General features: G+C 70.6%; 53 protein-coding genes and 1 pseudogene (1 of these 54 cut by a window edge). 32 read left to right on the top strand and 22 right to left on the bottom strand.

Annotated elements, in window-relative coordinates; genetic code table 11:
• The 5 genes from glmU to ABZX10_RS18730 form a co-directional block, all read left to right on the top strand.
• On the top strand, positions 1–911 hold the 3' portion of the coding sequence (gene glmU / locus ABZX10_RS18750; protein WP_355543273.1) for a bifunctional UDP-N-acetylglucosamine diphosphorylase/glucosamine-1-phosphate N-acetyltransferase GlmU. Its footprint begins 541 nt before the window's first position; 911 of the gene's 1452 nt are visible here — the last part of the coding sequence; its start codon lies off the left edge, out of view; it ends in the stop codon at positions 909–911.
• Positions 908–1885: a ribose-phosphate diphosphokinase gene (locus ABZX10_RS18745; protein ID WP_068574924.1), complete on the top strand. Its 978-nt coding sequence runs from the start codon at positions 908–910 to the stop codon at positions 1883–1885. The genes glmU and ABZX10_RS18745 overlap by 4 nt, the downstream gene beginning before the upstream one ends.
• Before the next feature lie 78 nt (positions 1886–1963).
• Positions 1964–2305, top strand: coding sequence for an arsenate reductase (glutaredoxin) (gene arsC / locus ABZX10_RS18740; RefSeq protein WP_355543269.1), 342 nt, complete (start codon positions 1964–1966; stop codon positions 2303–2305).
• A gap of 9 nt (positions 2306–2314) precedes the next feature.
• A complete protein-coding gene (locus ABZX10_RS18735) occupies positions 2315–3202 on the top strand; it encodes a LysR family transcriptional regulator (RefSeq protein ID WP_355543266.1) in 888 nt (295 codons plus the stop codon).
• Positions 3203–3336: 134 nt separating this feature from the next.
• Positions 3337–4515 (top strand): NAD-dependent formate dehydrogenase, encoded by a 1179-nt coding sequence (locus ABZX10_RS18730; RefSeq protein WP_355543263.1) that lies wholly within the window; start codon positions 3337–3339, stop codon positions 4513–4515.
• A 54-nt stretch (positions 4516–4569) separates the two neighbouring features.
• Here the strand turns inward: ABZX10_RS18730 and ABZX10_RS18725 are convergent, their stop codons facing one another.
• Together ABZX10_RS18725 and ABZX10_RS18720 are read right to left on the bottom strand one after the other, a co-directional pair.
• Positions 4570–5628 (bottom strand): FUSC family protein, encoded by a 1059-nt coding sequence (locus tag ABZX10_RS18725; RefSeq protein WP_355543260.1) that lies wholly within the window; start codon positions 5626–5628, stop codon positions 4570–4572.
• Entirely contained in the window at positions 5612–5803 is a 192-nt protein-coding gene (locus ABZX10_RS18720; RefSeq protein ID WP_355543257.1) for a hypothetical protein, read from the bottom strand. Before ABZX10_RS18720 ends, ABZX10_RS18725 begins: the two co-directional genes overlap by 17 nt.
• Before the next feature lie 156 nt (positions 5804–5959).
• Here ABZX10_RS18720 and ABZX10_RS18715 point away from each other — a divergent pair, with 156 nt between their 5' ends.
• From ABZX10_RS18715 to ABZX10_RS18685, 7 genes are all read left to right on the top strand, one after another.
• A complete protein-coding gene (locus ABZX10_RS18715) occupies positions 5960–6982 on the top strand; it encodes a Dyp-type peroxidase (RefSeq protein ID WP_355543254.1) in 1023 nt (340 codons plus the stop codon).
• Entirely contained in the window at positions 6979–7776 is a 798-nt protein-coding gene (locus ABZX10_RS18710; protein ID WP_355543251.1) for a family 1 encapsulin nanocompartment shell protein, read from the top strand. Before ABZX10_RS18715 ends, ABZX10_RS18710 begins: the two co-directional genes overlap by 4 nt.
• A 64-nt stretch (positions 7777–7840) precedes the next feature.
• A complete protein-coding gene (locus ABZX10_RS18705; protein ID WP_355543248.1) occupies positions 7841–10378 on the top strand; it encodes an AAA family ATPase in 2538 nt (845 codons plus the stop codon).
• Positions 10379–10475: 97 nt separating this feature from the next.
• Entirely contained in the window at positions 10476–10631 is a 156-nt protein-coding gene (locus tag ABZX10_RS18700; protein ID WP_355543245.1) for a hypothetical protein, read from the top strand.
• Between the two features lie 57 nt (positions 10632–10688).
• Positions 10689–11144 (top strand): CBS domain-containing protein, encoded by a 456-nt coding sequence (locus ABZX10_RS18695; protein WP_355543242.1) that lies wholly within the window; start codon positions 10689–10691, stop codon positions 11142–11144.
• A gap of 82 nt (positions 11145–11226) precedes the next feature.
• Positions 11227–12072, top strand: a complete 846-nt coding sequence (fdhD, locus tag ABZX10_RS18690) for a formate dehydrogenase accessory sulfurtransferase FdhD (protein ID WP_355543239.1) — start codon at positions 11227–11229, stop codon at positions 12070–12072.
• Positions 12069–14408 (top strand): FdhF/YdeP family oxidoreductase, encoded by a 2340-nt coding sequence (locus ABZX10_RS18685; RefSeq protein ID WP_355543236.1) that lies wholly within the window; start codon positions 12069–12071, stop codon positions 14406–14408. Before fdhD ends, ABZX10_RS18685 begins: the two co-directional genes overlap by 4 nt.
• Positions 14409–14418: 10 nt before the next feature.
• Here the strand turns inward: ABZX10_RS18685 and ABZX10_RS18680 are convergent, their stop codons facing one another.
• The 4 genes from ABZX10_RS18680 to ABZX10_RS18665 form a co-directional block, all read right to left on the bottom strand.
• Positions 14419–15261, bottom strand: coding sequence for a dienelactone hydrolase family protein (locus ABZX10_RS18680; protein WP_355543233.1), 843 nt, complete (start codon positions 15259–15261; stop codon positions 14419–14421).
• Positions 15262–15296: 35 nt separating this feature from the next.
• A complete protein-coding gene (locus ABZX10_RS18675; protein ID WP_355543230.1) occupies positions 15297–16115 on the bottom strand; it encodes an LLM class F420-dependent oxidoreductase in 819 nt (272 codons plus the stop codon).
• 38 nt (positions 16116–16153) lie between these two features.
• Positions 16154–16597, bottom strand: coding sequence for a limonene-1,2-epoxide hydrolase family protein (locus ABZX10_RS18670; protein ID WP_355543227.1), 444 nt, complete (start codon positions 16595–16597; stop codon positions 16154–16156).
• Positions 16598–16667: 70 nt separating this feature from the next.
• A complete protein-coding gene (locus tag ABZX10_RS18665) occupies positions 16668–16835 on the bottom strand; it encodes a hypothetical protein (protein WP_355543224.1) in 168 nt (55 codons plus the stop codon).
• Here ABZX10_RS18665 and ABZX10_RS18660 point away from each other — a divergent pair.
• The 4 genes from ABZX10_RS18660 to ABZX10_RS18645 are packed head-to-tail and all read left to right on the top strand — an operon-like array spanning position 16834 to position 20230.
• On the top strand, positions 16834–17430 hold the full coding sequence (locus tag ABZX10_RS18660; RefSeq protein WP_355543221.1) for a 50S ribosomal protein L25/general stress protein Ctc: 597 nt from the start codon (positions 16834–16836) through the stop codon (positions 17428–17430). The two genes, ABZX10_RS18665 and ABZX10_RS18660, sit on opposite strands and share 2 nt — an antisense overlap.
• Positions 17431–17434: 4 nt before the next feature.
• Positions 17435–18013, top strand: a complete 579-nt coding sequence (pth, locus tag ABZX10_RS18655) for an aminoacyl-tRNA hydrolase (protein WP_355543217.1) — start codon at positions 17435–17437, stop codon at positions 18011–18013.
• A complete protein-coding gene (locus ABZX10_RS18650) occupies positions 18010–18582 on the top strand; it encodes a GNAT family N-acetyltransferase (RefSeq protein ID WP_355543214.1) in 573 nt (190 codons plus the stop codon). The genes pth and ABZX10_RS18650 overlap by 4 nt, the downstream gene beginning before the upstream one ends.
• 43 nt (positions 18583–18625) lie before the next feature.
• Complete coding sequence (locus ABZX10_RS18645; protein ID WP_355543211.1) at positions 18626–20230, top strand: peptide chain release factor 3; 1605 nt, start codon at positions 18626–18628, stop codon at positions 20228–20230.
• Positions 20231–20285: 55 nt separating this feature from the next.
• On the opposite strand, the gene ABZX10_RS18640 is transcribed toward ABZX10_RS18645, so the two are convergent.
• Positions 20286–20897 (bottom strand): TetR/AcrR family transcriptional regulator, encoded by a 612-nt coding sequence (locus ABZX10_RS18640; RefSeq protein WP_355543208.1) that lies wholly within the window; start codon positions 20895–20897, stop codon positions 20286–20288.
• Between the two features lie 50 nt (positions 20898–20947).
• Between ABZX10_RS18640 and ABZX10_RS18635 the strand changes: the two genes are divergently transcribed.
• On the top strand, positions 20948–21391 hold the full coding sequence (locus tag ABZX10_RS18635; protein ID WP_355543205.1) for a PaaI family thioesterase: 444 nt from the start codon (positions 20948–20950) through the stop codon (positions 21389–21391).
• Here ABZX10_RS18635 and ABZX10_RS18630 read toward each other — a convergent pair whose 3' ends face one another.
• From ABZX10_RS18630 to ABZX10_RS18615, 4 genes and pseudogenes are all read right to left on the bottom strand, one after another.
• Positions 21392–22036, bottom strand: coding sequence for a LysE family translocator (locus tag ABZX10_RS18630; RefSeq protein WP_355543370.1), 645 nt, complete (start codon positions 22034–22036; stop codon positions 21392–21394). It lies immediately after the preceding gene.
• A 77-nt stretch (positions 22037–22113) separates the two neighbouring features.
• The gene (locus ABZX10_RS18625; RefSeq protein WP_355543202.1) at positions 22114–22416 is read right to left on the bottom strand and encodes a hypothetical protein; all 303 of its coding nucleotides are present in this window, start codon (positions 22414–22416) and stop codon (positions 22114–22116) included.
• A 71-nt stretch (positions 22417–22487) separates the two neighbouring features.
• Positions 22488–23179 (bottom strand): annotated as a pseudogene (locus ABZX10_RS18620) (transposase); the annotation flags it as partial.
• Between the two features lie 167 nt (positions 23180–23346).
• Positions 23347–24348, bottom strand: coding sequence for an enoyl-CoA hydratase/isomerase family protein (locus ABZX10_RS18615; protein ID WP_355543199.1), 1002 nt, complete (start codon positions 24346–24348; stop codon positions 23347–23349).
• A gap of 73 nt (positions 24349–24421) precedes the next feature.
• Between ABZX10_RS18615 and ABZX10_RS18610 the strand changes: the two genes are divergently transcribed.
• Both ABZX10_RS18610 and ABZX10_RS18605 read left to right on the top strand, forming a co-directional pair.
• A complete protein-coding gene (locus ABZX10_RS18610; protein WP_355543196.1) occupies positions 24422–26245 on the top strand; it encodes an ABC-F family ATP-binding cassette domain-containing protein in 1824 nt (607 codons plus the stop codon).
• A gap of 359 nt (positions 26246–26604) precedes the next feature.
• On the top strand, positions 26605–27057 hold the full coding sequence (locus ABZX10_RS18605) for a hypothetical protein (protein WP_355543193.1): 453 nt from the start codon (positions 26605–26607) through the stop codon (positions 27055–27057).
• A gap of 68 nt (positions 27058–27125) precedes the next feature.
• Here the strand turns inward: ABZX10_RS18605 and ABZX10_RS18600 are convergent, their stop codons facing one another.
• Both ABZX10_RS18600 and ABZX10_RS18595 read right to left on the bottom strand, forming a co-directional pair.
• Positions 27126–29591, bottom strand: coding sequence for a heavy metal translocating P-type ATPase (locus tag ABZX10_RS18600; RefSeq protein WP_355543190.1), 2466 nt, complete (start codon positions 29589–29591; stop codon positions 27126–27128).
• 2 nt (positions 29592–29593) lie between these two features.
• Positions 29594–30517 (bottom strand): heavy-metal-associated domain-containing protein, encoded by a 924-nt coding sequence (locus ABZX10_RS18595; RefSeq protein ID WP_355543187.1) that lies wholly within the window; start codon positions 30515–30517, stop codon positions 29594–29596.
• Positions 30518–30916: 399 nt separating this feature from the next.
• On the opposite strand from ABZX10_RS18595, the gene ABZX10_RS18590 reads away from it, so the two are divergent.
• Positions 30917–31372, top strand: coding sequence for a hypothetical protein (locus tag ABZX10_RS18590; RefSeq protein WP_355543184.1), 456 nt, complete (start codon positions 30917–30919; stop codon positions 31370–31372).
• Positions 31373–31403: 31 nt separating this feature from the next.
• Here the strand turns inward: ABZX10_RS18590 and ABZX10_RS18585 are convergent, their stop codons facing one another.
• The 4 genes from ABZX10_RS18585 to ABZX10_RS18570 all read right to left on the bottom strand — a co-directional run bounded on the left by ABZX10_RS18585 (position 31404) and on the right by ABZX10_RS18570 (position 35690).
• Complete coding sequence (locus ABZX10_RS18585) at positions 31404–32318, bottom strand: 4-(cytidine 5'-diphospho)-2-C-methyl-D-erythritol kinase (RefSeq protein ID WP_355543181.1); 915 nt, start codon at positions 32316–32318, stop codon at positions 31404–31406.
• 10 nt (positions 32319–32328) lie between these two features.
• On the bottom strand, positions 32329–33234 hold the full coding sequence (rsmA, locus tag ABZX10_RS18580; RefSeq protein WP_355543178.1) for a 16S rRNA (adenine(1518)-N(6)/adenine(1519)-N(6))-dimethyltransferase RsmA: 906 nt from the start codon (positions 33232–33234) through the stop codon (positions 32329–32331).
• Between the two features lie 18 nt (positions 33235–33252).
• A complete protein-coding gene (locus ABZX10_RS18575; protein ID WP_355543175.1) occupies positions 33253–34725 on the bottom strand; it encodes a transglycosylase family protein in 1473 nt (490 codons plus the stop codon).
• Between the two features lie 116 nt (positions 34726–34841).
• Positions 34842–35690 carry a TatD family hydrolase gene (locus ABZX10_RS18570; RefSeq protein ID WP_355543172.1) on the bottom strand — a complete coding sequence of 283 codons (849 nt, stop codon included), beginning with the start codon at positions 35688–35690 and terminating at the stop codon, positions 34842–34844.
• 121 nt (positions 35691–35811) lie between these two features.
• Between ABZX10_RS18570 and ABZX10_RS18565 the strand changes: the two genes are divergently transcribed.
• Together ABZX10_RS18565 and ABZX10_RS18560 are read left to right on the top strand one after the other, a co-directional pair.
• Complete coding sequence (locus tag ABZX10_RS18565; protein ID WP_355543169.1) at positions 35812–36975, top strand: hypothetical protein; 1164 nt, start codon at positions 35812–35814, stop codon at positions 36973–36975.
• A 12-nt stretch (positions 36976–36987) separates the two neighbouring features.
• Entirely contained in the window at positions 36988–38145 is a 1158-nt protein-coding gene (locus ABZX10_RS18560; RefSeq protein WP_355543166.1) for a hypothetical protein, read from the top strand.
• Positions 38146–38152: 7 nt separating this feature from the next.
• Here the strand turns inward: ABZX10_RS18560 and metG are convergent, their stop codons facing one another.
• On the bottom strand, positions 38153–39697 hold the full coding sequence (metG, locus tag ABZX10_RS18555) for a methionine--tRNA ligase (protein WP_355543163.1): 1545 nt from the start codon (positions 39695–39697) through the stop codon (positions 38153–38155).
• A gap of 157 nt (positions 39698–39854) precedes the next feature.
• Between metG and ABZX10_RS18550 the strand changes: the two genes are divergently transcribed.
• Both ABZX10_RS18550 and ABZX10_RS18545 read left to right on the top strand, forming a co-directional pair.
• Positions 39855–40733 (top strand): type IV toxin-antitoxin system AbiEi family antitoxin domain-containing protein, encoded by an 879-nt coding sequence (locus tag ABZX10_RS18550; RefSeq protein ID WP_355543159.1) that lies wholly within the window; start codon positions 39855–39857, stop codon positions 40731–40733.
• A gap of 147 nt (positions 40734–40880) precedes the next feature.
• A complete protein-coding gene (locus ABZX10_RS18545) occupies positions 40881–42260 on the top strand; it encodes a DUF998 domain-containing protein (RefSeq protein ID WP_355543156.1) in 1380 nt (459 codons plus the stop codon).
• On the opposite strand, the gene ABZX10_RS18540 is transcribed toward ABZX10_RS18545, so the two are convergent.
• Positions 42196–42489: a hypothetical protein gene (locus ABZX10_RS18540; RefSeq protein WP_355543153.1), complete on the bottom strand. Its 294-nt coding sequence runs from the start codon at positions 42487–42489 to the stop codon at positions 42196–42198. The genes ABZX10_RS18545 and ABZX10_RS18540 overlap by 65 nt on opposite strands.
• Positions 42490–42673: 184 nt before the next feature.
• On the opposite strand from ABZX10_RS18540, the gene ABZX10_RS18535 reads away from it, so the two are divergent.
• Positions 42674–43792 (top strand): aminodeoxychorismate synthase component I, encoded by a 1119-nt coding sequence (locus tag ABZX10_RS18535; protein ID WP_355543150.1) that lies wholly within the window; start codon positions 42674–42676, stop codon positions 43790–43792.
• Here the strand turns inward: ABZX10_RS18535 and rsmI are convergent.
• Positions 43765–44607 carry a 16S rRNA (cytidine(1402)-2'-O)-methyltransferase gene (rsmI, locus tag ABZX10_RS18530; RefSeq protein WP_355543147.1) on the bottom strand — a complete coding sequence of 281 codons (843 nt, stop codon included), beginning with the start codon at positions 44605–44607 and terminating at the stop codon, positions 43765–43767. The two genes, ABZX10_RS18535 and rsmI, sit on opposite strands and share 28 nt — an antisense overlap.
• A 15-nt stretch (positions 44608–44622) precedes the next feature.
• Here rsmI and ABZX10_RS18525 point away from each other — a divergent pair, with 15 nt between their 5' ends.
• Entirely contained in the window at positions 44623–46221 is a 1599-nt protein-coding gene (locus ABZX10_RS18525; protein ID WP_355543144.1) for a phospholipid carrier-dependent glycosyltransferase, read from the top strand.
• 184 nt (positions 46222–46405) lie between these two features.
• Here the strand turns inward: ABZX10_RS18525 and ABZX10_RS18520 are convergent, their stop codons facing one another.
• Complete coding sequence (locus ABZX10_RS18520) at positions 46406–47617, bottom strand: MFS transporter (protein ID WP_355543141.1); 1212 nt, start codon at positions 47615–47617, stop codon at positions 46406–46408.
• A 91-nt stretch (positions 47618–47708) separates the two neighbouring features.
• Here ABZX10_RS18520 and ABZX10_RS18515 point away from each other — a divergent pair, with 91 nt between their 5' ends.
• The 6 genes from ABZX10_RS18515 (at position 47709) to ABZX10_RS18490 (ending at position 55432) form a co-directional block, all read left to right on the top strand.
• A complete protein-coding gene (locus ABZX10_RS18515; protein ID WP_074850389.1) occupies positions 47709–47798 on the top strand; it encodes a potassium-transporting ATPase subunit F in 90 nt (29 codons plus the stop codon).
• Complete coding sequence (gene kdpA, locus ABZX10_RS18510) at positions 47798–49456, top strand: potassium-transporting ATPase subunit KdpA (protein ID WP_355543137.1); 1659 nt, start codon at positions 47798–47800, stop codon at positions 49454–49456. The genes ABZX10_RS18515 and kdpA overlap by 1 nt, the downstream gene beginning before the upstream one ends.
• A gap of 101 nt (positions 49457–49557) precedes the next feature.
• Positions 49558–51558, top strand: coding sequence for a potassium-transporting ATPase subunit KdpB (gene kdpB / locus ABZX10_RS18505; RefSeq protein WP_355543367.1), 2001 nt, complete (start codon positions 49558–49560; stop codon positions 51556–51558).
• Between the two features lie 20 nt (positions 51559–51578).
• Positions 51579–52178 carry a potassium-transporting ATPase subunit KdpC gene (kdpC, locus tag ABZX10_RS18500; protein ID WP_355543134.1) on the top strand — a complete coding sequence of 200 codons (600 nt, stop codon included), beginning with the start codon at positions 51579–51581 and terminating at the stop codon, positions 52176–52178.
• 24 nt (positions 52179–52202) lie between these two features.
• Positions 52203–54761 (top strand): sensor histidine kinase KdpD, encoded by a 2559-nt coding sequence (locus ABZX10_RS18495; RefSeq protein WP_355543131.1) that lies wholly within the window; start codon positions 52203–52205, stop codon positions 54759–54761.
• The gene (locus ABZX10_RS18490; protein ID WP_355543128.1) at positions 54758–55432 is read left to right on the top strand and encodes a response regulator transcription factor; all 675 of its coding nucleotides are present in this window, start codon (positions 54758–54760) and stop codon (positions 55430–55432) included. The genes ABZX10_RS18495 and ABZX10_RS18490 overlap by 4 nt, the downstream gene beginning before the upstream one ends.
• A gap of 1 nt (position 55433) precedes the next feature.
• On the opposite strand, the gene ABZX10_RS18485 is transcribed toward ABZX10_RS18490, so the two are convergent.
• Complete coding sequence (locus ABZX10_RS18485; RefSeq protein WP_355543125.1) at positions 55434–56432, bottom strand: hypothetical protein; 999 nt, start codon at positions 56430–56432, stop codon at positions 55434–55436.
• Between the last annotated feature and the right edge of the window lie 314 nt (positions 56433–56746).

Genomic DNA, 56746 nt, shown 5'->3' with positions numbered 1-56746 from the left:
CCGGCGTGTACGCCTTCGACCATGTCCACCTGGTCGCCGCGCTCGCGCAGCTCCGGCCGGACAACTCGCAGGGCGAGCTGTACCTCACGGACGTGATCGGCATCGCGCGCTCCGCGGGCCAGCTCGTCCGCGGCGACCACGTCGGCGACGAGATGCTCGTGGCCGGCTGCAACGACCGGATCCAGCTCTCGCAGCTCGGCCGGGAGATGAACCGGCGGATCGTCGAGCGGCACCAGCTGGCCGGGGTCACCGTCGTCGACCCGGACAGCACGTACATCGACATCGACGTCGAGATCGCACAGGACGTCACCATCGAACCGGGCACGCACCTGCGGGGCGCCACCGTCATCGCCGAGGACGCCGTGATCGGGCCCGACACCACCCTCGTCGACACCGAGGTCGGCGCCGGCGCGACCGTGCTCCGCAGTGAGGTGCACCTGTCGGTGATCCGGGAGAACGCCACCGTCGGGCCCTTCAGCTACCTGCGGCCGAACACGGATCTCGGGCCGAAGGGCAAGATCGGGGCGTTCGCCGAGACCAAGAACGCGCAGATCGGTGCCGGCAGCAAGATCCCGCACCTGAGCTACGTCGGCGACGCCACGATCGGCGAGGGCAGCAACATCGGCTGCGCCACGGTGACGGTGAATTACGACGGGGTGAACAAACACCGAACGGTGATCGGCGACCACGTGCGGGTGGGATCCGACACGATGCTCATCGCCCCGGTGGAGGTCGGCGACGGCGCGTACACGGGAGCGGGTACCGTGATCAAGCGCGACGTGCCACCGGGAGCCCTTGCGGTGTCCGCCGCGGATCAGCGCAACATCGAGGATTGGGTACTGCACAAACGCCCGGGCACGAGCTCGGCGGACGCGGCCCAGCAGGCTATCGCGAGGATTGACGAGCAGTGAGCAACTGGATCGATAACCAGAAGAACCTGATGCTGTTCGCGGGTCGTGCCCACCCCGAGCTGGCGCAGCAGGTCGCCGACGAGCTCGGTATCGAGGTCACGCCGCAGACGGCACGCGATTTCGCCAACGGCGAGATCTTCGTGCGCTTCGAGGAGTCCGTGCGCGGCAGCGACGCGTTCGTCCTGCAGAGCGCCCCGTACCCGGTCAATCAGTGGATCATGGAGACGCTGATCATGATCGACGCGCTCAAGCGCGGCTCGGCGAAGCGGATCACCGCGGTGCTCCCCTTCTACCCCTACGCCCGCCAGGACAAGAAGCACCGCGGCCGCGAGCCCATCTCGGCCCGCCTGGTCGCGGACCTGTTCAAGACCGCGGGCGCCGACCGGATCATCACGGTCGACCTGCACACCGATCAGATCCAGGGCTTCTTCGACGGTCCCGTCGACCACATGCACGCGCAGACGATGCTGGCCGACTACGTGCGCGAGCACTACGGCACGGAGAACATGGTGGTCGTCTCCCCCGACGCCGGTCGCGTCAAGGTGGGCGAGAAGTGGGCCGACGCCCTCGACGGTGCGCCGCTGGCATTCGTGCACAAGACGCGCGACCCGAACGTGGCGAACCAGGTCAAGAGCAACCGCGTCGTCGGCGATGTCGCCGGCCGCACCTGCGTCCTGATTGACGACATGATCGACACCGGCGGCACCATCGCCGGTGCCGTGGGCGTGCTCAAGGAGGCCGGCGCGAAGGACGTGATCATCGCGACCACGCACGGTGTCTTCTCCGAGCCCGCCACCGAGCGGCTCGCGAACTGCGGCGCGCGCGAGGTGATCGCCACCAACACGCTGCCGATCCCGCCGGAGAAGCACTTCGAGAACCTCACCGTGCTCCCGATCGCACCGCTGCTGGCCCGCACGATCCGCGAGGTATTCGAGAACGGCTCCGTGACGAGCCTTTTCAACGGCAACGCTTAGAAGTCACGCGTCAGGGCGGCGGTCACGGGGTCATCCCGGTGGCCGCCGCCCTGTTCGTCGCGGACTAGATTGGCCGGTATGGACGCGACGATCTACCACAACCCGAAGTGCAGCAAGTCCCGCCAGGCGCTCGCCCGCCTGCAGGAGGCGGGGGCGACGGTGACGGTGGTCAAGTATCTCGATCAGGTCCCGTCCAAAGCGGAGCTGAGGAAGCTGATCGACGACGCCGGGCTCACGGTCCGGCAGGCCGTCCGCACGCGCGAGGCGGAGTACAAGGAGCTCGGCCTGGCGGACGCCACCGACGACGCCCTGCTCGACGCGATGCTCACGCATCCTCGCCTCATCGAACGGCCCTTCGTGGTGACGGCGAAGGGCACGCGCATGGCCCGCCCCACCGAGGCCGTCGACGAGATCCTGTAGCGCCGGGAAATGCTCTTCCGGCAGCTCGAGTACTTCGTCGCCCTCGCCCGCGAGCAGCACTTCGCCCGCGCCGCGAGTGCCTGCTACGTCTCGCAGCCGGCACTGTCCGAGGCCATCCGCAAGCTCGAGCGCGAGCTGAAGGTGCCACTGGTGCTGCGCGGCTCCTCCTTCGAGGGCCTGACCCCGGAGGGCGAGCGGCTCGTGCCCTGGGCCCGCCGGATCCTCGCGGACCGCGACGCCCTCGAGCACGAGGTCACAGCGCTGCGCACAGGACTCACCGGCGAGCTCACGATCGGTGTGATCCCCGCCGCCGCGACCTCGGCCGCCCTGCTCACCGACCCGCTCTGCGCCGCCCACCCGCTCGTGCGGATCCGGGTGCGGGCGGGGTTGCGCTCCGCCGACATCGTCGAGCGGATCCGCCGGTTCGAGCTCGACGCCGGCATCGTCTACCCGGACGGGGTCGACACCGACGGGCTGTCCGTCACAACCCTCTACACCGACCGGCTCGCCCTCATCGCCCGCGAGGACCTCCTCCCCGACGGTGACGGTCCCCTCGCCTGGGCGGATGCGGCGCAGCTGCCGATGTGCCTGCTGCACGAGGGCATGCACGGCCGGGACCTCGTCGACGGTGCCGCCCGCGCGCACGGGGTGCGGCTGTCGCCGCGCCTCGAGGCCGACTCGGTCGCCACGCTCCTCGCGATGGTCGGCGCCGGACGATGGGCGTCGATCGTGCCCCGCGCGTGGATCGCGACCTACCGCGCACCGTCGGGCACGCGGACCGTGGAGCTCGAGGATGCGGACGCGCTCGCGACCCCGGTGGCGCTCGTGCGCGGCGCGGGCGAGCCGGAGTCGGTGCTCGCGCGGGCCCTCGCGGAGAGCGCGCGCCGCCACGAGTGAGCCCCGATCAGCGGTGATCGGCGGCGCCTATCGGCCGAGCGGATCCCGGTATTGGACGCGCCCCCGGAACTCGCGGGAGAGTGGTTGCAGAGGGACGAAAGCAATTCTCCCCCTCAACTATTCGAGGAGCGATCATGGCGAAGATTCTGTGTGTACTGTACCCGGACCCGGTCACCGGTTACCCGCCCGAGTACGCCCGCGACTCCATCCCACTGATCGAGGCCTATCCCGGCGGCCAGAGCATCCCGTCCCCCGCCGCCATCGACTTCACGCCCGGTGAGCTGCTCGGCTGTGTGTCCGGCGAGCTCGGCCTGCGGAAGTATCTGGAGGCCGCCGGCCACGAGCTGATCGTGACCGCCGAGAAGGACGGCCCGGAGTTCGAGCGGCACCTGGCCGAGGCCGAGGTGGTCATCTCGCAGCCCTTCTGGCCCGCCTACCTGTCCGCGGAGCGGATCGCGAAGGCGCCCAACCTCAAGCTCGCACTCACCGCCGGCATCGGCTCCGACCACGTCGATCTCGACGCCGCGATCAAGGCCGGGATCACCGTCGCCGAGGTCACCTACAGCAATTCGATCAGCGTCGCCGAGCACGCCGTCATGCAGATCCTCACGCTGGTCCGCAACTTCGTGCCGTCGTACAAGTGGGTCATCGAGGGCGGGTGGAACATCGCCGACTGCGTCGAGCGCGCCTACGACCTCGAGGGCATGGACGTCGCCATCATCGCCGCCGGCCGGATCGGCCAGGCCGTGATGCGCCGCCTCGCGCCCTTCGGCGTGCGGCTGCACTACTTCGACACCCGCCGCCTGCCGCTGGATCTCGAGCAGGAGCTGAACCTGACCTACCACGAGTCGGTCGAGTCGCTGGTCCGCTCGGTGGACGTCGTCGACATCCACGCGCCGCTGCACCCGAAGACCTACCACATGTTCGACGCCGAGTTGCTGGCGACGATGCGCCGCGGCTCGTACATCGTCAACACGGCCCGCGCCGAGATCGTGGTCCGCGACGACATCGTCGCGGCGCTCGAGTCCGGGCAGCTCGCCGGATACGCCGGCGACGTCTGGTTCCCGCAGCCGCCGGCCGTCGACCACCCGTGGCGCACCATGCCGAACCACGCGATGACCCCGCACGTCTCCGGCACCACCCTCTCCGCGCAGGCCCGGTACGCCGCGGGCACGCGCGAGATCCTCGAGGACTTCTTCGCCGGGTCCGCGATCCGCGACGAGTACCTCATCGTGGACGGCGGTGCGCTGGCCGGGGTGGGCGCGAGCTCGTACACCTCGGACGGTTCCGCCAGCCCCGGCGCGAAGGTCTGACCGGTTCGACGGTGCGCGCGCCTCGGCGTCGTCCGACGGGGCGCCGGGCGCGGCTCAGGCCCGGCGCTCCGCTCGACTGCGCACCAGCAGCGCCACCGCGACACCGACGACCACGCCGATCAGGGTGTCGACGCCGCGGTAGAGCAGCATCCGCGCCGGTTCCGACGGATCCGCCAACTCGGTCATCAGCAGGACCAGCGGGGTGAAGAAGCCGATCGCGATCGCGTAATGCCGCGCCATGAACAACTCCGTCGGGAGCAGCAGCACGATCGCGACCAGCGCGACCGCCGTCGGCCCGGGATCGATCGCCAGGAGCGCCGCGGTGAGCGCCAACCCGATCATGGTCCCGATCGTGCGGTGCAGGGCCCGGTTCAGGACCGGGCCCAGGTGCACCTCGGACGGCTTCGACGAGTCGATCACCGCCAGCGGGACCGCGGCGGCGGCCATGGCCCAGTTGGCGTGATCGACGCCGATGAGCACGCCCGCGGTACCCGCGATGCCCACGGCGAGCGCGTAGCGCACGGCGTGGATACCCACGCTCGGCGCGGGCCGCCGCGCGAGACGTGCGATCCCATCCCACCAGGGGCGGCCGCGCAGGGGATCCGGCCGGCCGATGTTGCCGACGATCACCGCGAACGCGACCGTCGCCGCGCAGATGGCGAGCGCGACGCCCGGCGGCGCCAGATCGGACGGCAGCATCGCGGTCGCGCCGAGCGCGAACAGGTAGAAGAAGGGCCCGGCCGGTCGCAGCCGGACGGCGTCCGCCAGCACCGACGTCACCGTGACGAAGACGACCGCGACCAGCACCAACAGCCACGAGGGAGACCTGGTGAACGCCAACGCGATACCCACCGCCTCGCCTGCGATGAGCAACCCGCCGGCCTGGACCTGGTGGACGATCCGGGGTCGGCCGCGCTCGAACCGTCCGTACATCCCGGCGAACGCGCCGAACTCGGCGTACACCAGCAGTTCGGGACGGCCCCACAACAGGAGGAGCACACCCGGCACCAGCAGCGCGAGCGCGACCCGCAGTGCGTGGTCCCAGTCCGCCGTATCCGGCCGCAGCGACGACAGCGTCGTCCTCCGGCCGTCCTCGTTACGCAGTGGCGACAAGGACCACGGCGACGATCGCCAGCAACGCCGATCCGGTGACCGCTCCGGCGGCCAGGTACGCATTGGTGGTGTACGTCGCGTCGCCGGCCGGGCGCCGCGGAGTCGAGATCGCGCACGCGGCGAACAGTCCTCCGAGCACAGCCACCGCCAGCACGACCACTGCGATCCACGTCATGTTCGACTCCCTTCGGTCGTACGGATTCCACCCGCGTCGGCCGGTGTCGGGGCGGCTCGGGTCCGCCGACCATCATCGCACGCTCGGCTTTTCGCAGCGCGGCGTACCGATCTGCTTCGACCTCCGCGCCGTCCGGAGAAGGATTAGGGTGATTCCGTGGTTCCGAATCAAGTTGTGACATCACCGTTGACCGAGGCCGCGATGTTCGTCGTGCTCACCGTTTCGGACGGGCAGGAGGGCCGGGTTCACGACGCGTTGGACAACCTCTCCGGCCTCACCCGCTCCGTCGGATTCCGGTACCCGGACAAGCATCTCTCGCTCACCACCTCGTTCGGCTCGGACGTCTGGGATCGACTCTTCGGCGGCCCCAAGCCGACGGGGCTGCACCCGTTCATCCCGCTCGACGGTCCGCGGCACCGCGCCCCGTCGACGCCGGGCGACGCGCTGCTGCACGTCAAGGCGAGCACCCTCGACATGTGTTTCGAGCTGACTTGGCGCATCCTCGACTCGTTCGGGGACGCGGTCACCGTGGTCGACGAGGTGCACGGCTTCCGCTTCTTCGACGCCCGCGACCTGCTGGGTTTCGTCGACGGGACGGAGAACCCCGAGGGTGCTGCCGCGGTGAACGCGACCGCGGTCGGTGCCGAGGACCCCGACTTCGCGGGCGGCAGCTACGTGCACATCCAGAAGTACCTGCACGACATGGCCGCCTGGCGGGCGCTGTCGGTCGAGGACCAGGAGAAGGTCATCGGGCGCAGCAAACTCGAGGACATCGAGATGGCCGACGACGTGAAGCCCGCGAACGCGCACATCGCGCTCAACGTGATCAACGACGAGGACGGCAACCAACTGCAGATCGTCCGGCAGAACATGCCCTTCGGCGAGCTCGGCAGCGCCGAGTTCGGCACCTACTTCATCGGCTACTGCCGTGACCCGGCGGTCACGGAACGCATGCTGCGCAACATGTTCCTCGGCGATCCGCCGGGCAACACCGACCGCATCCTGGACTTCTCGACGGCACACACCGGATGCCTCTTCTTCACCCCCACCGGCGAGTGGCTCGACGCCCCACCCGACCTCCCCTCCGGCGCACCGTCATCGGAGGAGACCGCGACCACCACGCCCGTCGCAACCGGCGGCGCGCTCGAAATCGGCAGCTTGAAAGGAAGTCGAGCATGAACAACCTGTACCGGGAACTGGCACCCGTCACCCCCGAGGCCTGGGAGCAGATCGAGGACGAGGCGGCACGGACCTTCAAGCGCAACATCGCCGGCCGCCGCGTCGTCGACGTGACGGGGCCGGACGGCCCGACCGCCGCCGCCGTCGGCACCGGCCACGTGCGTCCGGTCGACGGTCCCGCGGACGGCGTTCAGGCGGACCTGCGCGAGAGCGTGCCACTCGTCCGTCTCCGCGTGCCCTTCACGCTGAGCCGCTCCGCGATCGACTCGGTCGAGCGGGGCGCGCAGGACGCCGACTGGGATCCGGTCAAGGCGGCCGCGAAGCAGCTCGCCTACGCCGAGGACCGCGCCGTCTTCGAGGGCTACCCCGCGGCGTCGATCGGCGGGATGCGCGCGTCGTCGTCGAACGCCGCCATCGCACTCCCCGCGGATCCGCTCGATACACCGGACGCGGTGGCGAAGGCACTGGAGGACCTGCGTCTCGCGGGCGTCAACGGCCCGTACTCCGTGGTGTTGTCCGCCGACGTCTACACCAGCATCAGCGAGACCTCCGACCACGGCTACCCCGTCCGCGAGCAGCTCAATCGCCTCGTGGACGGTGAGATCATCTGGGCGCCCGCCATCGACGGCGCGTTCGCGCTGACCACCCGCGGCGGCGACTACGAACTGCGGCTCGGCACCGACGTCGAGATCGGCTACCTCAGCCACGACGCCGAGTCGGTGCAGCTGTACCTGCAGGAGACCTTCACCTTCCTCGCGTACACCGCCGAGGCCTCCGTGCCGCTCACCAACTGATCCCTGCCACAAGACCTCCCGTTCGAACCCGAGTCCCCCGAGTACCGGAGAAAGGCAACCCCCCATGAGTGAACTCGACGGCGTCTTCGACGACATCTTCCAGCGTTTCTTCGGCAACTCGGTGGGCCGGCCCGCGACCGCGCGGGTAGACCTGAATCGCCTCCTCAACGACCAGGCGAAGACTCTGCTCGCGGAGGCCCAGGTGGCCGCCGCGGACTGGAACAATCCGGAGATCACGCCGGAGCACCTGCTGTACGCGGCGGCGATGAACGAGCCCACGCGCGACGTGATCGCCCGGCTCAAGCTGGATCCGGACAAGGTCGCCGCCGCGATGCAGGCTGCGGCGCAGGCGAGCGCGAACCCGGCCGCGATGGACGGCGCGCCGTCGCTCAGCCCGGCCTCCCGCCGCGCGCTGCGGGTGGCTCAGCAGCACGCCGCGCAGAACGGGCAGTCCTACGTGGGACCCGAGCACATCCTGCTCGGCATCGCCGACAACCCGGACACGGTTGCCGCACAGGCACTCTCGGGCGGCGGCATGTCCGCACCGTCAGCGCAGAGCAAGCCCGGCAAACCGGGCAAGGCGGGTCCGGCCGGGCAGGCCGCACAACCGGAGAGCACGACCCCGACGCTCGACGAGTACGGCCGCGACCTCACGGCCGAGGCCCGCGCCGGCAAGGTCGACCCCGTCGTCGGCCGCGCGGAGGAGATCGAGCAGACCATCGAGATCCTGTCCCGGCGGCGCAAGAACAACCCGGTGCTCATCGGCGACCCGGGCGTCGGCAAGACGGCCATCGTCGAGGGGCTCGCACAACGGATCGTCAACGACGACGTGCCGAAGACGCTCGCCGGGCGCCGCGTGATCGCGCTGGACGTGAGCTCCATGGTCGCGGGCAGCAAGTACCGCGGCGAGTTCGAGGAGCGCCTGACCAAGGTGCTCGACGAGGTCCGCGAGCACTCGGACGAGCTGGTGGTCTTCATCGACGAGTTGCACACGATCATCGGCGCCGGCGGTGGCGGCGAGGGCTCCATGGACGCCGGTAACATGCTCAAGCCCGCGTTGGCGCGCGGCGAGCTGCACGCCATCGGCGCCACCACGATCGACGAGTACCGCAAGTACATCGAGAAGGACGCGGCGCTCGAGCGGCGGTTCCAGCCCGTGATGGTCAGCGAGCCATCGGTGGACGACACGATCGAGATCCTCCGCGGGCTCATCGACGTCTACGAGGAGCACCACCAGGTGCGCTACGAGGATGCCGCGCTCGTCGCGGCCGCGGAGCTGTCGGACCGGTACATCACCGACCGGTTCATGCCGGACAAGGCGATCGACCTCGTCGACCAGGCCGGCGCCCGGGTCCGGTTGCGCACCAAGACCCCCGATGCCGATACCCGCTCGCTCGAGGACGAGTTGGCCGCACTCCGCCGCGAGAAGGACAGCGCCGTCGAGGGCGAGGACTACAAGACCGCTGACGACCTCAAGGAGAAGATCAACGCGGCCGAGGAGCGGCTGGCGGCCGCGGGCGGCGGCGAGTCCGAGCCCGAGGTCACCGTCGTCGACATCGCCGAGGTCGTCTCCCGGCGCACCGGCATCCCCGTCGCCGACCTCACCTCCGAGGAACGGGAGAAGCTGCTGCGCCTCGAGGACGACCTGCACGACCGGGTGATCGGCCAGGAGGAGGCGGTGCTCGCCGTCGCCGAGGCCGTGCGTCGCGCCCGCGCGGGGCTCAAGGATCCGAGCCGCCCGATCGGCTCGTTCCTGTTCCTCGGCCCCACCGGCGTCGGCAAGACCGAACTCGCGAAGGCCTTGGCCGCCACGGTGTTCGGCGACGAGGACCGGCTGATCCGGTTCGACATGAGCGAGTTCCAGGAGAAGCACACGGTGTCGCGGCTCGTCGGTGCGCCTCCCGGCTACGTCGGCTACGAGGAGGCCGGCCAGCTCACCGACAAGGTGCGGCGCCAGCCGTACTCGGTGATCCTGTTCGACGAGGTCGAGAAGGCGCACCCCGATGTCTTCAACGTGCTGCTGCAGCTGCTCGACGACGGCCGGGTGACGGACGCACAGGGCCGCACCGTCGACTTCAAGAACACGATCGTGATCCTGACGTCGAACATCGGCGCCGACCTGATCCTGGACGCGCCGGAGGACGACTTCGAGTCGGTGATCCCGAAGGTCAAGGACCGGCTGCGGGCGCACTTCCGGCCCGAGTTCCTCAACCGGATCGACGACACGGTGATCTTCCACCGGCTGGACAAGGCGCAGCTGCGCAACATCGTCGAGCTGATCCTGGACGGCACGCGGCGGCTGCTGCGCGCGCAGGACGTGGAACTGGACGTCAGCACCGCAGCGGAGGACTGGTTGGCGGACGAGGGCTTCCAGCCCCAGTTCGGCGCCCGGCCCCTGCGCCGGACGGTGCAGAAGGAGCTCGACAACCGGCTGTCGTCGATGCTGCTGCGCGGCGATGTCGGCGGCGGCGACACCGTGCGGGTGGACGCCGACGACGACGGGCTGGTGCTGTCGGTCGTGGACGAGCACGCCGACGGTTCCGTGTCGGAAGGTTCGTTGCCGGCGGAGGCCGGGAACGAGAACGAGAAGGAGAAGGCATGAGCGACAAGAACGCCCGCGAAGAAGCGATCGAGCACGAGGAGAAGCGGAAGCAGGAGGAGCGCGACCGCCTCGAGCGCGAGGAGAAGGAGCGACTGGAATGAGCGATTCCAACGACCTGTCCGGACTGGACGAGACGCCGGCGCAGGCCGCGGCCGAGGAGCGGGAGACCGAACTGGAGGCCCGCGAGGCCGTGGGCCAGGATCTCGGCGATGACGGCGACGCCGAGATCGCCGAAGAAGAAGGCATCTCCTAAGGGAATGGCACTGACATTTCCGATGGGGGACCCGTCACGCATCTGTCGATCGGAGGCATGGTGAGGTCCGTCGCCGATGCGATGCTGCGACACCCGACGATTCACCCGCCGGACATCACGGTGGGCGACGCGGTCGCAGCGTTCGAATCCAGCCCGAAGATTCACCTGTTGCTGCTCGTGCACGCGGGGAGGCTCGTCGGAACCCTCACCCGCGCCGACATCGCCGCAGCGGATCTCCACGAGGGCGCGGCGCCGCTGGCACGATCCTCCCTGCGTGCGCGCACCACGTCCGCGGACGGAGAGCTCGAGCCTCTTCGTGAGGCAATGGTCGCCGCAGGCACCCGGCGACTCGCCGTCGTCGACGACGACCTGCGGCTACTCGGGCTGCTCTGCCTCAAGGCCTCGGGCACCGGGTTCTGCACCGACGACGGCGTCGAGCGCATGCGTCGATCCCGCTCAGCCGCAACCGGCGGCGACGCGTCCACCGAGCAAGGATGGCGGAGCCCTGGCTGAGGAGGGTGAAGGCGACCGTCGGTTCGGACCAGGATCCGCCACAGTCGACGAGCGCCGAGCGCGACGGTGTAGCGTCAGATTGGTGGGACGAATCACGGTGCGTCGGAATGTAGTCCGGGTCGCCGTCGGCACGGAAACCGTACGGCGTATCGATACGCTCGCGGTCGAGGAGCCGCTCGAGATCCGCGTCGCGGGAACGCCTCTCGCCGTGACCATGCGCACGCCCGGGCACGATGTCGAGCTGGCCGCCGGGTTCCTCGTCTCCGAGGGCGTGATCGGCGCCGCGGAGGACTTCCGCTCCGCGATCCACTGCGGAGGGCCCGGTACCGGCGGTGAGATCAACGAGTACAACGTGCTCGACATCGCCCTCGCAGCCGGTGTTGCGCCGCCCGCGCCGGACGTGACGCGCAACTTCTACACCACCAGCTCGTGCGGCATGTGCGGCAAGGCGAGCATCGATGCGGTGCGCACGGTCTCCCGGTTCGACGTCCGGGCCGATCCGGTCACCGTCGAACCCGAGCAGGTGGTGGCCCTGCCGGACCGGCTCCGCGCCGGGCAGGCCGTCTTCGACAAGACCGGCGGTCTCCATGCGGCCGGCCTGTTCGACGTCGCGACCGGCGAACTGCTCGTGCTGCGCGAGGACGTGGGCCGGCACAACGCCGTCGACAAGGTGATCGGCTGGGCTCTTCTGCAGGGCCGGCTGCCGCTGCGCGGCGTGGTCCTGCAGGTGTCGGGTCGCGCCAGCTTCGAGCTCGTCCAGAAGGCCGTCATGGCCGGGATCCCCGTGCTGTCCGCGGTCTCGGCGCCGTCGTCGCTCGCGGTCGAGCTCGCCGACGAGGCCGGACTCACCCTGATCGGCTTCGTCCGCGGCGACCACATGAACATCTACTCCCAGCCCCAGCGAGTTCGACAGGAAGTCAGGACATGACCACGGACAATCAGCCCCGGACTCCGGCACGCGTGCCGGGCCTCATGCCCGACGTCCCCCGGCAGGGCGGCTTCGGCCCCGTGACCGACGGTGCCTGGTCCAGCTCGCCCTACCACCACGCGGCTGCGTCGTGGGGCGCCGCGAAATCGGTGGGCACGATCCTCATGAAGCAGCGCGAATTGGTCCGCGGCACCCACTCGATGTTCGTCATGAACCACCCCACCGGATACGACTGCCCGGGTTGTGCGTGGCCGGACGACAAGAAGCTGACCCTCGACTTCTGCGAGAACGGCGTCAAACACGTCACGTGGGAGATGACCCCGAAGCGGGTGCGCCGGGAGTTCTTCGCGCGGCACACCGTCACCGAGCTCGCCGACTGGACCGACTTCGACCTCGAGAACGAGGGGCGGCTCACCGAACCCATGGTCTACGACGAGGCCTCCGACAGGTACGTCCCGATCGGCTGGGACGAGGCGTACGCGCTGGTCGGTGCGGCGCTGCGCGATCTCGCTAGTCCCGACGAGGCGTCGTTCTACACCTCCGGCCGGCTCAGTAACGAGGCCACCTTCCTGTATCAGTTGTTGGCTCGCGAGTACGGCACCAACAACCTGCCCGACTGCTCGAACATGTGCCACGAGGCGTCCGGTCGCGCCCTGCAGGCCGCGATCGGCACCGGCAAGGGCACGTGCGATCTCGAGGACTGGGAGGAGGCCGACCTCCTGATCGTCATGGGCGTCAACGCCGCCTCGAACGCGCCGCGGATGCTCACCGCGCTCGCCGACGCCACCCGCCGCGGCGCGCAGGTCGTGCACGTCAACCCGCTGGTCGAGGCCGGCGCGACGAAGACGATCGTGCCGCACGAGATGGTCGACATGGCACTGTTCAAGGCGACGTCCGTCTCGGACATGAACATTCAGGTCCGCCCCGGCGGCGACCTCGCGCTCATGCGCGGCATCGCCAAGGTCGTGTTCGAGGCCGCGGAGACGGACCCGACGGTGCTCGACCGCGCGTTCCTCGAAGCGAGCACCGTCGATGTCGAGGCCTACCGCGACCTGGTGACCGCCACCGACTGGGCGGACATCACCGCGCAGGCGGGCCTGCCGGAGGCCGAGATCCGCCGCGTGGGCGAGCTGTACCTGCGTGCCGAGCGCTCGATCATCTCGTGGTGCCTGCGGGTCACGCAGCACGAGCACGGCGTCGACACGGTCCGCGAGATCATCAATGTCCTGCTGCTGCGCGGCAACATCGGACGGCCCGGCGCGGGCCCGTCGCCCGTCCGCGGCCACAGCAACGTGCAGGGAAACCGCACCTGCGGCATCGACCATCGGCCGCCGCCGTGGACGGACCGGCTCGACCAGGTGTGCGGCATCGTCTCCCCGCGCACCCACGGCCTCGACACCGTGAACACCGTCGAGGGCATGCACGACGGCCGGGTGAAGGTCTTCGTCGGGATGGGCGGCAACTTCGTGCTCGCGGCGCCCGACACCGCGTACACCGCGGCGGGCCTGCGCAAGACCGAGTTCACCGTGCAGGTCAGCACCAAGCTCAACCGCAGCCACCTCGTGCACGGGCGGCGGGCGCTGATCCTGCCCTGCCTCGGGCGCACCGAGAAGGACCTGCAGGCCGCCGGCCCCCAGGGGGTCACCGTCGAGGACGCGATGAGTATGGTCCACATCTCCCGCGGCAAGCGGCGCCCCGCGTCGCCCGACCTGCGCTCCGAGCCCGCGATCATCGCCGGCATCGCGATGGCCGCGCTCCCGGACAGTCGCACGCCATGGCAGTCGTACGTCGACGACTACGACCGCATCCGTGATGTCATGGCGCAGGTACTGCCCGGCTTCGAGGGCTTCAACGAGCTGATCAAGGAGCCCGGCGGATTCCGCATTCCGCAGCCCGCCCGTGAGCGGGTCTTCGAGACCCCGTCCGGGCGCGCCGAGTTCTCCCTGGCGCCCCTGCCGAACGTGATCCCCGTCGACGAGGACGTCCTGATCCTGCAGACCATGCGGAGCCACGATCAGTGGAACACCACGATCTACTCCAACAACGACCGCTACCGCGGCATCAAGAACCTGCGCGAGCTGATCTTCCTCAACGAGGCCGACATGACCTCCCGCGGTCTCTCCGAGGGCGACTTCGTGGACATCACCGCCACCTCGCGGGACGGCTCGCAGCGCACGCTGCGCCGATTCCGAGCGCTGCGCTACGACCTGCCGGTGGGGTCCGCGGCCGGGTACATGCCGGAGATGAACGCGCTGATCGGCATCGCCGACTACAGCACGCAGAGTGATCAGCCGCTGATGAAGAACGTCGCCGTGCGGCTGGCCAAGTCCGCCTAGCCGCTCCGCGCTACACCAGCGTGTCCCGGAACAGCCCGATCACATCGTCGAGGGCCTGGCGGGTCGGCTGGCCCGGCTCGTCGATGAGGTGCTCGGTGAGGACCGAGTGCGGCGGGGTCAGGGCGTCCGGGTTGGCGTCGGCGTCGTCGATCTCGACGGCGATGAAGCCGTCGCCCAGGTGCTCGCGGAGGTAGTCGAAGCGCTCGCCGGGCACCATGAAGTCGCCCTTGAACCGCAGGCCCATGACCTTGAGCCCCTGCTTGGCGCACCGCACCTTCACGGTGTCGAGATCCTGGGGCGAGATGTCGATGGTGCGGCCGGTGCCGGGGACGGGCCGGAAGGGCAGCGACGGCTGGCTGAGCACGGGCGCCAGCATCACGTCGTCGACGGCCATGCCGAGCGCGAAGCCGCCCGTGAAACACATGCCCACCGCGCCGACGCCCTTTCCTCCGCAGCGCTCGTGCTCCTGCCGGGCGAGCGCCCGCAGCCACGTCACCACCGGCGAGGACTTGCGGCTCGCAAGGATGGTGAACTCGCGGCTCACGCACAGTGAGCCGGCGAGCTTGGCCATGCTCTTCGCCGTCCCGGCGTAGCCGATCGCCTTCGGATTCGCGGCGTCCAGGCCGGGCGTGCCGAACAAGTGCGGCAGCACCGCGGTGAAGCCCGCGTCCACGACCTTCCGCGCGAAGTCGAGCACCTTCGGGGTGATGCCGGGGATCTCGGCGATCACGATCACCGCTGGTCCCGAGCCCTTGCGGTACACGTCGTGCGTCACGCCGTCGGACGTGAACGACTCCTTCGTGAAGTCGACGAGATGGGCGGCGGCTTCGGCTTTGAGATCCACGGGCACCATCGTGCCCCATCCGCCCGGAATCCGGGTGGCGTAACTCAGGCCAGACGGTGCGCCACGGCCTCGAGGGCGGGCCACGGATCGTCGCCGAGCGCCTGCACCGCGACGTGGTCGGCGCCGGCATCGAGGTGCGCGCGCACGCCCGCGGCGACCGCATCGCCGTCGCCGTGCACGGCCAGCACGTCCACGAGGCGGTCGCTGCCGGGCTTGCTGAGGTCGGCGTCGTCGAAGCCGAGACGGCGCAGGTTGGCGACGTAGTTACGCAGGCCCAGATAGAACTCGACGGTGCGCCGCCCGGTCTCCCGGCCCCGGGTGTCGTCCTCGTCGAGGACGATCTTCTGCTCGGGCGCGAGCAGCACCCCGGCGCCGAGGATCTCGCGGGCACGACGGGTGTGCTTCGGCGTGGCCAGATAGGGGTGCGCGCCCGCGGTGCGGTCGGCGGCAAGCCGCAGGACCTTGGGGCCGAGGGCCGCGAGCACCGTCTGCTCCTTCGGCACGCCCTCCGCGGCGAGCACGTCCAGGTAGTCGACGAGCGCCTGGTAGGGAGTGCGGTAGTCGGCGGTCGCCTCGCGATGCCCGGCGCCGATCCCGAGCACGAACCGGCCCGGATACAGCTTCTCGATCCGGTGGAAAGCGGCGGCGGCCGAGCGGGCGTCGTCCTGCCAGATGTTGAGGATGCCCGTCGCGACCACCAGGTTCTCGGTGGCTTCCAGCAGGGGATCCACCACCGCCAGGTCACCGCCCGGCGACCCGCCCAGCCACACCGTGCCGTAGCCCGATCGCTCAGCCCGCTCGGCGAAGGCACCGTCGACCTGCGTGGCGCCGCGCCAGATTCCCAACCTGCCCAGAGTCGTCATGGTCGGTGCAACGCCGGGCCGGGGGCGGATGCTTCCCGTCACACCGCGGCGCGCGGCAGGGTCGGCCGGGCCGGGGCGTAGACGGCGCCCGCGACGGCCCGGGCGACCGCCTTGGCCACGTCGCGCACGTCCGCCTCGTCGCGCCACGCGACGATGCGGCCACCGTCGACCTCGAACGTGCCGTGCACCCGGAACTGGAGGCACAACGGCCCGTAGACGAGGGCGGTCACGCGCTCGGTGAGCGCGGCACCGTCGGACTGTTCCGAGGCGAGCAGGACCGCCTGCATCGCGACCCGCGTGCGCGCGTGCCAGCGGAAGTGCCGCGCGATCGCCGCGCGGCCCCGCAACGGCCTGCCGCCGGTACGCCGGTAGACCACGTTCTTCGCCAGGAGCTGCTCGGCGATCTCGTAGTCGCCGCTGCCCAGGGCGTCGACGAAGCGCTCGGCGACGTCCTGCGGCGACCACAGCGGGAAGTTGTTCACGGGGTCGATGGTGCCGATGTGGCGTGGACGCCGCGCGAACTGGACATGACGGAACGGCGAAACTTCGATTTCACTCCTGAGCGGGACGTTCGGTAGACTCTCCTGCGACCTTCTCGGCGAGGGCGGCCCCGGCCGCCGTGATCGACGCGAACGGCACTTCTCCCCGCGGATCCCGCGAGCGATGCAGTGCGGGCGCCTCGACATCGTCGAGGCCGATACACCGCAGCAGGAGCATCATGTCTGACACCAACAAGCTCGTCGCCACCGTCCGTACCGAGTTCGGCAAGGGCGCCGCGCGCCGCGCCCGCCGCGACGGCCTCGTGCCCGTCGTCCTCTACGGCCACGGCACCGACCCGCAGCACTTCACCGTCGTCGCCCGCGAGTTCTCGGCCATCCTCCGCAAGGACGGCGTCAACGCCGTGCTGAACCTGGACATCGACGGCACGGAGCAGCTCGCGCTGACCAAGCAGGTCGTCGTGCATCCGCTGCGCAACTACATCGAGCACACCGACCTGCTCGTGATCAAGAAGGGCGAGAAGGTCACCGTCTCGGTGCCCGTCGTCGTCGAGGGCGAGCCCGCCGGCGGCACCCAGGTCGCGCAGGACCTCAACGAGGTCGAGGTCGAGGCCGACGCGCTGAACATCCCCGAGAACATCGTGGTCAACGTCCACAACCTGGAGGCGGGCACCCAGATCACCGCGGGCCGGCTCGAGGTTCCCGCGGGCGCCACCGTCATCACGGATGCCGACGCACTGGTCATCAACATCACCGAGATCGCGGCGGCCCAGACCGACGAGGACGAGGCCGAGGCCGCCGACGAGGCTGCCGAGTAATTCGATGACCGACCGGCCACTCATCGTCGTGGGGCTGGGTAACCCCGGCGAGAAGTACGCCGGGACCCGGCACAACATCGGCTTCGACGTGGTCGACGAGCTCGCATCGCGCGCCCGCACCTCCTTCTCCCGGCACAAGAAGTCGGGGGCGGAGGTCGCGGGCGCGCGGCTCGTCGGCCGCCAGGTGTACCTGGCGAAGCCGCAGTCCTACATGAACCTCTCCGGCGAGCCCGTGGGCGCGCTGGCGCGGTTCTACTCGGTCGAGCCGACCGATGTGATCGCCGTGCACGACGAGCTGGACATCGACTTCGGCCTGGTCCGGCTCAAGCGCGGCGGCGGAGAGGGCGGGCACAACGGCCTCCGCTCGCTGACCCAGCACCTGGGCACGAAGGACTACCTGCGCGTGCGGGCCGGGATCGGCCGACCGCCGGGCCGGCAGGACCCCGCGGACTACGTACTCAAGCCCTTCGCCAAGGCGGAGAAGCCCGAGGTGCCGCTCCTGGTCACCAACGCCGCCGACGCGGTCGAGCTGCTCATCCGCGACGGCCTCGAGGCCGCGCAGAACACCGTGCACGCCTGGTGATCGCCTTCCGCCGGGTCACCCGCGAGGACTTCGGGCTCCTCGCGGAGTGGCTCGGCGAGGAGCACAACCGGCGGTGGTGGAACCACGAGACCTCCCCCTCCGCGGTCGAGCGCGACTTCGGTCCGTCCGTCGACGGCCTCGAGCCCTCGCTGGACTTCCTGGCGTTCGACGGTGCCCACGGTGTCGGTCCCGGGGCCGACGGTGCCGGGGTCCCGTTCGGGCTGATCCAGCGGCAACGCTGGATCGACTACCCGGACGAACCCGAGACCGTTGCGGTCGGCACCGTCGTCGACCTCGGCCCCCGCGACTGGGGCATCGACTACCTGATCGGCTCCCCCGCCGCGACCGGTCGAGGGCTCGGCACGGCCATGATCGCGGCGATGTGCTCGGTGATTTTCACCGAGCTCGGCGGCGAGCGGGTCGTCGTCGCCGTCGCGGCGGGAAATCGTCGCTCCTGGCGCGCGCTGGAGCGCGCCGGCTTCGCCCTCGTCGGCCACGTCGACATCCCGCCCGACAACCCCGTCGACCCGCCGGACCACGTGGTCTACGCGCTTTCGCGCCCCGCCTGACCGCGACACGATCTACCTGCGCGAACAGGTAGACTGGCTCCCCGTGAGTTCCATTGCCGACGAGGTCTCCCGCCGCCGTACCTTCGCCATCATCAGCCACCCCGACGCGGGTAAGTCCACGATGACGGAGGCCCTGGCGCTGCACGCCCGGGTGATCAACGAGGCCGGCGCGATCCACGGCAAGGCGGGCCGCAAGTCCACCGTCTCCGACTGGATGGAGATGGAGAAGGCCCGCGGCATCTCCGTGAGCTCGACCGCGCTGCAGTTCAACTACACCTCCTCCGACGCTTCCCCCGACGAGGAACCGTCGGTGATCAACCTCGTCGACACCCCCGGCCACGCGGATTTCTCCGAGGACACCTACCGCGTGCTCACGGCCGTCGACGCAGCGGTGATGCTCATCGATGCCGCGAAGGGCCTGGAGCCGCAGACGCTCAAGCTCTTCCAGGTGTGCCGGCACCGCGGTATTCCGGTGATCACCGTGATCAACAAGTGGGACCGCCCCGGCCGCACTCCACTGGAGTTGCTCGACGAGATCTCCGAGCGCATCGGCCTGACTCCCACTCCCCTGTTCTGGCCCGTCGGGATCGCGGGCGACTTCCGCGGCCTGCGCGACGTCCGCCGCGACGAGTACGTGCACTTCACCCGCACCGCCGGTGGCGCGAAGATCGCTCCCGAGGAACACCTTTCGACCGACGCCGCGCTCGACCGCGAAGGCGACGTGTGGGCCGAGGCGGTCGAGGAGACCGAGCTGATGACCGAAATGGGGCAGAGCCACGACCAGGAGATGTTCCTGGCCGGCCAGACCTCTCCGGTGATCTTCACCTCGGCGATCCTCAATTTCGGTGTGCGGCAACTGTTGGAGGCTCTGGTCGAGCTGGCGCCGCCGCCGCATTCGCGCGAGAGCATCGAGGGGACCGAGCGTGAGGTGACCGATCCGTTCAGCGCCGTCGTCTTCAAGGTGCAGGCGGGCATGGACTCGGCGCACCGGGATCGCCTGGCGTTCATGCGAATCGTCTCCGGCGAGTTCGAGCGGGGCATGGTCGTCCAGCACGCGCAGACCGGCAAGCCCTTCGCCACGAAGTACGCGATGACGGTGGTCGGCCGCGACCGCGAGACGGTCGAGACCGCGTACCCCGGCGATGTCGTGGGCCTGGTCAACGCGAACGCCCTCGCCCCCGGCGACACCCTGTACGACGGTGCCAAGGTCCAGTTCCCGCCGATCCCCTCGTTCGCGCCCGAGCACTTCGCCGTCGTCCGCGCGGACTCGGCCGGCAAGTACAAGCAGTTCCGCAAGGGCATCGAGCAGCTCGGCACCGAGGGCGTGGTCCAGTTGCTGCGCAACGACGTCCGCGGCGACGCCTCCCCCGTGATGGCCGCGGTCGGACCGATGCAGTTCGAGGTCGTGGTCGCCCGGATGAAGACGGAGTTCAACGTCGACGTGCAGGTCGAGCACCTGGGCTACTCCGTTGCCCGACGGACGGATTCGCCGAGCGCGGACGAGCTGAACCGGCAGCGCGGCGTCGAGGTCTTCGAGCGCAACGACGGAGCCCTCCTCGCCCTGTTCTCGGACAAGTGGCGGCTGCAGTACATCGAGAAGGAGCACCCGACGCTCACGCTCGAGCCCCTGGTCGCCGCGGCCGACTGATCGATTCCAGACCGATCTGGCCCGAATTGCGCCACTATGGGCGCCACGCTGCCACTCACACGCCGCGTGAGACGTTCTCCGCGCAGCGGGTGCGTACCTCGCCGATGAGGCGGTCGGCCTCGGCGGCGTCGATCAGGCCGCGGGCAGCGAGGGCGAGCAGGCCGTTGATGCCGGCCCAGCACTGGATCACCTCGGCTCGGGCCGTATCCGCGGGGTCGCCGACGGCGGCGATGACCAGGTCGAGCGCCTGCGCGAGGTAGCCGCGTACCTCGGCGCGCGCGGCCCGCACCGTCTCCGACTCCTCACCGTGCACATCGGTGAGGCCGAGCAGACGGAAGGCGATCGGCTCGCGACGATGGAAGTCGAGGTACTCGTCGAAAGCCCTCTGAACGGCATCCGCTCCCGCAGCGCCGTCGATCGCGGCCACCATCGCCGCGACGTGCTCGCGCCCCACCTGGCAGGCCAGCACCGCGTACAGATCCGCCTTCCCGCCGGGGAAGTTCGAGTAGATGCTGGTCAGCGCGACCTCGGCGGCGGCGGCCAACTCGTCGACCGAGGTGCCGCGGTACCCCTGTGGCCGGGCGTACAGCTGCCTCGCAGCGTCGAGCAACGCAGCCCGCGTCCGGCGGCGGCGCTTGTCGGAGGGTTCCGTCAGCAGCGACTCCATGGCATTATCCTAGTCACACTTTGTTTTCATAGTTGGACTAGGAGATCACGATGACCGTATCCGCCGACCAACTCGACGCCGGCGCCGCCGACGGCTCCGAGATCATGAAACAGTTCGTGCCGGCCTCACCCTTCGTAGCACTGCTCGGCGTACAGCTGGAGGACATCAGCGACGGTGCCGCCACCCTCCTGGTTCCGTACCGCTCGGACCTGACGACGGTCGGCACGATGATGCACGGCGGCCTCATCGCCGCGGCGGCCGACATCGGCGTGATGGTCGCGGCCTGGGCGGGACGCCCGGTTCCGGACAAGCTGCGCGGGGTGACCGCGTCGCTGGCGCTGAACTTCATCGCGCCGCTCCTCGAGGACGGCCTGCGGGTCCGCGCGCACCGTCTGTCCACGGGGCGCAAGACGAGCCACGTGCGGTGCGACATGTACTCCGAGTCGGGGGACGTGCTGATCGCGAGCGCCACCGGCACCTACCAGATCGGATGATCAGACGCGGGCGCGCTGCGGGACCTCCCGGGCGAGGAGGAGCGCGACGGCGCCGAGCAGCGTGCCCGTGATCCGGCGTTGCCAGACAGCCCATTCGGGGCGGCGTGCGATCAGCGCGGCCACCCCGCCGGCGGCGACCACGATCGCCGCGTTCACCAACATCGACACGGTGATCTGCACGCCGCCGAGCACGAAACCCTGCGCGGTGGTGTGACCTCTGCTCGGGTCGATGAACTGCGGGATCAGCACGAGGTACATGATCGCCGCCTTGGGGTTGAGCAGGTTCGTGACCAGCCCCATGCGGAACAGCTTGCCGTTCGAATCGCGCGGAAGATCGGTGGTCTCGAACAACCCGCGCCCGCCGGGCCGCAGCGCCTGCCACGCGAGGTAGCCCAGGTACAGCGCGCCCGCGGCCTTGAACCCCATGAACAGCCAGGGCACGGCCACGAAGACGACGGCCAGCCCGACATTGGCCAGCGTGAGATACCCGACGAAGCCGACGGCGGTGCCGGCCAGCGAGATCAGGCCCGCAGTGCGCCCCTGGCTGATACTGCGGGAGACGAGGTAGATCATGTTCGGCCCGGGCGTGAGCACCATGGCCAACGCCGTCACCGCCATCCCCGCCATCGCGGCCCACGAAACGATCATGGGATCCATCCTCACGAGAAGCGGCCTCGCGGTACAGGGCCAGTCGAGTGTGACTGGCCTTCTTGCGGCCTGCGTCAGAACGCCACGGGAAACAGCCCGGTGCGTGCGATCACCCGGTCGCGCTCGCCGGTGAGTGCGAGCCGCCTCGGGTCGGCGAGATACCGGTCGAGCGCGGACTGATCCGGGAATCGGTACAGCTGCACCTCGTTCGGATGCCCGTCGAGCCCCTCGCCGATGGCGCGATGGACGACGGTGCCGCCGTGCTCGGGGATGAGAGCCAGAACGGCGTCCTCGTACTCCGAGAGCGCGACCTCAAGGCCCGGCCTCGCCCACAGGAGACAGCACAGTCGTAGGCCGGTCCCGTCGGATTCATCCATGCGTGCACGTTATCGCGGTCGAACGCCGTGGGCCGCTCAACGGAGGGGGAATCCCCGAGCGGGGCGCGCCGCAGGTCAGCGACCCCGGCGCGCAGGCACCCCAATCGGCGGATCACAGGCGTGTACTCGCTGTCAGCGGCCATCTCCGCGATCTGCCGATCCAGTCGTTCTCGCCGATCCAAGGTGGTGGTGACGGTGTCGTAGGCGGCGTCGAACGCCGCCCTGGTGCCGGGCAGCTCGAACCGTTGCTGCCCGAGCCAGGTCAGGTGCTTGAGCGTCCAGGCGCGCCGCCGGAGTAGACGATGCCGTGCCGCAGCAGCAACTTCGACAGGCGGTGCCGCGCGGACATCAACTCCCCGCGGCAGTCCTCCCGAGCCCGCACCAGATCCCGGGCCGCTTCCCGCCCGGGCGTCGGGATCTCGATCGGGGTGATCTCATCAAGGCGCAGCAACCGCGCGAGGAGGATAGCGTCGTTGGCGTCGGTCTTGATCCGCGAACCCGCCGGCCGGATGATCTTCGACGGCGCGATCACCTCACACCGCACACCGTGCTCGGCCAGGTCACGGTACAGGCCGAACCCGGTCGGGCCCGCCTCATACACGCAGGCCACAGGCCCCGGCAGGCCAGCCAGCCACGCTCTGATGTCCTCCGGCGACGGCGTCAACCGTGCCTGCCGCAGCTCGTTGGTGTGCGTGTCGATCGCCGCCGCGACCACCGATCGCGCGTGCACATCCAGGCCGACACTCGTACGCTCTGTAAACACCGGGGCCTCCCACAATGTTGGATAGGCCGGGCAAGGGGACTCTTGCTCGGTAACCCACGAGTGTTTGTGCGTGAGGCCCCGGCCCGCAACCCCCGGACTAACATCCCGACGGTCACTACATACCGTCTAGGGGAGCGCCACGAGCGCAGCGAGCAGGGTCGGGCGGATCAGGAGCCGAGAAGGGCCTCGATCTCGCGCTCCTCGACGTCGTTGACCATGGCGGGCGAGAACTTCGGGTCGCGGGTCTTGTCGATGAGCACCGCACGGATGCCCTCGACGAAGTCCGGGCGGCGCACCAGGCGGGCGCCGACCACGGCCTCCTCGGCGAGGCACTGGGCCAGGGTGCGGTTGCGCGACTCCTGGATCAGATCGAAGGTGACGAAGACCGAGGTGGGGCAGGCCGTGGAGAGCTGCTCGCGGGCGGTGTCGGCCCACGCGCCGGACGTCGTGGCGAGGCCCGCGAGGATCTCGGTCACCGAGTCGCGGCCGAAGACATCCGCGATCTCGTCGAGCGGGAGCGTCGACGCGGGGGCGGTGTCGCCGAATCGGGCGAGGACACCGTCGAGCTCCTCCCCGGCGAGGAGGGCGGCCTTGACGTCCGGCATGGCGGACGACGGCACGAAGTGCGTCGCGAGCCCGACGGCGAGCGCGTCGCCGGCGCCGATCCGGGCGGCCGTCATCCCCATGAGCTCGCCGACGCCCTTCGGCAGGCGGCCGAGGATGTGCGTGGCGCCCACGTCGGGGAGGAAGCCGATCGCGACCTCGGGCATGGCGATGAGCGCCTTCTCCGAGACGACGCGGTGCGAGCCGTGGATCGAAACGCCCACGCCGCCGCCCATGTTCACGCCGTCGATGAGCGCGATCACCGGCTTGGGGAACTCCGCGAGGCGCAGGTTCATGTCGTACTCGTCGCGGAAGAAGGGGGTGAAGTCCTCCCCCGCCACGACCTGGTCGCGGATGGCACGGATGTCGCCGCCGGCGCAGAAGGCCTTGGGCGAGGCGGAGGTGATGAGGACGCGCGCGACGGCATCGTCGGACTCCCAGGCCTGCAGGGCCCCGTCGATCGCATGCACCATGTCGGTCGTGAGCGCGTTGAGCGCCTTCGGACGGTTCAGCTCGATGTGGCCGGTCCCCCCGGACACGGTGGTGACGATGTCGGCGTCGCTCACAGCGCACTCCTCACGATTAGTCGCATATCCAACTAAATCAGTATGCCAGGCCCCCGCGTAATCTGGACCGGCGATGGCGAATCTTCTCGGCGCGGATGCGCTGCACCTCGAGTACCCGACCAAGACGGTCTTCGATTCGGTGTCCCTCGGCGTGGGCGAGGGTGACCGGATCGGCATCGTCGGCCGCAACGGCGACGGCAAGTCGAGCCTGCTCGGCATGCTCGCCGGTACCCGCGAGCCCGACTCCGGCCGCGTGACCCGGCGCGGCGGCGTCCGGGTGGGCGTGCTGACCCAGACCGACCTCTTCGACGACGGGGACACCGTGGGGCACACGGTGGTGGGCGACACCCCCGAGCACGTCTGGGCCGGCGATCCGAAGGTGCGCGACATCCTCGCCGGCCTGCTCACCGACCTGCCGTGGGACGCGCGGCTCGGCGAGCTCTCCGGCGGGCAGCGGCGGCGCGTGCAGCTCGCGCAGCTCCTCGCGGGCGAGCACGACGTGCTCATCCTCGACGAGCCCACGAACCACCTGGACGTCGAGGCCATCGAGTGGCTCGCCGGCCACCTCAAGACGCGCTGGCCCGCGAACCAGGGCGGCCTGCTCATGGTGACCCACGACCGGTGGATCCTCGACGAGATCTGCACCGCCACCTGGGAGGTGCACGACCGCATCGTCGAGCCCTTCGAGGGCGGTTACGCGGCGTACATCCTGCAGCGCGTGGAGCGCGACCGGCAGGCGGCGTCGATCGAGCAGAAGCGGCAGAACCTCGCGCGCAAGGAGCTGGCCTGGCTGCGCCGCGGCGCCCCCGCCCGCACCAGCAAGCCCAAGTTCCGGATCGACGCGGCGAACGCCCTGATCTCCGACGTGCCCGAGATCCGCAACAAGACGGAGCTGCAGTCGCTCGCGGTCTCGCGGCTCGGCAAGGACGTCGTCGACATCCTCGACGTCGGCGTCGCGTACGGCGACAAGCAGGTGCTCAGCGACGTCGAGTGGCGCATCGCGCCCGGCGAGCGCACCGGCATCCTGGGCGTCAACGGGGCGGGCAAGTCGACCCTACTCGGGCTGATCGACGGTGCCACCGAGCCCACGTCCGGCACCGTCAAGCGCGGCAAGACGGTCAAGGTCCAGACCCTCACGCAGCGCCTCGACGAGCTCGAGGAGCACTGGAACGACCCCGTCCGCGTGGTGCTGGCGAACCTGGCCACCAGTTTCACCGTGGGCAGCGGCTCCAAGGCGCAGGACCTCACCCCGTCGCAGCTGCTGGAGCGGCTGGGCTTCGCGTCGGCGCAGCTCTCGACGCCGGTCAAGGACCTCTCCGGCGGGCAGAAGCGGCGCCTGCAACTGCTGCTCATCCTGCTCGATTCGCCGAACGTGCTGATCCTCGACGAACCGACCAACGACCTCGACACCGACATGCTGGCCGCGATGGAGGACCTCCTCGACTCGTGGCCGGGCACGCTCATCGTGGTCAGCCACGACCGCTACTTCCTCGAGCGCGTCACCGACCAGCAGTACGCCATCCTCGAGCGGCGCCTGCGGCACCTGCCCGGCGGCGTCGACGAGTACCTGGCGCTGCGCCGGGCCGAGCGCGGAGCCGGTTCGGCCTCCGGGTCCGGTTCCTCGGGTTCGACGGTGACCGCCCCCTCCCCCTCCGGCGCGGGGTCCGGGCTCAGCGGCGCGGAGCTGCGGGCGGCGCAGAAGGAGGTCTCCGCCGTCGAGCGGCGGATGTCCAAGCTCAGCGAGCAGATCGGACAAGCGAAGAACGCCCTGGCCGATCACGACCAAGGCGACTACGCCGGCCTCGCCGAGGAGATGAAGAAGATCTCGGCCCTCGAGGACGAACTGGCGGAGCAGGAGCTGCGCTGGTTGGAGCTCTCGGAGTCACTGGAGGGCTGAGAAGGTCCACGGGCTTCGACCGAGGTACCGGAAGTCTCGACTCCCACTCAAGGTCCGGCGGCCCGCGACCCCGCACCGCGCGATCCCGCCTACAAAAAATATTGATTGAGCGATCCGCAATTCGCAGCTGCAGCCAGGGCCGGACAACACGTCCGATCCTGTCCATTTCTCCAGCTTACATTTTGTATTTTGCCCGATACTGTTTGCCATCGGCGATCCTCGCGCCCCGTTCAGCGGCATCCGGATCGGCGAAATTGCAATCACCGCAAAGAAAATCATCGATCCCGTCGGATTCGCGCGAGACCCTCGGATAGTTTCACGTCCGCACTCGCCGTCCCCCGAAAGGAATCCCGATCCCGATGATCCGACTCCGTGTCGCCGCCCTGGCAGCAGCCGTCGCCGCCGGTACCACCCTGCTGCTCCCCGCCACCGCCTTCGCCGCACCCCACGGGAGCGAGCCGTCGCCGCACCCGGCGCCCGCGCCCGCGAAGTCCGCACCCGCCAAGCCTGCACCCGCGAAGCCCGCACCCGCCAAGCCCGCACCCGCCAAGCCCGCACCCGCCAAGCCCGCGCCCGCCAAGCCCGCGGCCGACCCGCTGACCGGATTCGTGTGCACCGTCATCGGATTCCTTCCCGGCGGCCTGCAGACGGTCCAGTCGACGCTCCAGACCGTCGGCACGGCCGAGAAGGAGCTCGTCGCCGGCGCCCATCAGATCGCACCCGGCCCGGCGGACGCGTACAAGGCGTTCCGCGCGCCGATCGACGCCCAGGTGAACGCCCTGCTCACCGCCTGCGCCGGGGCTGCCAGGTAGGCGGGTCGCGGACGGCGGATCGGGCGGGGCCCGCCTGGCCCCCGCCCGATCCGACCGTCTCGGCTCGCTCACCCGGGGTTCGAGGCGTACCTCGCCGGGTCCGCGTCGAACTTCGGGGCGCACGAGGGGCAGCAGAAGTAGTACCGCTCGCCGTCGTAGTCGCGGAACAGGCCCGCCGCCTCGGCATCGGACTTCACCACCGGGTTGCCCACCATCACGGGGCAGGCGGTGGACTCGTCCGCAGTCTTCGCGTGCGGGGCTTCAGCGTCGTCGTTCGCCGCCATGCCGCGGAATCCGCGCAGTCGCAGGCTGTTCCCCACCACGAAGACGCTGGAGAAGGCCATCGCCGCGCCGGCGAGCATCGGGTTGAGCATGCCGAGGGCGGCGACCGGGATGGCGGCGACGTTGTAGGCGAACGCCCAGAACAGGTTCGTCTTGATGGTGCGGAACGTGCTGCGGGACAGGCGAATCGCGTCCACAGCTGCCCGCAGGTCACCGCGGACCAACGTGATGTCCGAGGCCTCGATCGCGACATCGGTGCCGGTGCCCATCGCCAGGCCGAGGTCGGAGGCGGCGAGCGCGGGGGCGTCGTTCACGCCGTCGCCCACCATCGCGACCACGCGGCCCTGCGCCTGCAGCCGCGTCACCACATCGACCTTGTCCTGCGGCATGACCTCGGCGATCACCTCGTCGATGCCCACCTGCGCAGCGATGTGCCGGGCGGCGGCCGCGTTGTCGCCGGTGAGCAGGACCGGGTTCAGGCCCAGCGCACGGAGCTCTCGGATCGCCTGCGCACTGGTCGGTTTCACGGTGTCGGAGACGACGAGGATGCCGCGCGCCGAGCCGTCCCAGCCGACGGCGACCACGGTCGCGCCGCGTTCCTCGGCGCGGGCCTTGGCCGCCGCAAGGTCATCGCTGAGGCGGAGCGCCCAGTCCGCGAGCAGCGAATCGCGGCCCACGATCACGCCGTGGCCGTCGACGACACCCTGTACGCCCTGTCCCTCGACGTTGGCGAATCCCTCGACGGGCGAGAGCGTTCCGGCCCTCTCCCGGGCGCCCGCCGCGATGGCCTGCGCGATCGGGTGCTCGGAGGCGTCCTCGAGCGCGCCGGCGAGCCGGAGCACGTCCTGCGCCTCGACGCCCGGCTCGGTCACCACGTCGACGAGGGTCATCCGCCCGGTGGTCACGGTGCCGGTCTTGTCGAGGACGACGGTGTCCACGCGCCGGGTCGATTCGAGGACCTCCGGACCCTTGATGAGGACGCCCAGCTGGGCGCCGCGGCCGGTGCCGACCAGCAGCGCCGTCGGAGTGGCCAGGCCGAGCGCGCAGGGGCAGGCGATGACGAGGACGGCGACCGCGGCGGTGAAGGCCGCCGAGGCGGGGAAACCCGCGCCCAGCCAGCCACCCAACGTGATCGCGGCGACCGCGATGACGATCGGCACGAAGACCCCGGAGATCCGGTCGGCGAGGCGCTGCACCTCCGCCTTCCCGGTCTGGGCGTCCTCGACGAGCCGCGCCATCTGCGCGAGCCTGGTGTCCGATCCGACGCGCACGGCCCGCACCACCAGGCGCCCACCGGCGTTCACAGTGGCGCCGGTGACGGCGTCTCCCGCACCGACCTCGACGGGCACGGACTCGCCGGTCAGCATGGACGCGTCGACCGCGGAGGTGCCGGAGACGACCACGCCGTCGGTGGCGACCTTCTCGCCGGGGCGCACGACGAACACGTCGCCCACCGCGAGGTGTTCGACCGGAATCTTCACCTCGGCACCCTCGCGGAGCACCGACACCTCCTTCGCGCCGAGCTCCAGCAGCGCGCGCAGCGCCGCGCCGGCCCGACGCTTGGAGCGCTTCTCGAAGTACCGCCCGGCGAGGATGAACATCGTCACCCCGGCGGCCACCTCGAGGTAGATGTTGGCGGCACCGTCGGACGGCGCGAGCGTCAGGGCGAACGGGTGTTTCATCCCCGGCTCCCCCGCCGTGCCCACGAACAGCGCGTACAGCGACCACAGGAACGCGGACAGGGTGCCCATCGAGATGAGCGTGTCCATCGTCGCGGCGCCGTGCCTCAGATTGGTCCACGCCGCCACGTGGAAGGGCCATGCGCCCCAGAGGATCACGGGCGCAGCGAGCGCCAGCGAGGCCCACTGCCAGTAGGTGAACTGCAGGGCCGGGACCATCGCCATCGCGATCACCGGCACCGCGAGCACGACGGCCCCGATCAGCCGGGTGCGCAGGGACTCCAGCTCACGGTCGGCCGGGGAGCCCTGCTCGCCTCCTCGGTCCGACGATGCCGCAGTCCCGGACGGCGTTGCGCTGTAGCCGGTCTCGGCGACCTCGTCGATGATCCGCTGCACGTCCACGCCGTCGGGCGCGGTGATCCTCGCCTTCTCCGTGGCGTAGTTGACGGTGGCGCTCACACCCTCGATCTTGTTGAGGCGCCGCTCGATCCGGTTCGCGCAGGAGGCGCAGGTCATGCCGCCGATGTCCAGTTCGATGTGCGCGCCGCCGGTCGCACCCTCGATGCCGCTCATGCTCAGTTCCTCTCGGTGTCGATGACGAAGCTCGCGGTGCGGACGGCACCGTCGACCTGGAAATCCAGGTAGAGCAGGTAGCGGCCCGCGGTGGGCACCTGCGACTGGAAGGAGATCGACGGTCCGCCGGTCGCGCCCGGCTTCGGCTCGTCCCCGTCGGGGTGCACGTGCAAGAAGGCGAGGTCGCCCTGGCGTAGCGCCACGAGGTGCCCGAAGGCGCCGAGGTAGGGCTGCAGCGTGGTGACCGGGGCATCATCGCGGGTGACGCGCAGTTCGACCGGGCTCGACGCACCGGCGGCGAGGCCGCCCGCGAGGGTGACGGTGAACCCGTCGACCTGCGCGGTCCGCGTGGGCGCGGGATCCACGGGCTCGACGGTGCCCGCGACATCCACCGTGCGCGAGAGAGTGACCGCGGCACCGCCGGCAGTGAAGTCGGCGTAGACGCGGTACGTGCCGGCCTCCGTCCACCTCCACGGGACGGACCACGTGCCCGTCTCCCGATCGAGCGTCGGATGCACGTGCCGGAAGTCCCGCCCGTCGGACCGCACGACGATCAGGTGCAGGTCCTTCTCATGGGTGGTGGTGTACGCGGTGACCGGAGCGCCCGACGCGTCCTCGATCCGGAAGCTCAGCACGCCCGCATCCCCGACTCCCCGCGGCGCGGCGACCGGCGACAGCGTCAACCCCTCGGCGCTCAGCGCGACGCCCTGGAGACTCGGCACCGCAACGCCGCTCCCGGCACCGCCGTGATTCGCATGATCCTGCACCTGATCGCTCCTCTCGGTGAACTGCGCCACCACACTGTCCGGGACGACGGCACCGGCGAGGCCGTACGCCGCGCCGAAGGCCACGACCAGGCCGGCGCCGTAGACCGCCAGCCGTGCCGCCGGGCTCATCGAGCGCCGCTTCCACTGGCCGACGTCCATCGCTTCCTCCTCGGTACCGATACCCCTGCCGGGTATCTGACACACTGAACGTTATACCCCCATGGGGTATATGGCAAGGGTGCGGCCGCCCGAATTCGGACGGTCTCGTCCGCCGCCGACAATGCGCCCGGCGAACTCTGTTCGCGCCGCACAACCCCCTCGCCGAATCGGACAGACACTCGCGCCGATTCCGTCTGAATCCCCAGCTACCCACCGGTTTGCGGTACTGAGTGAAAATGATTGCGATACAGCATCTTCCGAGGGAACCTGGCCCAATGACCAGTGTTTTCGAGCACGCGGAACACAAATCTCGACGGCCACCGAAACATCGAGCAGAGTCGGATACCTTCACCCCGAGTGCGATTCGCACCGCCACCAGACGATGGGAACCGAGAATCGATGATCCGCCTCCGTGTCACCTCCGCCGCCGCGGCGCTCGCCGCCGGCACCACCCTGCTGCTCCCCGCCACCGCGTTCGCCGCGCCCAACGACACCGCGCCCACTCCGAAGCCCGTTCCTGCGGCCGCGAAGCACGCCCCGAAGCCGGCACCCGGGGTGCGGCCCGCCGCCGCCAAGCCCGCCGCGGCGAAGCCCGCCGCCAAGCCGGTCTCGAAGCCCGCCGCCGCGCCGCAGGACCCGCTCACCGGATTCGTGTGCACCGTGATCCAGTTCATCCCGGGCGGCCTGCAGACCGTGCAGTCCACGCTGCAGACCGTCGGCACGGCCGAGAAGGAGCTCGTGGCCGGCGCCCGGCAGATCGCACCCGGCCCGGCGGATGCCTACAAGGCCTTCCGTGCGCCGATCGACCAGCAGGTCACCGCGCTGCTCACGGCCTGCGCAGGCCCCGCGAAGTAGCCCGGCACCGTCGGGCCCGGGTCCGCACGGACTACGGGACGACGGTGGCGCCGGGCACCGGACCGGAGGCGACGCGCACCGTCCGGCACACCCCCGCGCCGGCGAGTTCGGTGCCCACATCGACGGCGTCGTCCGCGCTCGCGCAGAGGAAGGCGCAGGTGGGACCGCTGCCGGAGACGATGCCGGCCAGCGCGCCGGCCTCCACCCCCGCGCGCAGCGTCCGGCGCAGACCCGGCTGCAGCGACAGCGCGGCGGCCTGCAGGTCGTTGGCGAGCAGCGGCGCCAGCCGATGCGGGTCACCGGACGCGACGGCGGCCAGCAGCTCGTCGGGGCCGCCGGCGCGCGGCGGGTCCCCCACCTCCCGCAGCCGATCGAGTTCGCGGTACACCGCCGGCGTGCTCAGCCCCTCGCGGGCCAACGCCAGGGTCCAGTGGAACTCACCGCGGGCCAACGCGGGGATCAGCCGCTCCCCGCGCCCCGTGCCGAGCGCGGTGTGGCCGTGCAGCGAGAACGGGACGTCGGAGCCCAGCGTCGCCGCGACCTCGTCGAGCTCGTCCCGGGTGACCTCGAGGCCCCACAGCGTCGCGGCGCCGAGCAGCGCGGCCGCGGCGTCCGCGGACCCGCCGGCCATTCCGCCGGCGACGGGAATGCCCTTGGCGATGTCGATGCGCATGTTCGGGTCGCGGTCGTAGCGCTCGGCGAGCGCGACGACCGCCCGGGCGGCCAGGTTCGTCGGATCGGTCGGCACGTCGCGCACACCCTCGCCGGTGACGTGCAGCGAGAGCTCGTCGGCCGGGGTCAGCGTCACGTCGTCGTGCAGGGACAGCGCCTGGAACACCGTCACCAGCTCGTGAAAACCGTCGGGCCGCACGTCGCCCACCCCGAGGTGGAGGTTCACCTTGGCGGGCGCACGCACGGTCAGGGGCGTCGGGACCACGGAAAGCACGCGTTCCAGACTACGGTGCCGGAGACCGTGGGCCGGCCGCGGACTTCGCGGCGGCGAGCGCGGCGAACTGCTCCACGCCCAGCTTCTCGCCGCGTTCCCGCGGATCGATGCCCGCGGCGACCAGGATCTCCTCCGCGGCGGCGGGCGATCCGGCCCAGCCCGCGAGGGCCGCGCGGAGGGTCTTGCGGCGCTGCGCGAAGGCCGCGTCCACGGCCGCCCAGAGCTGCGCGCGGTCCACATCGGCGCGACCGTCCGGCCCGTGCAGGTCGATCCGCACCAGCCCCGACTCGACATTGGGCTCGGGCCAGAACACCGCCCGCCCGACGGTGCCGGCCTTGCGCACGCGCCCGTAGTACGCCGCCTTCACCGACGGTACGCCGTACACCCGCGAGCCCGGCGCGGCGGCGAGCCGATCCGCCACCTCCAACTGCACCATCACCAGCACGGTGCGCAGTGTCGGAACCTCCGCGAGCAGGTGCAGCAAGACGGGGACCGAGACGTTGTACGGGAGGTTCGCGACGAGCACCGTCGGCGATCCTGCGACGGACACCTGCGTACCCGAGACCTTGAGCGCGTCCTCGCCGATCACGGTGAGGTTCCCCGCCAGCTCGGGCGCACGATCGGCCACCGTCTTCGGGAGCTGTTCCGCGAGAACCGGATCGATCTCGATCGCGGTCACGGCGGCGGCGGCGTCGAGCAGCGCCAGCGTCAGCGATCCCAAACCCGGGCCCACCTCGAGGGCGATGTCGTCGGGCCGGACGTCCGCCGCGGCGACGATCTTGCGGACCGTGTTCGGGTCGTGCACGAAATTCTGCCCCAAGGTCTTGGTGGGGCGAACGGACAACTGCCCGGCCAGCGCGCGGATCTCCGCGGGGCCGAGCAGTCGTGCCTTGTTCTTGAAGTCGGCGCCGGTCACCGGTGTGACTCTACCGAGCTACTCCGAGTTGCCGGACAGGCCGAGACGCGACGAGCACGACGGCCAGGCGCCCCAGCCCTGCGCGGCGAGGGTCTTACGGGCGATGTCGATCTGCTCCTCGCGAGTGGCGAGGTCGGCGCGCGGCGCGTACTTGCCGCCACCGTGACGCAGCCAGGTGCCGTAGTCGAACTGGACGCCGCCGTAGAAGCCGTTGCCCGTGTTGATCGACCAGTTGCCGGTGGACTCGCACTGCACCAGGCGGTCCCAGACCGACCCCGGCGCCACGTAGGGCGCGCCCGGCGCGGTGCCGACGGCGGTGACCCCGGGGACGCCCGCGTCGATCACCGTCGAGGCGATCTTCTCGCGGGAGACGACCTTGCCGTCCACGACCTTCTCGCGGTACTGCACGCTCTGCGTACCCGGCTTGCCGGGGTTGGTGATCTGGGTCTTGCCGTTGGTCAGCTTCGGATCGTCGACCTTCTTCGGCGGCGCGGTGTACGGCTCGGTGACCGTGACCGTCGAGGTGCGGTTGCGGCTGACCGTGATCGTCATGTCCGGCGTGACCCGCGAGTTCGCGCTCGGGGTGACCGTGTCCTGCTGGATCAGCGGGACACCCATCTTCGCCAGGTACTCGCCGACGGTGCGCCCGGCCGCGTCCGCGCGGACCGTCTTCCCGGCGTCCACGACGGTGGCCGCGACCGGGGTGGTCACGGACACCGCGGCACCCGAGAGTGGGACCTGCGCGTCCAGCGGCAGCGAGACGAAGTTCTTGGCGTCGCCGAGGCCGGCATCGGCGAGGGCGGCGCCCATCGTGAGGTCGGTGGTCTTGACCGTGCGAACGGCGCCGTTGACGTTGACCGCGATGTCGCGGGCGTGCTGCACCGAGATCGGCTGACCCGAGGCCACCGACTCGTTCAGGCCGGGCGTCACCTTGTCGGCGGCGCCGGCGTCGATGCCCGCGGACTCCAGGATGGACTTCACCGACCGGCTCATCGTCGAGACCTCGCGGGCCTGCCCGTCGACGGTGACGGTGACGTCCTGGTACAACGCCGCGGCGGTGCCGCCGGCGGCCATCAGTGCCACGAGCATGGCACCGGTGACCGCGCGGACCGGGGTGTTCTCCAGGCGGGTGCTGATCCCGCCGAGCACGCCACCCTGGGTGTCGTCGGCATCGGCTTCCGGAGCCTCGACCTCGTCGTCCTCGTCGTAGACCTCGAGGGACGGAACGGCCTCGACCTCGTCAGCGAGGTGGGTGAGACTCTCCGCTTCGGCGACCGCTTCATCGCCGTACACCTCGGCCTCGAGGTCGAGGATCTCGCGGTCCACCTCGAGGTCGACGGTCCGCTCGTGCAGGTCACTGAACCGGGCGAAGACCCGGTTCACGTCGAACTCCGCGGTGCGCTCCCCGGTGGGGGCGAAGGCACCTCGGCGGGAGTGGGCGGTCGGCTGATCCACCATGGTGGAGTTGTCGTCTGCGTCGAACTCAGGCACTGGTGACTTCCCTACGGGTACTGCGGATGGACTGCCGATGTGGCCGACGGCGACGTTTCGGTCGCCGTTACATCACAGTACGGTAACGGAGAAGTGGAAGGTGTGCCAGCTTCTGTTCATTTCGACGCCGAGAATGTGGCGCCGAACACACGGTCCGCGGTCGCCGTGGTGGCCGCCGCGATCTCCTCGGGAGCGACTCCGCGCAGGTCAGCGAGGAATCGGGCCGTGTAGGGGATGCAGTACGACTCGTTGGGGGTACCCCGGTACGGGTGGGGTGTGAGATACGGCGCATCGGTCTCAACGAGGAGTTGACCGTCGGGAACCAGGCGCGCCGCGTCGTGCAACGCGGTCGCGTTGGTGAAGGTGACGGTGCCGGAGAAGCTGAGCACGTAACCGCGGTCCACGCATTCGCGCGCCATCGCCGCGTCGCCGGAGAAGCAGTGGAAGATCACCGTCTCCGGGGCGCCGAAGCGCTCCAGGTCCGTCAGGATGTCGGCGTCGGCCTCGCGGTTGTGGATCATCAACGGTTTGCCCAGCCGCTTGGCCAGGTCGATGTGCCACTCGAAGGACGCGTGCTGCTGCGCCGGCGTGGCCACGTCCTCGCGCTTGCCCAACCAGTACCAGTCCAGCCCGGTCTCCCCGATCGCCACGCACCGCGGATCGGCGGCGAGCCGCTCGAGCTCCTCCGGCGCACCGTCGACCTCGAGCTGGTGCGCGTCCGTGGGGTGCAGGGCCACCGCGGCGAAGACCCGCTCGTCCCAGCGGGAGGCGTCGATGACGTACCGGGCCTGCTCGAGATCGCAGGCGACGGTGACGACCCGGCCCACGCCGACGGACGCCGACCGATCGACCAGCTCCCGCACGGCCTCGGGCGTGCGGGCTCGGCAGCCGTCGAGGTGCGTGTGCGCGTCGACGAGGCCCGGGAGCGGATCGGGCAGCGGAGGCGGCGACTTCTTCTTCCCCATGCCGCCCATTGTTCCGGTAGTCCCCGCACCGGGTTTCTTCGGACCAGGTTTAATCCGGTGTTAAGCGGAGGCGAAGCGACGGCTGATCTGATCGCAACAGCCCCTTCGAAGAGGAGAACAGATGAGCTCGAAGATCGTGGCCGGCCTCGTCGTCGGTTGCGCCGCCCTGGTCGCGGCCTGCAGCACGACGACCGGCGGCACCCCGACGGTGTCCGACAGCAGCGCCGCGCCGAGCACGGTCGCGGTTCCCGCCGGACTCGACGTCGGGCGGTTCCCCACCACGATTCGGGAGGTCCCGTCACCGTCGAACGAGAACGCCTGGATCATCGAGGGCAACCGGATGGCTGAGGCGCTCATCCAGGTCAACGAGGTCGACCCGCGGATGAAGATCGGCGGCGCCGGCCTGCGCTCCTACCCGGTGCTGACCGGCATCCAGCTCAAGCAGCGGGTTCCCGACGCGACCTACAACGCCTTCTACGACAACAAGATGCGCGTCGGTATGACGACCACGCGCGGCGACACCTTCGACAACCCGACCGTGGCCACCCGCATCGGTCTGTACCGCTTCGACACCCCCGACGCCGCGGCCAAGGCGCTCGCGGCGATCAAGGCCGCGACGGCGGGGCAGCGGCAGATCCCGATCACCGGCACCGACGGCGTCAGCGCGACGGAGTTCAAGCCGGGCACCGTGGACAGCTACCGCGTCGAGGGCCCGTTCGTCATCAACGTCAGCGGGACGGCCCCCGCGACGGACGACGCGGCGAAGTTCGTCACCAAGGCCTACGCACTCGAGATCCCCAAGGTCAAGAGTTTCAGTCCCACGCCCGTGGCGTCGATCCAGTCGCTGCCGGGCGACAAGGACGGGATCCTCTCGCGCACCCTCATGCAACAGTCCAGCGCGCTGAGCAGCCTCTCCAACGCCTACTACGGCCTCGACGCGATGCTGCACCGCATCCGCGACATCTCGGACGCGGACATCTACCGCAAGGCCGGCGTGGACCTGGTCGGCGAGGGCGCCGCGATCGTCTACCGCACGCGGGACGCCGCTGCCGCGACCGACATGGCCGCAGCGCTGGTGTCCACGACCCGCGCGGACAAGAACCACGTGGCCGCCGCCTCCCCCACGGCGCTGCCGCAGGCGCAGTGCACCGAGCGCCGGGAGTCGCAGACCTTCAACTGCGCCGTCGCGGTCGGCCGGTGGGCGGCGACGGCCGGCGGCGAGAGCCTCGCGGAGTCGCAACAGGCGATCTCGGCACAGTTCACCATCCTCGCGAAGAACCCGTAGGGATCGAAGGCCATGAAGAGCACCGTCATTCCAGCACTCGCCCTCGCACTCGCCGCTGCGACCCTCACGGCGTGCAGCACGACGGTGTCCGGCATCGCCGGCGACAGCGCCGGGAACTCGCCCGGCCCCGTCATCCCGACGGGGCTGGACGTCGGGCAGAATCCGACCACCTTGCGCGAGATCCCACCGTCGTCGACGGACGGCGGCTGGATCGTCGAGGGCAACCGCATGGGCGACGCGCTGATCCAGGTCAGCGACGTCGACGCCCGCCTGAAGATCGGTGGGGTCGCGCTGCGCTCCTACCCGGTCCTCGACGGGCTGAACCTGTCCGAGCGGGTGCCCGACGCGACCGCATCGGCCTTCAGCCGCAACAACATGCACGTCGGCATGACCACGACCCGCGGCGACAAGCTCGAGAATCCGACGGTCGCGCTGCGCGTCGGGCTGTACCGGTTCGACGACGCCGCGACCGCCGCGAAGGCGCTCGACGCCGTGAAGGCGGGAGCCGGATCGCAGCGGCAGATCGTCGGGATCGACGGCGTGTTCGCGACGGAGTTCAAGCCCGGCACCGTCGACTCGTACCGGGCCGAAGGTCCGTTCGTGATCAACGTCAGCGGCACCGCCCCGACCACGGGCGAGGCGACCGGCTTCGTCTCGAAGGCCTACGCACTGCAGGTGCCGAAGGTCCAGCAGTTCCGGCCGACCCCCGCCTCGTCGGTGCAGACGCTGCCCAGCGACGACGGCGGCATCCTCGCCCGCACGATCTACGAGGCGAACCCGCCGGTCTCCGCGAAGGAGATCGCGAACAACTACTACGACCTCGCCGGGCTGGTGCTGCGGGTCGAGGACGTCTCCGATGCGGACATGTACCGCGCAGCGGGCGTGGACGCCGTCGGGCAGGGGAAGACCATCGTCTTCCGGGCCCGGGACACGGCTGCCGCCGCGAAGTTGCTCGCCGACCGCCGCAGCCGCGCCGATGCCACCAAGTCCACGCCGGTCGCGGTGCCCGCCGGCCTACTGACCGTCAGGTGCGGTCAGTACAAGGACGACGGGACCTACGGGTGCAGCGGGCACGTGGGCCGCTACGTGTTCTCCCTGTCCACCGACTCGCTCACCGACGCGACGCAGACCGCCGCCGCGCAGTACACGATCCTGGCGAAGAACCCGTAGGCGCCCGCTACTCCGGTTCGACGTAGCGGGGGAAGACGCCCTGCGGCTTGGGCAGTGCGGTACCCGGCCGCAGCCGGGTGGCGACCGCGTCGAAGGTCCGCTCATCCTTCGGCTGCTCGAGCAGCGTGAGCAGTTCCTCCGACGACTCCGGCATCACCGGCTGCAGCAGCAGCGCGACCTGCCGGACGACCTCGGCGGTCACGTACAGCACCGTCGCCATGCGGTCCGGATCGCTCGCCTTGAGCTTCCACGGCTCCTGCGCGGAGAAGTACCGGTTGGTGTCGGCGAGGACCTCCCAGATCGCCTCCAGGTACAGATGCAGTGCCTGGTCGTCGACGTGGCCACGGACCGCCGACAGCAGGCCGTCGGCCTTGGCGAGCAGGGCATCGTCGGCCTCGGTGAACGGGCCGGGCGACGGGACCGTGCCCCCGCAGTTCTTGTTGATCATCGACAGCGAGCGCTGCGCGAGGTTGCCGAGCTCGTTGGCGAGGTCGGCGTTGATCCGACCGACGATGGCCTCGTGGCTGTAGCTGCCGTCCTGGCCGAAGCTGACCTCGCGGAGCAGGAAGAAGCGCAGCGCGTCGAGGCCGTACTCCGCGATGAGGGCGTGCGGGTCGACGACATTGCCGACCGACTTGCTCATCTTCTCGCCCTTGTTGAACAGGAAACCGTGCGCGAAGACCCGCTCGGGCAGCTCGATCCCGGCGCTCATCAGGAATGCGGGCCAGTAGACCGCGTGGAAGCGGATGATGTCCTTGCCGATGATCTGCAGCTTCGGGGGCCAGAACGTTCCGAACTGCTCCGAACCCGTGTCCGGGTAGCCGGCGCCGGTGAGGTAGTTGGTGAGCGCGTCCACCCACACGTACATGACGTGGTCCGGGTCGCCCGGCACGGGCACGCCCCAATCGAAGGTGTCGCGGCTGATCGAGAGGTCCTTGAGGCCGCCCTTGATGAAGCTGACGATCTCGTTGCGGCGGGTGGCCGGCTCGAGGTAGCCGCCCTCGCGCTCGAGCAGCGCGAGCAGCCGGTCCTGGTAGGCGGAGAGCTTGAAGAAGTAGGACGCCTCCTCGGTCCACTCCACCTCCGTGCCGGTGCCCGTGGACACGCGGACGCCGTTCTCGGTGACGGTGGTCTCGTCCTCGGCGTAGTACGCCTCGTCGCGCACCGAGTACCACCCCGAGTACTTGCCGAGGTAGATGTCGCCATTGGCCGCCATCCGCTCCCAGATGGCCTTCGACGCCTCGTAATGGTCGGCGTCGGTGGTGCGGATGAACCGGTCGAAGGTGGATCCCACGGCGCGCTGCAACGCCTCGAAGGCGGCGGCGTTGCGGTCGGCGAGGGCCTTGGTCTCGATGCCCTCCTTGGCCGCGGTCTGCTGCATCTTCAGGCCGTGCTCGTCGGTGCCGGTCAGATAGAACACGTCGAAGCCGTCGAGGCGCTTGAACCGCGCGATCACGTCCGTGGCGATGTACTCGTACGCGTGCCCGATGTGCGGAACGCCGTTCGGGTACGCGATCGCGGTCGTGAGGAAGAATGCCTTGTCTGCAGCCATGATGGGGTCAGCTTATCGGTGCGTTCCCGCGGTCCGGCAAGCACGTTTCGGCGCGCCGGTCAACGGCTCGACGGTCCCCTGTGGAAAGTCCGGATCCCTCCACAGGCACGTCCCGGTCGGCGTCGGTGCGGTCCGGGGGTGGGCGAGCATCAAGCTCATGGGGGAACACGGGGTGGTGACGCGGACGGAGCTGGAGGCCCAGGGCTGGACACCGCGCGCGATCCGGCTCGCGGTGGACGCGGAACGGCTGACCCTGTTGCGGCGCGGTAGGTACGCCCTCCCCGGCGCCGACCCGGACGTAATGCGCGCCGTGTCAGCCGGAGGAGGCGTGAGCTGCATGTCCGCGCTCGCCCGCCATCGGGTCTGGGTGCCGGAGTCGGCGCGCGGGTTGCACGTCCGGCTGTCCGAGCGGGCCCGGCGCCGCGCGCACAAGGGTCTCATCGTGTGCGGCGAGTCGATCGACGCACCTCCCGCAGCCGTGGACGACGCAGCAACATCGGTGCTCGCGGTCGCCGACTGCGTGCACGGCGACGAACTCGTCGCGGTGTTCGATTCCGTTCTCCATCGGGGAGTCCTGCAGCCCGGCGAGCTGACGGGCCTGCTACGCGGGCGCCCGCGGCGCGTGGAACGCGCGCTGCGCGGCGTCGACGGATCAGCCGAGTCCGGCACCGAGACGCACGTGCGCCTGCACCTGCGGCGCAAACGGCTCGCCCCGCGCACCCAGGTGTTCATCCCCGGGGTCGGGCACGTCGACCTCCTGGTCGGCCGCAGCCTGGTCATCGAGTGCGACAGCGAGGAGCACCACGCCGGGGAGGCCGTCGAGACCGACCGCGAGCGCGACCTGGTGCTGCAGACGCTGGGCTTCTGCGTGCTGCGGGTGTCATATCAGCAGGTGTTCCGCCAGTTCCCGAGAGTCGCGGCGGCGATCGCCCGCACGATTCTCGGACGGCGACCACCTGCGGCACCCCGACTATGTGCCGTGACTACCCGGGTTGTCCGCACGAACGTCGCCCCCAGCGGCGGTCGCTTTTCGTGACCTGGGGAAATGCAGGGGGTGCGCCGCTCAGACCGACGTTCGTGCGGGCACCTCGGATACGGATCTCATACCTGCGAGGGATTCCATGCGGCGCTCGCGATCGGGCAGCATCCGGGAGGACACCAAGCGCACGATACGGATTCGGACATGACACTGAGCTTTCTCTACGGCCTGCTGTTCCTCGCCACCTGGCGGATCCTCCGCCTCGCCATTCCCGCGAACGCCGCTCCTCCTCACGCCGCCCAGCCGGGCCGCACCGCCCCGAGGCGATACCAGCAGCGATGGCCCTTCGCGCTCATCGCGGTCGCGATCGCGGGATCTCTCGCCGAGCTTCTGCATCCCGGGCTCGAGCGTTCGTGGCAGCGGTCTGCGGCGGCGATCGACCACGGCGAGCTGTGGCGGTTGGTCACTTCCTTCCTGATCCAGGGCGGCGGGCTCTGGGGGATGGGTTTCAACCTCATCACCCTCGTCGTCACCACCGTCCTCGGCGCGCGAGTTTTCGGCGCAGGCGCGGGCTCCGCGGTGTGGGTCGCGGGCGGGACTGTCGGAAATCTGCTGGCCCTGGCCCTCGGATTCCCCGACGGCGCCGGGAGCTCGCTGGCGACGATGACGCTCGCCGTCGCCGCCGCCGTGGCGGCAGCACCGCACCGACGGCGGCGCGGCACAGGCTCGCACCCCGGAGGGGATCGCGGCCCGAACCGTAGCGGGCGGTCGGCGGCGGTCGCCCTCACAGCGCTCGCAGCGGTCGGTCTCGCCCTCGTGATACTGCGCGACGAACACGCCATCGCCGCCGTTCTCGGCGTGGGACTCGGCCTCGCGCTGCGCCGTGGGGCGTCGGACCGGATCACGGTCGGCGCCGCGTCCTGGGCGGGCACTTCCATCTTCTTCGTGGCGCAGGCGATCGCGATGGCCGGGGTGACCAACGGGTACAACCCGATTCGGCACATGGTCAGCGACCTCGGCATGGTGGGCTGCGCCCCCTCCGACGTGGGCGGGTACAACACCGACGTCTGCTCGCCCTGGCACCTCGCGATGAACCTGGGCTTCTCCGCGACCGGCGTCGGGCTCCTCGTCGGGACGCTACTCCTGTGGCCGCTGCGCCCTTCGGGACGCGTCGCGACAGCGGGCGCGGCGCTCATCCTGGTGGGCGGCCTCGGCAAGATCGGCGCCGGACTCACACCCGGCGACGTCCATCCAGCGGCGCACATGGCCGTCGCCCTGTTCAGCGGTCCCGCGCCGACGATGGGCCTGGTCCTCCTCGGCTGGTCGCTGCGCTCGGTGCGGCCCGTCGCCGCCCGCGCCGCGCTGGCCTGCGGCGCGGTCGGGATCGCGGGATTCGCCGCGACCACGGCCGCCATGGATTCGGGGTGGGCCGGGCTGGCCGAGCGGACCGCGATGTACCCCGTGATCGTGTGGGTCGCCGGAGCCGGCGTCGCCCTCCTCGCACACCGCGGTCGCGCGCTCAGGCCGACGTGCGTGCCGGAACCTCGAGTACCCGCGCACCGGGAGCGGCGTCGAGGGCGATGACCGCGCCGGACTCGTCCAGGCGGAACCGGGCGATGTCGCGGCCGTAGCGCACGTAGACCACGTCGTAGTCGACGCCGATGACCTCGGTCTCCGCGGTCGGCGCGTCCGCGGCGGTACCGGCGAACTCGCCCTCGGCGTAGAAGCGGACCTGGCTGAGATCGCCGTGCGCCACGTGTACCCAGGTCAGCCGACCGCCCAAGTCGGTGCCGCCGTCGATCACCGGGTTCATCGCTCCTCCTCGTCGCACAGGTGCGGTTCGTCGTGTGGGTGGCCGGCGGATCGGGTGGGAGAGGATCCGCCTGCCACGAAGCACTCTTCCGTCTCGCGCCGCTGGGCACATCAGGCGAATTCCCCATTTCTCCCCGACATCCGTCCCCCATTCGGCCGATGCGGGCGCATGACAGGATGGCGCGGTGCATCCGGTCGACATGCTGCGGGCGCTGCGGGATCGCGGCCATCGTCCTGCCGCGCTGCTCGGCAGCTGGGGCGGGTTCCGCGCCGTGATCGCCCCGGAGCCCGCGCTCCGCCCCGGTATCGGACCCGACGGTGCGCCGTGGCTCGGCGTCGTCGGCTATCCCGATGTCAGCGGGGAGTCGCGGCTCGTGCCCGAGGTCGTCGGCGGCGATCCCGGCCCGCTGCTGCTGTTGGGCGCAGAGGGACACTGGACCTGCACCGATCCCGGATTCCCGGTCCCGGATGCGGCGCCCGCGTCGCGCTCGTGGGAGGCCCGCTGGACCGCACCGGATCGGGAGGATCACCGGGCAGCGGTACTCGCCTGCCAGGAGGCGATCCGGGCGGGTGACGTGTACCAGGTGAACGTGTGCACCCGCTTCGACGGCGTCCTGACCGGCGACCCGCTGGAGATGTTCGCCGACATCGCCGCCGCGACCCGGCCGGCCAAGGCCGCCTACCTCGAGGGCGACTGGGGCGCGATCGCGTCCTTCTCCCCCGAGACCTTCCTCACCGAGAGCGCCGGCCTGCTCACCGAGCGACCGATCAAGGGCACGCTTCCGGCCGGCCGACGCCCCGAGGACCTGCGGGCCAGCGTCAAGGACGTCGCGGAGAACGTCATGATCGTGGACCTGGTGCGCAACGACCTCAGCCGGGTCGCGACGACCGGCACCGTCCGGACTCCGGAGCTGCTGCGGGTGCAGCGGGCGCCCGGCGTCTGGCACCTCGTCTCGACGGTGACGGCGCAGCAGCGCCCCGGGACCACCCGGTCCCAGCTCCTCGACGCGACCTTTCCGCCCGCCTCCGTGACCGGCACCCCCAAGCTCGCCGCCCGCGATCGGATCATTCACTGGGAGAAGCACACCCGCGGCAGCTACTGCGGCGCGATCGGCATCGACCATCCGCTGACGGGTCTGGACCTCAATGTCGCGATCCGCACCGTCGAGGCGCGGGACGGCGCCCTCCGTCTCGGGGTGGGCGGCGGCATCACGATCGATTCCGAGCCCGACGCGGAGTGGTGCGAGTGCTTGGACAAGGCCGCGTCGATCGTGGGCTACCGCGCGGCCAGCGCCGCCTCGTAGAGCTCCCGCTTGGACGCCCCCGTCTCCGCGGCGACGGCGGCGCAGGCGTCCTTGAGGCGCTCCCCCGCGTCGACGCGGCGCAGGACCGCGGCCACGTGATCGACGGGATCGGCGGTGACGGGGTCGGCGCCGGCGAGCACGACGGTGATCTCGCCTCGCACCCCGTCGGCCGCCCAGGCCGCGAGCTCGCCGAGCGTGCCGCGCCGCACCTCCTCGTAGGTCTTCGTGAGCTCGCGACACACCGCGGCGCGTCGACCGGATCCGAGGACCTCGGCGGCGTCGGCGAGGGTGTCGGCGAGGCGGTGCGGCGACTCGAAGAACACCGCGGCGCGGCGCTCCGTCACGAGGTCCTGCAGCCACGCCCGGCGGGCGCCGGACTTGCGCGGGGCGAAACCGTCGAACAGGAACCGCTCGACGGGCAGCCCGGACAGGGCCAGGGCGGTGGTGACCGCCGACGGGCCGGGCAGGCAGGTGACCCGGTGTCCGGCCTCGACGACCGCCGCGACCAGGCGGTATCCGGGGTCGGACACGGAGGGCATGCCGGCGTCGGTGACCAGCAGCACCGTCTCGCCGGCGTCGAGCGCGGCGAGGAGCTGCGGGATCCGGCCGGCCTCGTTGTGGTCGTAGAAACTGATGATCCTCCCGCGCGGTTCGACCCCCAGCGAGGCGGCCAGGGAGCGGGCCCGGCGGGTGTCCTCGGCGGCGATCACGTCGGCCGTTCCGAGTGCGGAGACGAGCCGGGCCGTGGCGTCACCCGGGTTGCCCATCGGCACCCCGGCGACGATCAGCGCACCGCGCGCGTCCTCAGCTCCCACGACTGACACCCTACGATGGGTCGCGTGACAGCCGTGGCCACCCCTGCAGCCGACGCCCACCGCGACGTCGTCAGTCCCGGCCCGACACTGCCGCCCGCGGTGTTCGGCGCGACCGACCGCGGTTTCGGCTGGACCGTGACGCTGCTCCTGACCGCCGTCGCGGCGGCCACCCGATTCTTCTACCTGGGCACACCGAGCAACAACGGCTTCATCGGCAGCACGCCCGTGCAGACCCCGGTGTTCGACGAGAAGCACTACGCGCCGCAGGGCTGGCAGGTGCTCACGGGCGGGCACTGGATCGAGGACAATCCGGGATTCGGGTTGATCGTGCACCCGCCGGTGGGCAAGTGGATGATCGCCATCGGCGAGTGGATGTTCGGCTACACGCCGCTGGGCTGGCGGTTCATGTCGGCGGTGTGCGGGACCCTGCTGGTGTTCCTGGTCATCCGCGCTGCCCGCCGGCTGTCCCGGTCGACGCTGATCGGCGGCCTGGCCGGCTTGTTCCTCATCTGCGACGGACTGACGATGGTGTCCTCGCGGGTCGCCCTGCTCGACATCTTCCTCGTGTTCTTCGGCTTCGCCGCGTTCTCGATGATCCTGGTGGACCGCGACCAGATGCGCGCCCGCCTGCACCGCGCGGCCGTCGAGGGGCGCATCACGGATTCGCTGTACGGCCCGCGGCTGGGCTTTCGCTGGTGGCGGTTCTCGGCTGCGGTCATGCTCGGTCTGGCGTGCGGGGTGAAGTGGTCGGGCAGCTACTTCCTCATCGGGGTCCTCGCGCTCTCGCTCGCCTTCGACGTCGCGAACCGGCGGCAGTACGGCGTGCTGCGACCCTGGCGCGGGGTGATCCTGCGCGACCTGGTCCCGTCCGGCATGTCGCTCGGGGTGCTGCCCGTGCTGATCTACCTCGGCACCTTCTGGGCCTGGTTCACCTCGGAGACCGCCGTGTTCCGGTACGCGGTGGGCAATCAGGTCGGCGCCGGCGGCACCTTCGGCTGGGTGCCTGCGGCACTGCGCTCGCTGTTCTACTACGAGGACAGCGTCCTGAAGTTCCACGACACCCTCACCAACTCCGCGGGCAACCACCATCCGTGGGAGTCGAAGCCGTGGACCTGGCCGATGGGCCTGCGCCCGATGCTGTACCACTACACCGCCGATCAGTCGGGCGGCATGTGCGGCGACGGCCCCTGCGTCCGCGCCGTGATGGCAGTGGGTACGCCGGCGCTCACGTGGATAGCCCTCCCGGTACTGCTGTGGGCGCTGTGGAAGATGTGCGTCAAGCGCGACTGGGCGTACGCCGCGCCGGTGACCATGTACTTCGCGACCTACCTGCCCTGGTTCCTCAACCTCGACCGGCAGATGTACTACTTCTACGCGCTGACCCTGATGCCCTTCCTCTGCATCATGATCGCCCTGATCTGCCGCGAGGTGCTGGGTCTGGACGGCCGCGCGCGGTTCTTCGGGTTCGAGCGGCTGCAACTGGGCCGCTGGTTGGTGGTCATCTACGCCACGATCGTGGTGCTCGACTTCGCCTGGCTCTGGCCCATTCTCACCGCGGCACCCATCCCCATGTGGTGGTGGCGCCTCGAGCTCTGGTTGCCCAGCTGGCAGTAGCCTCCCGTTCCCGGGTCCGACGGTGCCTGCGCGCCCCGTTCGGCGAGTCCGACGGTGCCTCGTCCACCCGGCACTCGGATTCTGACCGATACGGACACGCTGTCCGAAGTGGACGGAATCCGAGTGTCACGCGAGTGAGGTGATGTCGCAGTCACGCGCGCCACGGAACGCCTCCGCACCGCCGTCAGATCCTCGCGACGGTGCGGGTCTCCCGCGCCAGGAGCCACGCCCCGGCTGCGGCCACGCACAGGGTGGCGGTGATGGCGAAGGCCCAGGTGAAGCCGAGGTACTGGGCGATCGCGCCGGCCAACAGCGGGCCCGAGATCGTGCCCGCGTCCTGCGCCATCTGATACGCCGACAGCGCACCACCGCTGCGTCCCTTCCCCTGCAGGACGTCGGCGAGGGTGGCCTGCATGGTCGGCGCGACGAGGCCGGTGCCGATGCCGGCGACCACCGTCACCAGGAACGCGACGAGCACCGAATCGGTGAAACCCAGGGCCAGCGTGCCCGCCGCGATGACGAGCATGCCCGTGACGATGAAGGGCTTGCGGCCGCACCGATCGGAGCCGCGGCCCGCGGGGAACATGGCCAGCACGTCGCCCGCGGCGTACGCGGCCAGGGCGTACCCGGCGATCGCGGCGGGCTGGTCGAGCACCGCGGCGAAGAACAGCGGCAGCAGAGACACCCGCATCGAGTAGACCCAGCCGAACACCACCGACGAGAACAGCGCGGCCCGGTAGGCGGAATCCGCGAGGGCCTCGCGCACCGTCGTACCGGGTTCGGAGGAGGCCTCCTCCCGGCCCGCCAGGGTGCTGCCGCGCAACGCGACCCCGACGACGAGCGTGGCCACCACGAGGGCGATCGCGTAGACGACGAAGGGCACGCGCAGGCCGAACCCGACGAGGGCGCCGCCCAGGAGCGGACCGCAGATGCCGCCGAGCACGAAGCTCGACGAGTACACGCCGCTGACGCGGCCGCGGATGTCGGCGGGCGCGATGCGGATCATCAGACCCATCGCCGAGACGGTGAACATCACCGATCCGACGCCGCCCAGCCCGCGGAAGAGCATGAGCTGCCAGTAACTCTGCGCGAAGGCCACCGCGAGCGTCGACGCCGCGACGATCAGCAGGCCCGTCATGTAGATCCAGCGTTCGCCGAAGGCCTTGACCAAGGGCCCGGTCGCGGGCGCGAAGGCGAGCCGCATGATCGCGAACGCACTGACCACGGCGGACGCGGCGCCGATCCCCACGTCGAAGGTGCGGGCGAAGGCGGGCAGGGCGGGCGCGACGACGCCGTAGCCGAGGGCGATCACGAAGCTGGCGGCCACCAGCACCCAGACCTCGGGCGGAACCCGCTGGGTCGTCTGCGCGGCGCCCGCGGCGGGTGGTTCAGTCACCGAAACATCATCCGCTAAGAACGCGTCAAGACCCGCATGGGGGCCGTTAACGCCGCGTGAGAACCGCCGTTCCCGGTGGTCTGGTGGACCCATGGACATCTCCAACGCGCTGGCCCTGGCCGCGACGATCCTCACCCTCGCGTACCTGCTGTACGCGCTACTGCGGCCGGAGCGCTTCTGATGAGCGACTCCGCAGCGGGCCTGCTGACGATCCTCACGCTGGTCGCGGCCCTGGCGATCTGCTACCGACCGCTGGGCGACTACCTCGCGCACGTCGTCACCACGCCCCGGCACTGGCGGGTCGAGCGGGTCGTCTACCGCCTCGTCGGCGCCGACCCGGAGGCCGAGCAGGGCTACCGGACCTACGCGATCGCGGCGCTCGCGTTCAGCGCCGTGAGCATCGTGCTGCTCACCGCCCTGCTGCTCGCGCAGGGCCTGCTGCCCGGCTTCCACCCGAAGCAATGGCGCTTCGACGAGGCGCTCAACACCGCGATCTCCTTCGTCACCAACACCAACTGGCAGTGGTACTCCGGCGAGACGGCGATGAACCTCGTCGCGCAGGCCATCGGCCTCGCGGTGCAGAACTTCGTCTCCGCGGCCGTCGGCATCGCCGTCGCCGTGGCGCTGATCCGCGGCTTCGTCCGCTCCCGCACCGACCGGCTCGGCAACTTCTGGGTGGACCTGACCCGCATCACGCTGCGCGTGCTGCTGCCGATCTCGGTGATCGGCGCGGTGATCCTCATGGCACAGGGCGTGGTGCAGACGCTGTGGCAGCGGCACGAGATCGTCGGGATCGACGGCCAGAAGCAGGTGCTCACCGGCGGCCTCGTCGCGAGCCAGGAGGTGATCAAGCTCCTCGGCACCAACGGCGGCGGCTTCTTCAACGCCAACTCGGCGCACCCGTTCGAGAACCCGACGGCCGCGACCAACCTGTTCCAGATCTTCCTCATCCTACTGATCCCCGTGGCGCTGCCCCGCATGCTGGGCAACCTCGTCGGCAACCACAAGCAGGGCTACGCGATCCTCGGCTCGATGACGATCATCTTCGCCGTCTCCACCGCGATCTCGATCGGCTCGCAGCTGGGCGGTCAGGGCACGGCCTCGCGCGCCGCGGGCGCCGCCCTGGAGGGCCAGGAGCTGCGGTTCGGGCAGTGGGGCACCGGCCTGTTCACGACCGCCACCACCAGCACGTCGACGGGGGCCGTCAACGCCGCGCACGACAGCCTCACCCCCGGCGCCGGCGGCGCCGCACTGGTGAACATGCTGCTCGGCGAGATCAGCCCCGGCGGCGTCGGTTCCGGCCTGTACGGCATGCTCGTCATCGCCGTCCTGACGGTGTTCCTGTGCGGCCTCATGGTCGGCCGCACGCCCGAGTACCTGGGCAAGAAGATCGGCCGGCGGGAGATCACCCTCGCCGCGCTCTACATCCTCGTGATGCCGGCGCTGGTGCTGGTCGGGACCGCGGCCACCGTCGTGCAGGAGCAGGGCGTCGCCGCGATGACCAACTCCGGGGCGCACGGGCTGTCGGAGGTGCTGTACGCCTACGCGTCCGCGGCCAACAACAACGGCAGCGCCTTCGCCGGCCTCGCCGTCGACACCCCGTGGTTCAACTACACCCTCGGCGCGGCGATGCTGCTCGGCCGGTTCGCGCCGATGGTCGCGATCCTCGCCCTCGCAGGCGCGCTCGCGCAGCAGCACCCCGTGCCCGCCACCGCCGGCACCATCCCCACCCACCGCCCGCTGTTCGTGGGCCTCACCGTGGGCGTCGTGGTCCTGGTGGCCGGACTGACCTTCGTCCCCGCCCTCGCGCTAGCACCGATCTCGGAGGTCACCCAGTGACGAACACACTGACCGGTCACCCGGCACCGTCGGACCCGAAGGCCGGCACGCCCGCGCCGAAGCGGCACTCGGCCTTCTCGCTCGCCGAGCTCCGCTCGGCCCTGCCCCGCGCGCTCGGCAAGCTCGACCCGCGCACGCAGATCCGGCAGCCCGTCGTCTTCGTGGTCTGGATCGCGTCGGTGTACACGACCGCGCTCGCCGTCACGAAACCCTCGGTGTTCGCGTGGGCCGTCGCGGTCTTCCTCTGGGCGACGGTGCTCTTCGCGAACCTCGCCGAGGCCGTCGCCGAGGGCCGCGGCCGCGCGCAGGCCGAGTCGCTGCGCAAGGCCAAGACGGAGACGATCGCGCGGTTGCGCACCGAGACCGGGGAACGCCGGGTGCCGGGCTCCGAGCTCACGGTCGGCGACCTCGTGATCGTCGACGCCGGCGAGGTCATTCCGGGCGACGGCGACGTGGTGGAGGGCATGGCCACCGTCGACGAGTCGGCGATCACCGGCGAATCCGCGCCCGTCGTGCGCGAGTCCGGCGGCGACCGCTGCGCCGTCACCGGCGGCACCCGCGTGCTCTCGGACCGCATCGTCGTCGAGATCAGGACCGAGCCCGGCAAGAGCTTCATCGACCGGATGATCGGCCTCGTCGAGGGCGCGAACCGGCAGAAGACGCCCAACGAGATCGCGCTGAACATCCTGCTCACGGTGCTGACGATCATCTTCCTGCTGGCCGTCGCGACGCTGCAGCCGATGGCGATCTACTCGGGCGGCGCAGTCGACGTGGTGGTGCTCGTGGCGCTGCTCGTCTGCCTCATCCCCACCACGATCGGCGCGCTGCTGTCCGCGATCGGCATCGCCGGCATGGACCGGCTGGTGCAGCGCAACGTGATCGCCAAGTCGGGCCGCGCGGTGGAGGCCGCGGGCGATGTGTCGACGCTGCTGCTCGACAAGACCGGCACCATCACCTACGGCAACCGCCGCGCGACGTCCTTCCACCCCGTGGCGGGACTCGACGAGCACATCCTGGCCGGTCACGCGCTGCTAGCCTCGCTCGCCGACGAGACGCCCGAAGGGCGCTCCATCGTCGACCTGGCCACGACCCACGGTCATGAGGTACCGACGGTGCGCCTGGGCACCGTCGTGCCGTTCACCGCCCAGACGCGCATGTCCGGCGTGGACCTGCCCGACGGCACCCGGATCCGCAAGGGCGCGGCCGCGGCCGTGCTGGCGTGGGTCGCCGCCGAGCGGCCGGGCGAGGGATCCGGTGAGGAGTCGCTCGGCACCGTCGACGTGCGGCTGGCGGTCGACGAGATCTCCGCGTCCGGCGGCACCCCGCTGGTCGTGGCGCACGCCGAGCCCGGCGCCGCCCCGGCGCTGCAGGGCGTGATCCACCTCAAGGACGTGGTCAAGGCGGGCATGCGGGAGCGCTTCGCGCAGCTGCGCGCGATGGGCATCCGCACCGTGATGATCACCGGCGACAATCCGCTGACCGCGAAGGCCATCGCCGAGGAGGCCGGCGTCGACGACTACCTCGCCGAGGCCACCCCCGAGGACAAGCTGGCGCTGATCAGGCAGCAGCAGGAGGGCGGCCGTCTCGTCGCCATGACCGGCGACGGCACCAACGACGCGCCCGCTCTGGCGCAGGCCGACGTGGGCGTCGCGATGAACACGGGCACCTCCGCCGCGAAGGAGGCCGGGAACATGATCGACCTGGACTCCGACCCGACGAAGCTCATCGACATCGTGGAGATCGGCAAGCAACTGCTCATCACCCGCGGCGCGCTGACCACCTTCTCCATCGCCAACGACATCGCGAAGTACTTCGCGATCATCCCCGCCATGTTCGTGCCCCTCGCCCCCGGCCTGGACGTGCTCAACGTGATGCGGCTGCACAGCCCGCAGTCGGCCATCCTCTCCGCCGTGATCTTCAACGCGCTCATCATCGTCGCGCTGATCCCGCTGGCCATGCGGGGCGTGAAGTACACCGCGAAGTCGGCGGACAAGCTGCTGGCACGGAACCTCACGATCTACGGCCTCGGCGGCATCATCGCGCCGTTCATCGGGATCAAGCTCATCGACCTCGTCGTGCAGTTGATCCCCGGACTCTCGTGACTCTCCTGAAAGGCACCGACATGTTCTCCGGATCCCTCTCCGCCGCGCCGCGCCAGCTCCTGGCCGGGCTGCGCATGCTGATCGTCATGACCGTCGTGCTCGGCGCCCTGTTCCCGCTCGTGGTGTGGGGCGTGGGCCAGGTCGCCTTCCGCGACAAGGCGAACGGCTCCCCGATCGAGCGGGGCGGCGCCGTCGTCGGGTCGTCCCTGCTGACGAGCACGTTCGACGGTGCGCAGTGGTTCCATCCGCGCCCGTCCGCGGGCGAGTACGACACGCTCGCCTCCGGCGGCACGAACCTCGGGCCGAACAGCGACAAGCTGGTGGCGCTCATCGCGGAGCGACGCGCCGCGGTCGCGAAGGAGGACGGGGTGGCACCGTCGGACGTGCCCACCGACGCGGTGACGGCGAGCTTCTCCGGCCTCGATCCGCACATCTCCCCCGCGTACGCGCGGCAGCAGACGGCCCGTGTCGCCCGGGCGCGCGGCGTGTCGCCCGAGCGGGTGACGGCGCTGGTCGCGCAGCACACCGAGGGGCGTCAGCTCGGCTACCTGGGCGAGGAGCGGGTTAACGTGGTGGATCTGAACCTCGCGCTCACCGACCTCGCCGCCGCGGCGAAGTAGCCCGGGCGGAGGAGGAGGGGAGACATGCCGAAGGGGCAGCTGCGCGTCTACCTGGGCGCCGCGCCCGGCGTGGGCAAGACCTACGCCATGCTCACCGAGGGCGTGCGCCGCGCCGCCCGCGGGACCTCCGTGGTGGTGGGCTACGTGGAGACGCACGGCCGGCCGCAGACGGAGGCGCAGCTGCAGGGCCTGCAGGTGATCCCCCGGCGGCGCGTCGAGTACCGCGGCGCGGTGCTGGAGGAGATGGACGTCGACGCGGTGATCGCCGCGCACCCGACGGTGGTCCTCGTCGACGAGCTCGCCCACACCAACGCCCCCGGCTCGAAGAACGAGAAGCGCTGGCAGGACATCGCCGAGCTGCTCGACGCCGGGATCGCCGTGGTCACCACCGTGAACATCCAGCACCTGGAGTCGCTGGGCGATGTCGTGGAGTCGATCACCGGCGTGCGACAGCGCGAGACGATCCCCGACACCGTCGTGCGCCGCGCCGAGCAGGTGCAGCTCGTCGACATGACCCCGGAGGCCCTGCGGCGGCGCATGGCGCACGGGAACATCTACGCGCCCGACAAGGTCGACGCCGCGCTGTCGCACTTCTTCCGGATCGGTAACCTCACGGCGCTGCGGGAACTCGCGCTGCTGTGGCTCGCGGACCGGGTGGATGAGCGGCTCGAGCAGTACCGTTCCGAACAGGGCATCTCGGCGGCGTGGCCCACCCGCGACCGCACCGTCGTCGCGCTGACCGGCGGACCGGAGGGCGGCACGTTGCTGCGCCGCGGGGCCCGGATCGCGGCGAAGGGCGCGGGCGGCGAGCTGCGCGCGGTGTACGTCGCGCGCAGCGACGGCCTGTCCGGCGCCTCGCCGGCGGCGCTGACGAAACTGCGGCAGCTCACCGAATCCCTCGGCGGCACCTTCCAGATCGTCACCGGCGACGACGTGGCCGCCGCGATCCTGCAGTACGCGACCTCGGTGAACGCGTCGCGGATCGTGCTCGGCACGTCGCGGCACCGCGCGCTGTCCTCGGTGGTCCGCCGGCCCGTGTCGGACGCGGTGATCGAGGGGTCGGGCGCCGTCGATGTGCAGATCGTCACACACGAGCGGGCCGCGGGGGTACGCCGTCGCCGCCTGCTTCCCCGCATCGACGGGCCCGAGCCGGCGCTCCTCGGCCGGCGGCGGACGGTCGCCGGCTGGGCACTCGCGATCGCGGGACCGGTGCTCCTCACAACGCTGCTCGCTCAGACCCGGCACTGGCACTCGCTGCCGACCGAGCTGATGCTGTTCCTCATGCTGACGGTGGCGGTGGCCCTCGTCGGTGGGCTGCGGCCGGCGGTGCCGGCCGCGATCGTCGGATCGTTGCTGCTCAACTACTATTTCGCGCCGCCGCTGTACACGTTCACGGTGGCGTCGGGCGAGAACGTGTTCGCGGTGGCGATGTTCGTGCTGACGGCGATCGCGGTGGCGTCCGTGGTGTCGATCGCCGCCCGGCAGACGGCCCGCGCAGCCCGGGCCCGGGCCGAGGCCGACGTACTCAGCGGCCTCGCGGACACGCTGCTCGCCGCCGACGACGAGCTCCCCGCGCTGCTCGACGAGGCCATCGCGACCTTCGGCCTGCGCGGCGCGTCCCTGTTGCGCCGCGACGACGCCGAGTCGCCGTGGCAGCTCGTCGCCGGGCGGAAGGAGTCGCCGCTGACCCCGGATGCCGGCACCGACGCGGCGCTGGTCGGCGACACCGTCGCCCTCGTGGTTGCCGGCGGCCCGCTCAGCGCGTCCGAGCACGGCCTGCTCGTCGCCTTCGCGGCGCACGCGGCCGCCCGCCTGGACCGCGAGGCGCTCACTGCGGAGGCCCGGCAGGCGCGCTCGCTCGCCGAGGGCAATCGGGCACGGACGGCGCTGCTCAGCGCTGTCTCGCACGACCTGCGGACGCCGCTGGCCGGGATCAAGGCGGCGGTGAGCTCGCTGCGCCTGGGCGACGTGGAGTGGTCCGACGAGGACGAGGCCGAGCTGCTCGCGACCATCGAGGAGAGCGCCGACCGGCTGGACTCCCTGGTGGGGAACCTGCTGGACATGTCACGGCTGCAATCGGATTCGCTGACGCTCCTGACCCGCGAAGTGGGGATCGAGGAGGTGCTGCCGGCGATCTGGACGGCGCTTCCCGACGCGGACCTGGCCTTCGAGTTCGCCGGCGACGACACGGCGCCGCCGCCCACCGCACTCGCCGACCCGGGCCTGTTGGAGCGGGTGCTGGCGAATCTCGTCGAGAACGCGGTGCGGCACTCGGACGGTGGGGCGGTGACCGTGGGCGTCTCGGGCGTGCACACGCCGGACGGCGACCGCCTGCAGGTGCACGTCCGCGACCACGGCCCGGGAGTGCCGCAGGAGCAGCGGGAGGCGATGTTCGCGCCCTTCCAGCGGATGGGCGACGCGCCCGCGGGCAACGGCGTGGGCCTGGGTCTGGCGGTGGCCCGCGGGCTCACGGAGGCCATGGGCGGCACGCTCACCGCGGAGGACACCCCGGGCGGCGGCCTGACCATGATCGTGGACCTGCCCGCAGCACAGCCGGTGTCGACTGATGAGGTGGTCTCGTGACATTCGTTCTGGTGGTCGACGACGAACCCGCGATCCTGCGGACGCTGCGGATCAACCTCAAGGCCCGCGGGTACGAGGTGGAGACCGCCGCCGACGGGCGCTCCGCGCTGCAGATCGCGCGCGAGCGCACCCCCGACGTGGTGATCCTCGACCTGGGCCTGCCCGACCTGGACGGGACCGCCGTCCTGGCGAAGTTGCGCGAGTTCTGCACCTCGCCGGTGATCGTGCTGTCGGCCCGGCACGGCAGCGACGACAAGGTCGAATCGCTGGACATCGGCGCCGACGACTACGTGACCAAGCCCTTCGCGATGGACGAGTTCCTCGCCCGGGTGCGGGCGCAGGTCCGGCGCACGGGCCTCGTCGACGCGCCCGCGCCGGTGCGCACCGACGCCTTCGAGGTGAACTTCGAGGCGCGGACGGTGACCCGCGACGGCGGAGTGGTGCGGCTCACCCCCACCGAGTGGAAGATCGTGGACGTGCTGGTCCGCAACGCCGACCGGCTGGTCTCCCAGCAGACCCTGCTGCACGAGGTGTGGGGGCCGTCGTACTCGCGCGAGACCAACTACCTGCGCGTGTACCTGGCGCAGCTGCGCCGCAAGCTGGAGCCGGATCCGTCCCACCCGCGCTACTTCGTCACCGAGCCCGGGATGGGTTACCGCTTCATCCCGTAGTTCAATACTGAGCGCGCGGGGCGCGGTTCGGGAGCACGGCGTACCGTCCGCCGGGAACGACGGTGCTCCTTCCGCGCGACCCTCGGATTCCGTCCGGTTCGGACACGGCCAGGGTGAGCGACCGGACCGCCCGTTCCCGAGCCGTGCGCAGTGTGGTGTCCGCGTCCTCCGCGGCGGCGACGGGGCCGCTGCCGCGCGCCGCGCGGTGGTGAGCGACGCCGAGTTCGCCCACCAGCGGTTCGAGCTCCCGGGCCACGGCTCCGAAGGCATGCGCGGCGACGAGCGCGGCCGTCTCATCGACGGCGAAGGTGCGGGCCAGCGGGTTGGCCAGGCGGTCGGCCCAGGTCCGTTCGGACAGCGCGATCCACGCCGCCACCTCGGGTCGCTCCTGCCCGAGCGAACGGATCCATGCGATGTTCGTCGCCCAGCCCGTCGCGACGACGTGGCCGGTGAGCACCGCGTGCAGATCGTGCAGGAGATCGCGGAGCGCGATCGGTGCCGGGGCGTTGCGGTCGAGGCCGCCGAGCGGGTCGTCGAGGCCGGCGTCGGTGAAGAAGCGCGCGTCCGGCCACGTGTCGTCGGTGCGGCCGTCCTCGCAGTGGCACCAGGCGGGGCGGTCCCGCGGGTCGCGCTCGGGGCGGCCGTCCGCGCACCGGCAGTCGTCGGCGACCTGTGCTGCCGCCTCGGCGTCCGGCCCGATCGGCCACACGGCCGTCTCCGTGCGATCGGGTCGTGGTTCGAGGACCGCGCGCACGGCATCGTCGGGCTCGGGGAGCCACCACGGCGTGCCGAACAGCAGGCGGGCGGTCGATCCGTACTTGCGGCGCAACGTGCGCTCGGACACCGACTCCTCGCCGGGTAGCCGCAGGCGGTCGGCGATCGCCGTGAGAGTCGCGTGGTCGAGCCCGTCGCGCGCGACGATCGGCAGCGCGACACGGACCGCCGCCTCGTGCAGCGCCCGATCACGAATCGGCAGCTTGCGTTCCTGGAAATTGTGCATGGCTCCCCCCGAAGTCCACGTGCTCCCCTACGCCGACGCTACGGCGTCGGCGGCGCGGGCGGGGCGGAGACGGCGCAAACGCGCGAAGCCGGTGCGGCGAGCACGCGGTCCAAGGGTCCATCGCAGTGGCCCGCCGTGCCCGCCGCGGGACACTCGGATTCCGTCCGCGGCGGACAGCGTGTCCGGAACGGACACAATCCGAGTGTCGCCGGAAAGTCCTGTGATGTCTCGGGACATGGGTGACAGTTCTGCATCAGGACATTGGTGACGGTTGGTGTCTCAGGACTTCGGTGACGGTTTCGGCTTGCGGGGTC

The sequence above is a fragment of the Tsukamurella sp. NPDC003166 genome, assembly GCF_040611135.1.
Classification (GTDB): domain Bacteria; phylum Actinomycetota; class Actinomycetes; order Mycobacteriales; family Mycobacteriaceae; genus Tsukamurella.
Note: the sequence above shows the minus strand (reverse complement) of the source record. Positions and strands in the feature narration are given on the sequence as shown.

Bases quoted from the DNA above. Each gene is read 5' to 3' on its own strand.
- ABZX10_RS18515 (WP_074850389.1), top strand. From the start codon at position 47,709: ATGGACATCTCCAACGCGCTGGCCCTGGCCGCGACGATCCTCACCCTC.
- arsC (WP_355543269.1), top strand. From the start codon at position 1,964: ATGGACGCGACGATCTACCACAACCCGAAGTGCAGCAAGTCCCGCCAG.
- ABZX10_RS18710 (WP_355543251.1), top strand. From the start codon at position 6,979: ATGAACAACCTGTACCGGGAACTGGCACCCGTCACCCCCGAGGCCTGG.
- kdpC (WP_355543134.1), top strand. From the start codon at position 51,579: ATGTTCTCCGGATCCCTCTCCGCCGCGCCGCGCCAGCTCCTGGCCGGG.
- ABZX10_RS18675 (WP_355543230.1), bottom strand. From the start codon at position 16,115: ATGACGACTCTGGGCAGGTTGGGAATCTGGCGCGGCGCCACGCAGGTC.
- ABZX10_RS18680 (WP_355543233.1), bottom strand. From the start codon at position 15,261: ATGGTGCCCGTGGATCTCAAAGCCGAAGCCGCCGCCCATCTCGTCGAC.
- ABZX10_RS18640 (WP_355543208.1), bottom strand. From the start codon at position 20,897: ATGGAGTCGCTGCTGACGGAACCCTCCGACAAGCGCCGCCGCCGGACG.
- ABZX10_RS18560 (WP_355543166.1), top strand. From the start codon at position 36,988: ATGAAGAGCACCGTCATTCCAGCACTCGCCCTCGCACTCGCCGCTGCG.
- ABZX10_RS18485 (WP_355543125.1), bottom strand. From the start codon at position 56,432: ATGCACAATTTCCAGGAACGCAAGCTGCCGATTCGTGATCGGGCGCTG.
- ABZX10_RS18495 (WP_355543131.1), top strand. From the start codon at position 52,203: ATGCCGAAGGGGCAGCTGCGCGTCTACCTGGGCGCCGCGCCCGGCGTG.
- ABZX10_RS18625 (WP_355543202.1), bottom strand. From the start codon at position 22,416: ATGGATGAATCCGACGGGACCGGCCTACGACTGTGCTGTCTCCTGTGG.
- ABZX10_RS18695 (WP_355543242.1), top strand. From the start codon at position 10,689: ATGGTGAGGTCCGTCGCCGATGCGATGCTGCGACACCCGACGATTCAC.
- ABZX10_RS18685 (WP_355543236.1), top strand. From the start codon at position 12,069: ATGACCACGGACAATCAGCCCCGGACTCCGGCACGCGTGCCGGGCCTC.
- ABZX10_RS18700 (WP_355543245.1), top strand. From the start codon at position 10,476: ATGAGCGATTCCAACGACCTGTCCGGACTGGACGAGACGCCGGCGCAG.
- ABZX10_RS18660 (WP_355543221.1), top strand. From the start codon at position 16,834: ATGTCTGACACCAACAAGCTCGTCGCCACCGTCCGTACCGAGTTCGGC.
- ABZX10_RS18565 (WP_355543169.1), top strand. From the start codon at position 35,812: ATGAGCTCGAAGATCGTGGCCGGCCTCGTCGTCGGTTGCGCCGCCCTG.
- ABZX10_RS18605 (WP_355543193.1), top strand. From the start codon at position 26,605: ATGATCCGACTCCGTGTCGCCGCCCTGGCAGCAGCCGTCGCCGCCGGT.
- ABZX10_RS18610 (WP_355543196.1), top strand. From the start codon at position 24,422: ATGGCGAATCTTCTCGGCGCGGATGCGCTGCACCTCGAGTACCCGACC.
- ABZX10_RS18525 (WP_355543144.1), top strand. From the start codon at position 44,623: ATGGGTCGCGTGACAGCCGTGGCCACCCCTGCAGCCGACGCCCACCGC.
- ABZX10_RS18705 (WP_355543248.1), top strand. From the start codon at position 7,841: ATGAGTGAACTCGACGGCGTCTTCGACGACATCTTCCAGCGTTTCTTC.
- ABZX10_RS18735 (WP_355543266.1), top strand. From the start codon at position 2,315: ATGCTCTTCCGGCAGCTCGAGTACTTCGTCGCCCTCGCCCGCGAGCAG.
- ABZX10_RS18600 (WP_355543190.1), bottom strand. From the start codon at position 29,591: ATGAGCGGCATCGAGGGTGCGACCGGCGGCGCGCACATCGAACTGGAC.
- ABZX10_RS18590 (WP_355543184.1), top strand. From the start codon at position 30,917: ATGATCCGCCTCCGTGTCACCTCCGCCGCCGCGGCGCTCGCCGCCGGC.
- ABZX10_RS18665 (WP_355543224.1), bottom strand. From the start codon at position 16,835: ATGATGCTCCTGCTGCGGTGTATCGGCCTCGACGATGTCGAGGCGCCC.
- pth (WP_355543217.1), top strand. From the start codon at position 17,435: ATGACCGACCGGCCACTCATCGTCGTGGGGCTGGGTAACCCCGGCGAG.
- ABZX10_RS18570 (WP_355543172.1), bottom strand. From the start codon at position 35,690: ATGGGGAAGAAGAAGTCGCCGCCTCCGCTGCCCGATCCGCTCCCGGGC.
- ABZX10_RS18550 (WP_355543159.1), top strand. From the start codon at position 39,855: ATGGGGGAACACGGGGTGGTGACGCGGACGGAGCTGGAGGCCCAGGGC.
- ABZX10_RS18595 (WP_355543187.1), bottom strand. From the start codon at position 30,517: ATGGACGTCGGCCAGTGGAAGCGGCGCTCGATGAGCCCGGCGGCACGG.
- ABZX10_RS18545 (WP_355543156.1), top strand. From the start codon at position 40,881: ATGACACTGAGCTTTCTCTACGGCCTGCTGTTCCTCGCCACCTGGCGG.
- ABZX10_RS18635 (WP_355543205.1), top strand. From the start codon at position 20,948: ATGACCGTATCCGCCGACCAACTCGACGCCGGCGCCGCCGACGGCTCC.
- ABZX10_RS18540 (WP_355543153.1), bottom strand. From the start codon at position 42,489: ATGAACCCGGTGATCGACGGCGGCACCGACTTGGGCGGTCGGCTGACC.
- kdpA (WP_355543137.1), top strand. From the start codon at position 47,798: ATGAGCGACTCCGCAGCGGGCCTGCTGACGATCCTCACGCTGGTCGCG.
- ABZX10_RS18730 (WP_355543263.1), top strand. From the start codon at position 3,337: ATGGCGAAGATTCTGTGTGTACTGTACCCGGACCCGGTCACCGGTTAC.
- ABZX10_RS18720 (WP_355543257.1), bottom strand. From the start codon at position 5,803: ATGACGTGGATCGCAGTGGTCGTGCTGGCGGTGGCTGTGCTCGGAGGA.
- metG (WP_355543163.1), bottom strand. From the start codon at position 39,697: ATGGCTGCAGACAAGGCATTCTTCCTCACGACCGCGATCGCGTACCCG.